The 57,320-nt window shown below is 69.7% G+C and carries 53 protein-coding genes and 1 tRNA gene (2 of these 54 only partly in view); 22 read left to right on the top strand and 32 right to left on the bottom strand.

Annotated features, from left to right (window positions below; all coding sequences use genetic code 11):
* A protein-coding gene (ftsH, locus tag ACZYYX_RS00300) for an ATP-dependent zinc metalloprotease FtsH (protein ID WP_463812418.1) crosses the window boundary here: on the bottom strand, positions 1–909 show its 5' portion. 1,455 nt of this gene lie to the left of the window's left edge; the window shows 909 of its 2,364 coding nt (coding positions 1–909); it begins with the start codon at positions 907–909; its stop codon lies off the left edge, out of view.
* Between the two features lie 208 nt (positions 910–1,117).
* Here ftsH and ACZYYX_RS00305 point away from each other — a divergent pair, with 208 nt between their 5' ends.
* From ACZYYX_RS00305 to ACZYYX_RS00315, 3 genes are all read left to right on the top strand, one after another.
* A complete protein-coding gene (locus ACZYYX_RS00305) occupies positions 1,118–2,071 on the top strand; it encodes an alpha/beta fold hydrolase (protein WP_463814740.1) in 954 nt (317 codons plus the stop codon).
* A gap of 71 nt (positions 2,072–2,142) precedes the next feature.
* Complete coding sequence (locus ACZYYX_RS00310) at positions 2,143–3,489, top strand: PE-PPE domain-containing protein (protein ID WP_463812419.1); 1,347 nt, start codon at positions 2,143–2,145, stop codon at positions 3,487–3,489.
* A gap of 37 nt (positions 3,490–3,526) precedes the next feature.
* A complete protein-coding gene (locus ACZYYX_RS00315) occupies positions 3,527–4,264 on the top strand; it encodes an SIMPL domain-containing protein (protein WP_463812420.1) in 738 nt (245 codons plus the stop codon).
* On the opposite strand, the gene ACZYYX_RS00320 is transcribed toward ACZYYX_RS00315, so the two are convergent.
* The 5 genes from ACZYYX_RS00320 to dacB form a co-directional block, all read right to left on the bottom strand.
* Complete coding sequence (locus tag ACZYYX_RS00320) at positions 4,261–6,492, bottom strand: molybdopterin oxidoreductase family protein (RefSeq protein ID WP_463812421.1); 2,232 nt, start codon at positions 6,490–6,492, stop codon at positions 4,261–4,263. The genes ACZYYX_RS00315 and ACZYYX_RS00320 overlap by 4 nt on opposite strands.
* Positions 6,493–6,570: 78 nt before the next feature.
* Complete coding sequence (hpt, locus tag ACZYYX_RS00325; RefSeq protein WP_463814741.1) at positions 6,571–7,128, bottom strand: hypoxanthine phosphoribosyltransferase; 558 nt, start codon at positions 7,126–7,128, stop codon at positions 6,571–6,573.
* A 40-nt stretch (positions 7,129–7,168) separates the two neighbouring features.
* Positions 7,169–8,137, bottom strand: coding sequence for a tRNA lysidine(34) synthetase TilS (gene tilS, locus ACZYYX_RS00330; protein ID WP_463812422.1), 969 nt, complete (start codon positions 8,135–8,137; stop codon positions 7,169–7,171).
* Positions 8,116–9,219 (bottom strand): zinc-dependent metalloprotease, encoded by a 1,104-nt coding sequence (locus ACZYYX_RS00335; protein ID WP_463812423.1) that lies wholly within the window; start codon positions 9,217–9,219, stop codon positions 8,116–8,118. The genes tilS and ACZYYX_RS00335 overlap by 22 nt, the downstream gene beginning before the upstream one ends.
* Positions 9,216–10,589 carry a D-alanyl-D-alanine carboxypeptidase/D-alanyl-D-alanine endopeptidase gene (gene dacB / locus ACZYYX_RS00340; protein WP_463812424.1) on the bottom strand — a complete coding sequence of 458 codons (1,374 nt, stop codon included), beginning with the start codon at positions 10,587–10,589 and terminating at the stop codon, positions 9,216–9,218. Before dacB ends, ACZYYX_RS00335 begins: the two co-directional genes overlap by 4 nt.
* Positions 10,590–10,699: 110 nt before the next feature.
* Here dacB and ACZYYX_RS00345 point away from each other — a divergent pair, with 110 nt between their 5' ends.
* The 3 genes from ACZYYX_RS00345 (at position 10,700) to ACZYYX_RS00355 (ending at position 13,058) form a co-directional block, all read left to right on the top strand.
* Positions 10,700–11,185 (top strand): inorganic diphosphatase, encoded by a 486-nt coding sequence (locus ACZYYX_RS00345; RefSeq protein WP_241204587.1) that lies wholly within the window; start codon positions 10,700–10,702, stop codon positions 11,183–11,185.
* Positions 11,186–11,333: 148 nt separating this feature from the next.
* On the top strand, positions 11,334–11,855 hold the full coding sequence (locus ACZYYX_RS00350; RefSeq protein WP_463812425.1) for a 2-oxo-4-hydroxy-4-carboxy-5-ureidoimidazoline decarboxylase: 522 nt from the start codon (positions 11,334–11,336) through the stop codon (positions 11,853–11,855).
* Between the two features lie 39 nt (positions 11,856–11,894).
* Positions 11,895–13,058, top strand: a complete 1,164-nt coding sequence (locus ACZYYX_RS00355) for a serine hydrolase domain-containing protein (protein ID WP_463812426.1) — start codon at positions 11,895–11,897, stop codon at positions 13,056–13,058.
* Here ACZYYX_RS00355 and ACZYYX_RS00360 read toward each other — a convergent pair.
* Together ACZYYX_RS00360 and ACZYYX_RS00365 are read right to left on the bottom strand one after the other, a co-directional pair.
* Entirely contained in the window at positions 13,040–13,447 is a 408-nt protein-coding gene (locus ACZYYX_RS00360; RefSeq protein ID WP_463812427.1) for a hypothetical protein, read from the bottom strand. The two genes, ACZYYX_RS00355 and ACZYYX_RS00360, sit on opposite strands and share 19 nt — an antisense overlap.
* A 64-nt stretch (positions 13,448–13,511) precedes the next feature.
* Positions 13,512–14,573, bottom strand: coding sequence for a TerC family protein (locus tag ACZYYX_RS00365; protein WP_463812428.1), 1,062 nt, complete (start codon positions 14,571–14,573; stop codon positions 13,512–13,514).
* 226 nt (positions 14,574–14,799) lie between these two features.
* Here ACZYYX_RS00365 and ACZYYX_RS00370 point away from each other — a divergent pair, with 226 nt between their 5' ends.
* Genes ACZYYX_RS00370 through ACZYYX_RS00390 form a run of 5 tightly spaced genes read left to right on the top strand, consistent with a single transcriptional unit; the run spans position 14,800 to position 22,399 of the window.
* The gene (locus ACZYYX_RS00370) at positions 14,800–18,756 is read left to right on the top strand and encodes a Pls/PosA family non-ribosomal peptide synthetase (RefSeq protein ID WP_463812429.1); all 3,957 of its coding nucleotides are present in this window, start codon (positions 14,800–14,802) and stop codon (positions 18,754–18,756) included.
* Entirely contained in the window at positions 18,753–20,093 is a 1,341-nt protein-coding gene (locus ACZYYX_RS00375) for a M1 family metallopeptidase (RefSeq protein WP_463812430.1), read from the top strand. Before ACZYYX_RS00370 ends, ACZYYX_RS00375 begins: the two co-directional genes overlap by 4 nt.
* The gene (locus ACZYYX_RS00380) at positions 20,090–21,331 is read left to right on the top strand and encodes a polysaccharide biosynthesis protein (RefSeq protein WP_463812431.1); all 1,242 of its coding nucleotides are present in this window, start codon (positions 20,090–20,092) and stop codon (positions 21,329–21,331) included. Before ACZYYX_RS00375 ends, ACZYYX_RS00380 begins: the two co-directional genes overlap by 4 nt.
* A 22-nt stretch (positions 21,332–21,353) precedes the next feature.
* Positions 21,354–22,061, top strand: coding sequence for a glycosyltransferase family 2 protein (locus ACZYYX_RS00385; protein ID WP_463812432.1), 708 nt, complete (start codon positions 21,354–21,356; stop codon positions 22,059–22,061).
* On the top strand, positions 22,058–22,399 hold the full coding sequence (locus ACZYYX_RS00390) for a DUF2304 domain-containing protein (RefSeq protein WP_463812433.1): 342 nt from the start codon (positions 22,058–22,060) through the stop codon (positions 22,397–22,399). Before ACZYYX_RS00385 ends, ACZYYX_RS00390 begins: the two co-directional genes overlap by 4 nt.
* Positions 22,400–22,408: 9 nt before the next feature.
* Here ACZYYX_RS00390 and ACZYYX_RS00395 read toward each other — a convergent pair whose 3' ends face one another.
* On the bottom strand, positions 22,409–23,347 hold the full coding sequence (locus ACZYYX_RS00395) for a GDP-mannose 4,6-dehydratase (protein WP_463812434.1): 939 nt from the start codon (positions 23,345–23,347) through the stop codon (positions 22,409–22,411).
* Between the two features lie 59 nt (positions 23,348–23,406).
* Between ACZYYX_RS00395 and ACZYYX_RS00400 the strand changes: the two genes are divergently transcribed.
* Entirely contained in the window at positions 23,407–25,155 is a 1,749-nt protein-coding gene (locus tag ACZYYX_RS00400; protein WP_463812435.1) for a hypothetical protein, read from the top strand.
* A 34-nt stretch (positions 25,156–25,189) separates the two neighbouring features.
* Here the strand turns inward: ACZYYX_RS00400 and ACZYYX_RS00405 are convergent, their stop codons facing one another.
* The 3 genes from ACZYYX_RS00405 to ACZYYX_RS00415 are packed head-to-tail and all read right to left on the bottom strand — an operon-like array spanning position 25,190 to position 28,112.
* Positions 25,190–25,996: a carbon-nitrogen hydrolase family protein gene (locus ACZYYX_RS00405; RefSeq protein WP_463812436.1), complete on the bottom strand. Its 807-nt coding sequence runs from the start codon at positions 25,994–25,996 to the stop codon at positions 25,190–25,192.
* Positions 25,993–27,339, bottom strand: a complete 1,347-nt coding sequence (locus ACZYYX_RS00410; RefSeq protein WP_463812437.1) for an MFS transporter — start codon at positions 27,337–27,339, stop codon at positions 25,993–25,995. Before ACZYYX_RS00410 ends, ACZYYX_RS00405 begins: the two co-directional genes overlap by 4 nt.
* Positions 27,336–28,112 (bottom strand): HpcH/HpaI aldolase family protein, encoded by a 777-nt coding sequence (locus tag ACZYYX_RS00415; RefSeq protein ID WP_463812438.1) that lies wholly within the window; start codon positions 28,110–28,112, stop codon positions 27,336–27,338. The genes ACZYYX_RS00410 and ACZYYX_RS00415 overlap by 4 nt, the downstream gene beginning before the upstream one ends.
* Before the next feature lie 129 nt (positions 28,113–28,241).
* On the opposite strand from ACZYYX_RS00415, the gene ACZYYX_RS00420 reads away from it, so the two are divergent.
* Positions 28,242–28,895 (top strand): GntR family transcriptional regulator, encoded by a 654-nt coding sequence (locus ACZYYX_RS00420; protein WP_463812439.1) that lies wholly within the window; start codon positions 28,242–28,244, stop codon positions 28,893–28,895.
* Between the two features lie 43 nt (positions 28,896–28,938).
* On the opposite strand, the gene ACZYYX_RS00425 is transcribed toward ACZYYX_RS00420, so the two are convergent.
* Together ACZYYX_RS00425 and ACZYYX_RS00430 are read right to left on the bottom strand one after the other, a co-directional pair.
* Positions 28,939–29,014, bottom strand: a tRNA-Thr gene (locus ACZYYX_RS00425).
* Between the two features lie 132 nt (positions 29,015–29,146).
* The gene (locus ACZYYX_RS00430) at positions 29,147–30,373 is read right to left on the bottom strand and encodes a DNA polymerase III subunit delta' (RefSeq protein ID WP_463812440.1); all 1,227 of its coding nucleotides are present in this window, start codon (positions 30,371–30,373) and stop codon (positions 29,147–29,149) included.
* A gap of 49 nt (positions 30,374–30,422) precedes the next feature.
* Between ACZYYX_RS00430 and ACZYYX_RS00435 the strand changes: the two genes are divergently transcribed.
* The gene (locus ACZYYX_RS00435) at positions 30,423–32,060 is read left to right on the top strand and encodes an adenylate/guanylate cyclase domain-containing protein (RefSeq protein ID WP_463812441.1); all 1,638 of its coding nucleotides are present in this window, start codon (positions 30,423–30,425) and stop codon (positions 32,058–32,060) included.
* 1 nt (position 32,061) lies between these two features.
* On the opposite strand, the gene topA is transcribed toward ACZYYX_RS00435, so the two are convergent.
* The 3 genes from topA to ACZYYX_RS00450 all read right to left on the bottom strand — a co-directional run bounded on the left by topA (position 32,062) and on the right by ACZYYX_RS00450 (position 35,999).
* Positions 32,062–34,899 carry a type I DNA topoisomerase gene (gene topA, locus ACZYYX_RS00440; protein ID WP_463812442.1) on the bottom strand — a complete coding sequence of 946 codons (2,838 nt, stop codon included), beginning with the start codon at positions 34,897–34,899 and terminating at the stop codon, positions 32,062–32,064.
* Between the two features lie 158 nt (positions 34,900–35,057).
* Positions 35,058–35,651, bottom strand: a complete 594-nt coding sequence (locus tag ACZYYX_RS00445; protein WP_463812444.1) for a hypothetical protein — start codon at positions 35,649–35,651, stop codon at positions 35,058–35,060.
* A gap of 144 nt (positions 35,652–35,795) precedes the next feature.
* Entirely contained in the window at positions 35,796–35,999 is a 204-nt protein-coding gene (locus tag ACZYYX_RS00450; protein WP_006243848.1) for a cold-shock protein, read from the bottom strand.
* 301 nt (positions 36,000–36,300) lie between these two features.
* Here ACZYYX_RS00450 and ACZYYX_RS00455 point away from each other — a divergent pair, with 301 nt between their 5' ends.
* Together ACZYYX_RS00455 and ACZYYX_RS00460 are read left to right on the top strand one after the other, a co-directional pair.
* Entirely contained in the window at positions 36,301–38,634 is a 2,334-nt protein-coding gene (locus ACZYYX_RS00455) for a DEAD/DEAH box helicase (RefSeq protein ID WP_463812445.1), read from the top strand.
* A 198-nt stretch (positions 38,635–38,832) separates the two neighbouring features.
* Positions 38,833–39,855 (top strand): PAS domain-containing protein, encoded by a 1,023-nt coding sequence (locus tag ACZYYX_RS00460; protein WP_463812446.1) that lies wholly within the window; start codon positions 38,833–38,835, stop codon positions 39,853–39,855.
* 13 nt (positions 39,856–39,868) lie between these two features.
* Here ACZYYX_RS00460 and ACZYYX_RS00465 read toward each other — a convergent pair whose 3' ends face one another.
* The 8 genes from ACZYYX_RS00465 to ssd all read right to left on the bottom strand — a co-directional run bounded on the left by ACZYYX_RS00465 (position 39,869) and on the right by ssd (position 45,623).
* Entirely contained in the window at positions 39,869–41,089 is a 1,221-nt protein-coding gene (locus tag ACZYYX_RS00465; protein WP_463812447.1) for a serine/threonine-protein kinase, read from the bottom strand.
* Between the two features lie 19 nt (positions 41,090–41,108).
* Positions 41,109–41,534 (bottom strand): Rv3654c family TadE-like protein, encoded by a 426-nt coding sequence (locus ACZYYX_RS00470; RefSeq protein WP_463812448.1) that lies wholly within the window; start codon positions 41,532–41,534, stop codon positions 41,109–41,111.
* A complete protein-coding gene (locus tag ACZYYX_RS00475) occupies positions 41,467–41,739 on the bottom strand; it encodes a TadE family type IV pilus minor pilin (RefSeq protein WP_463812449.1) in 273 nt (90 codons plus the stop codon). Before ACZYYX_RS00475 ends, ACZYYX_RS00470 begins: the two co-directional genes overlap by 68 nt.
* 47 nt (positions 41,740–41,786) lie before the next feature.
* Positions 41,787–41,924, bottom strand: a complete 138-nt coding sequence (locus ACZYYX_RS00480; RefSeq protein WP_463814742.1) for a DUF4244 domain-containing protein — start codon at positions 41,922–41,924, stop codon at positions 41,787–41,789.
* A gap of 87 nt (positions 41,925–42,011) precedes the next feature.
* The gene (locus ACZYYX_RS00485) at positions 42,012–42,584 is read right to left on the bottom strand and encodes a type II secretion system F family protein (RefSeq protein WP_463812450.1); all 573 of its coding nucleotides are present in this window, start codon (positions 42,582–42,584) and stop codon (positions 42,012–42,014) included.
* Positions 42,581–43,360 carry a type II secretion system F family protein gene (locus ACZYYX_RS00490; RefSeq protein WP_463812451.1) on the bottom strand — a complete coding sequence of 260 codons (780 nt, stop codon included), beginning with the start codon at positions 43,358–43,360 and terminating at the stop codon, positions 42,581–42,583. Before ACZYYX_RS00490 ends, ACZYYX_RS00485 begins: the two co-directional genes overlap by 4 nt.
* Entirely contained in the window at positions 43,357–44,532 is a 1,176-nt protein-coding gene (locus ACZYYX_RS00495) for a TadA family conjugal transfer-associated ATPase (protein WP_463812452.1), read from the bottom strand. The genes ACZYYX_RS00490 and ACZYYX_RS00495 overlap by 4 nt, the downstream gene beginning before the upstream one ends.
* Positions 44,529–45,623 carry a septum site-determining protein Ssd gene (gene ssd, locus ACZYYX_RS00500; protein WP_463812453.1) on the bottom strand — a complete coding sequence of 365 codons (1,095 nt, stop codon included), beginning with the start codon at positions 45,621–45,623 and terminating at the stop codon, positions 44,529–44,531. The genes ACZYYX_RS00495 and ssd overlap by 4 nt, the downstream gene beginning before the upstream one ends.
* A gap of 427 nt (positions 45,624–46,050) precedes the next feature.
* On the opposite strand from ssd, the gene ACZYYX_RS00505 reads away from it, so the two are divergent.
* Positions 46,051–46,905, top strand: a complete 855-nt coding sequence (locus ACZYYX_RS00505) for an HAD-IB family hydrolase (protein ID WP_463812454.1) — start codon at positions 46,051–46,053, stop codon at positions 46,903–46,905.
* A gap of 438 nt (positions 46,906–47,343) precedes the next feature.
* Here ACZYYX_RS00505 and ACZYYX_RS00510 read toward each other — a convergent pair whose 3' ends face one another.
* Positions 47,344–48,102, bottom strand: a complete 759-nt coding sequence (locus ACZYYX_RS00510; protein WP_463812455.1) for an oxidoreductase — start codon at positions 48,100–48,102, stop codon at positions 47,344–47,346.
* A 135-nt stretch (positions 48,103–48,237) separates the two neighbouring features.
* Here ACZYYX_RS00510 and acs point away from each other — a divergent pair, with 135 nt between their 5' ends.
* Entirely contained in the window at positions 48,238–50,199 is a 1,962-nt protein-coding gene (gene acs / locus ACZYYX_RS00515) for an acetate--CoA ligase (protein WP_463812456.1), read from the top strand.
* 79 nt (positions 50,200–50,278) lie between these two features.
* Here the strand turns inward: acs and ACZYYX_RS00520 are convergent, their stop codons facing one another.
* Complete coding sequence (locus ACZYYX_RS00520; RefSeq protein ID WP_463812457.1) at positions 50,279–50,917, bottom strand: S1 family peptidase; 639 nt, start codon at positions 50,915–50,917, stop codon at positions 50,279–50,281.
* A 217-nt stretch (positions 50,918–51,134) separates the two neighbouring features.
* Here ACZYYX_RS00520 and ACZYYX_RS00525 point away from each other — a divergent pair, with 217 nt between their 5' ends.
* A complete protein-coding gene (locus ACZYYX_RS00525; protein ID WP_463812458.1) occupies positions 51,135–51,662 on the top strand; it encodes a phage holin family protein in 528 nt (175 codons plus the stop codon).
* The gene (locus ACZYYX_RS00530; RefSeq protein WP_463812459.1) at positions 51,662–52,621 is read left to right on the top strand and encodes an alpha/beta fold hydrolase; all 960 of its coding nucleotides are present in this window, start codon (positions 51,662–51,664) and stop codon (positions 52,619–52,621) included. Before ACZYYX_RS00525 ends, ACZYYX_RS00530 begins: the two co-directional genes overlap by 1 nt.
* Here the strand turns inward: ACZYYX_RS00530 and marP are convergent, their stop codons facing one another.
* Genes marP through nth form a run of 4 tightly spaced genes read right to left on the bottom strand, consistent with a single transcriptional unit; the run spans position 52,622 to position 55,930 of the window.
* Positions 52,622–53,812, bottom strand: coding sequence for an acid resistance serine protease MarP (gene marP, locus ACZYYX_RS00535; RefSeq protein WP_463812460.1), 1,191 nt, complete (start codon positions 53,810–53,812; stop codon positions 52,622–52,624). It lies immediately after the preceding gene.
* Positions 53,809–54,591: an NUDIX hydrolase gene (locus tag ACZYYX_RS00540; protein ID WP_463812461.1), complete on the bottom strand. Its 783-nt coding sequence runs from the start codon at positions 54,589–54,591 to the stop codon at positions 53,809–53,811. The genes marP and ACZYYX_RS00540 overlap by 4 nt, the downstream gene beginning before the upstream one ends.
* Positions 54,588–55,241: a TlpA disulfide reductase family protein gene (locus ACZYYX_RS00545; RefSeq protein WP_463812462.1), complete on the bottom strand. Its 654-nt coding sequence runs from the start codon at positions 55,239–55,241 to the stop codon at positions 54,588–54,590. Before ACZYYX_RS00545 ends, ACZYYX_RS00540 begins: the two co-directional genes overlap by 4 nt.
* A gap of 8 nt (positions 55,242–55,249) precedes the next feature.
* A complete protein-coding gene (gene nth, locus ACZYYX_RS00550; protein ID WP_463814743.1) occupies positions 55,250–55,930 on the bottom strand; it encodes an endonuclease III in 681 nt (226 codons plus the stop codon).
* A gap of 187 nt (positions 55,931–56,117) precedes the next feature.
* Between nth and ACZYYX_RS00555 the strand changes: the two genes are divergently transcribed.
* Both ACZYYX_RS00555 and crp read left to right on the top strand, forming a co-directional pair.
* Positions 56,118–56,402 (top strand): hypothetical protein, encoded by a 285-nt coding sequence (locus ACZYYX_RS00555; RefSeq protein ID WP_463812463.1) that lies wholly within the window; start codon positions 56,118–56,120, stop codon positions 56,400–56,402.
* A gap of 153 nt (positions 56,403–56,555) precedes the next feature.
* Positions 56,556–57,230, top strand: a complete 675-nt coding sequence (crp, locus tag ACZYYX_RS00560) for a cAMP-activated global transcriptional regulator CRP (protein ID WP_046365140.1) — start codon at positions 56,556–56,558, stop codon at positions 57,228–57,230.
* Positions 57,231–57,233: 3 nt separating this feature from the next.
* On the opposite strand, the gene ACZYYX_RS00565 is transcribed toward crp, so the two are convergent.
* Positions 57,234–57,320: the 3' end of an MBL fold metallo-hydrolase gene (locus ACZYYX_RS00565; RefSeq protein ID WP_463812464.1), read on the bottom strand. It continues 687 nt past the right edge of the window; 87 of the gene's 774 nt are visible here — the last part of the coding sequence; its start codon lies off the right edge, out of view; the stop codon is at positions 57,234–57,236.

Below are 57,320 nucleotides of genomic sequence, written 5' to 3' on the forward strand. Positions count from 1 at the left end.
GATGACGCCCTGGCGGTCACCGAAGCCGTCCATCTCCACGAGAAGCTGATTGAGCGTCTGCTCACGCTCGTCGTGCCCACCGCCGAGTCCTGCGCCGCGCTGGCGGCCGACCGCGTCGATCTCGTCGACGAAGATGATGCACGGGCTGTTCTGCTTGGCCTGCTCGAACAGGTCGCGCACGCGAGAGGCGCCGACACCGACGAACATCTCGACGAAGTCCGAGCCCGAGATCGTGAAGAACGGCACGCCCGCCTCGCCGGCGACGGCGCGCGCGAGCAGCGTCTTGCCGGTTCCGGGCGGGCCGTAGAGCAGCACACCCTTGGGAATCTTGGCGCCCAGCGCCTGGTAGCGGGTCGGGTTCTGCAGGAAGTCCTTGATCTCGTAGAGCTCTTCGACGGCCTCGTCGACGCCCGCGACGTCGGCGAACGTGGTCTTGGGCATGTCCTTGGACAGCTGTTTGGCGCGCGACTTGCCGAAGCCGAAGCCCATCCGCCCGCCGGTCTGCATCCGGGAGAAGAGCACGAACAGACCGACCAGCAACAGCAGCGGCAACATGTAGATCAGCAGTGAGCCCAGCACGCTGGACTGGTTGACCACGGTGTTGGTCTTGACGTTCTTGCCCTGCAGCGCCTCGAACAGACTCACGCCGTACCCGGTCGGGTACTTGGTGATGATCTTGGTGCTGTTCTCGGTGTCACCGTTGCCGTCTTTGAGCTCCAGCCGCAGCTGCTGCTCGCGGTCGTCGATCTGCGCGCTGGTCACGTTGCCGCTGGTGATCTGTGACATCGCCACCGAGGTGTCGACGGGCTTGAAGCCGCGCGTGTCGTCGCTGAAGTAGAAGAAAGACCACCCGAGCAGCAGGACCACGGCGATCACCGTGAGCGTGCGGATCACATTCTTACGATTCATGCGTTGGTCCGGTTCATCGATGTGTGTGCAGCCGGGAGACAGAACCCGGCCGAAATCCTTCCAATAACGCCAGCTGGAAACCTCAAGGCTACCGCTAGACCAACGTTCGGCAGCCCCGGGAGTTCCCGAGCGTTCCCCAGATCGCGAGAGTGCTCTCCCCGTCGTGATTACGCGGTTGGCACGACGCTGAGCGCACCTTCGCGCCAAGCTGGACGCCGTGCGCACACGAGGAGTCCACACCAACGGGGTGACGCTGCAGGTGACCGAGGCCGGTGACCCCGGCGCACCCGTCGTCGTCCTGCTGCACGGATTCCCCGAACTGGCCTACTCGTGGCGTCACCAGATCCGTGCGCTCGCCGATGCCGGCTTCCACGTCCTGGCGCCTGATCAGCGCGGCTACGGGGACTCCGACAAACCTGCCGCGGTCGAGGCCTACGCCGTCGACGCGCTGGTCGGCGACGTGGTGGGGCTGCTCGACGACGTCGGCTCCGAGCAGGCCGCAGTGGTGGGCCACGACTTCGGCGCCGTGGTGGCGTGGGCGGCGCCGCTGCTGGCGCCGGACCGATTCCGCGCCGTGGCCGGGGTGAGCCTGCCGCCTGTGCCGCGGCCCCGGGTCCCGACCACGCAGGCGTTCCGGAAGCTGTTCGGCGACCACTTCTTCTACATCCTCTACTTCCAGGAGCCCGGCCCCGCCGACGTGGAGCTCGCCCGCGACCCCGCGACCACGATGCGCAAGCTGTTCGCGACGCCGTCCGCCGACGACGAGGCCAGCGCCCTGCGCATGCTCGAGCCCGGACCCGCCGGCTTCCTGGACCGCCTCCCCGAACCGGGCGGTCTGCCGGGCTGGCTCGACGACGCCGATTTCGACGTCTACGTTGCCGCGTTCACGCGCGGCGGATTCACCGCGCCGCTGAATTGGTACCGCTGTTTCGACCGCAATTGGGAGCTCACCGCAGACCCGCCGGCGGCGACGATCGCCGTGCCGGCGCTGTTCGTCGGAGGCAGCGCCGACGCCACCCTGAAGTACACCCCGCGGCACCGCGCCAGCGAACTGGTCAGTGGACCCTATCGGGAGGTGATGCTCGACGGGGCCGGGCATTGGCTGACCGAGGAGCGGCCGGAGCAGCTGAGCCAATTGTTGATCGAGTTCCTTGCGGTTTGAGGTGTGATTTCCGATAGTGACGGGTATGTTTGCTGCGGGTTGGGGCGCCGCGCCACCGGGGGGAAATTGACGTGAACTTCACAGCAAAGCGTTCTCGTGTCGATGACCGGCGTGATCACGAGGATCTCGTCGCGTCGGCGCGTCAGACGTTCGCCGATCTCGGGCCGACCGCGAGCATGGCCGACATCGCCGACGCGGCAGGGGTCAGCACCGACGACCTGTACAGCCATTTCGGCGACCGCGACGGGCTGCTCGTCGCGGTCCTCGACGATCTCGAACAGTCGCTGCGCGACCCCGAACCGGCCGTCCGCCCGCCCTTGCGCTTTCCGCGCCTGTCCGCGCGATACGTCGTCCCACCGGCCGTGGCGGCGGCCGCGGTGTTCTCCCTGGCCGCGGCACCCCCGTCGACCGCCGCGTCGGTGGACCCGCCTCCCGCCGCGCCTTCCTCGGTGGTGACGATCAGCCCGCTGTGGCCGATCTGGTCACTCGACACCGCTCTGCAGGGGTCGCTGTGCGCCGCCGGCACGTGCAACCGGCTGGACTATGTGCCGTTCGCGACGGGCAACGGGGTGCGGGCGCTGGACCGGCAGCTGTCGCAGTTGACGTCGGCGTCGCAGGCCACCGGCGCCGGTCCGACCGTCGTACTGGGCTTCAGCAACGGCGCCGGCGTGGCCGAGGAGTGGATGGCCGAGCACGCCGGCGTCGTGGGCGCGCCGTCCCCGGACGAGGTGTCGTTCGTCCTGATCGGTAATCCGCGACGGGCCTACGGCGGCCTGATGCCGCCGATCGAGCCGACGGATTACCACGTGATCGACATCGTCAGGCAGTACGACCCCATGGCCGACTTCCCCGACCGGCTGAACCTGCTGGCGCTGGCCAACGTCGCGGCCGGCATGCTCTCACCGATGCATCTGGACTACCGCGGCGTGGATCTCGACGATCCGAACAACGTCGTGTGGACCGAGGGCAACACCACCTACGTCTTCGTCCCGACGACGGAGTTGCCGCTGCTCAAACCGCTGCGCGCCCTGGGGTTCGACGAGCTGGCTGCGAAGTTGAACACGCCGCTCACCGAGATCATCGAAAAGGCTTACGACCGACCGTATCTGGACTCCCCCGAGCCTGCGCCCGTCGTCGCGCCGGAACCCGAGAAGACGGTCCTCGCGGCCACCGAATCGGCACCCGAGCCCGTGACTCCCAAGCGCCGCACGTTGTTCGCCAAACACGCTGTCGCCGAGGATGTTTCAGCAGACGATGAGGACACTCCTCGACAGAAGCCGGACCGGTCCGACGACGCCCAGCCGACGTCCGCCGTCGACACGCCCGCGGTCACCGCCCCACCCGCGGGCGACGGCGCCGCGGCCAGCACACCCACCAAGAAGACACGCAAGGGCTGGGGACGCCACCGCGACGAGTGACACCGGATGCGACGCGTGGCGGGTTAGTGTGCCAGCCATGCCTCACTCAGTCCGCGCCCACGTAGTCCGGAGTGTTCTCGCCGTCGCCGCCGCGGGCGTCGTCGCGGCATCGGCGACCGCCTGCGATTCCCGGTCCGGCCCGGCCGCTGCGCCCGGCACCGATGCTCGGCAGGTCACCGTCGTCGGTGAAGGTCAGGTCAAGGGCACCCCGGACACGTTGACCGTCAACGCCTCCATGGAATTCCAGGCCGCCGACGCCACCGGCGCGATGAGCCAGACCAACGAACGCCAGCAGGCCGTCATCGACGCCCTTGTCGGCGCCGGGGTGGACCGCAAGGACATCGCCACCACCGCAGCCGATCTGCAGCCGCAGTACGGCAGCGACAGCACCACGATCTCCGCGTACCGCGCCACCAACTCGATCACCGTCACGCTCCGCGATCTGGCCAAGGCGTCGGATGCGCTCGGCCTGATCGTCAGCACCGGCGGCAACGCCACGCGCATCAACTCGATCAACTACTCGATCGACGACGATTCCCAGCTGGTCCGCGACGCCCGCGCCCGCGCGTTCAACGACGCCAAGGACCGCGCCAACCAGTACGCACAACTGTCGGGGCTCGACCTCGGCGATGTCATCTCGATCTCCGAGGCCGCCTCGCCCACCCCGCCGGTGCCGATGCCCGCGATGCCGCGCGCGATGGAGGCCTCGGTGCCGTTGGAGCCGGGTCAGCAGACCGTCGGGTTCTCCGTGACGGTGGTGTGGCAGCTCGGCTAGGTGGGATCAGAGTCAGTCGGTCCGACGGTGACGGGCACGCCGTTGAGCACCGCGGTGCCCGACAGCGGATCGAGCAGCGAGCCGTCGTTGAGCTGATTGACGTTGACGCCCGGCTGATCGGCGGCCAGCTGTTGCCCGGTGCCGGGACGGTCGTGCCCCCAGCCGTGCGGCAGGGACAGCACCCCGCGCCGGATGCCGTCGGTGATCTCGACGGGCACCACCAGCTCGCCGCCCGAGCCCTTGACGACCGCGGTGTCGGTGACGCCGAGTTCCGCGGCGTCGTCGGGATGCATCCGCAGCGTGCACCGGTTGGTGCCGCCTGAGAGTGCGGGCAGGTTGTGCATCCAGCTGTTGTTGCTGCGCAGATGCCGGCGTCCGATCAGCACGAACCCCTCGGCGGGACGGGCCATGGCCTCGCGCAGCCGGGCCGCGTCGTCGATCAGGGCGGGCGGCGCCAGTTCGACCCGGCCCGACGGCGTGCGCAGCACGTCGAGCAGCCGCGGCTGCAGCGGGCCCAGGTCGACACCGTGCGGTGCGTCCTTGAGCCGCTGCAAGGTGAGGCCGTCGGGGTGGGCGCCGAACGCGTCGCCGTAGGCCCCGAGGCGCAGCATCATGTCCAGCCGGCGCTCGTACCCGGGGCCGGCGGGCAGCATCGCGGTGAGCTCGTCGACGGCGCGGCCGGCGACCGGTGAACCGGGGTCGGCGGTCTCCTTGGCCAGAGTGGTGGCAATGACCTGCTCGTCGACCAACGCAGGGTCGGCGTCCTGGCCCATACCGAACACGACCAGGGCCAACCGGGACAGGGTCTCGGCCTCGCTGGGCCTGCCGTCGAGCGGCAGCGCCGGAGGTGAGTAGCGGGCGTTGTTGCGGATCGCGAGCGCGTTCAGCGCGACGTCGAAGTGCGGGGACCGCGACGGCGGCGGGGGCGGCAGGATGACGTCGGCGTGCCGGGTCGTCTCGTTCAGGTAGGGGTCGACGCTGACGATGAACGCGACACTGTCGAGTGCCTTGTCGAGCCGGTCGCCGTCGGGCGCGGACAGCACCGGGTTGCCGGCGATCGTGATCATCGCCCTGATCTGCCCGTCCCCCGGGGTCTCGATCTCCTCGGCGAGCACGGTGGTGGGCAGTTCGGAGAGCACCTCGGGGCGGCCGGAGACGCGGCTGTGCCAGCGGCCGGTGCGGAACCCCTTGCCGGGCCGGTGCCCGCGCGGGGCCGGCGCCACCGGGGAGCAGGGGAACATTGCACCGCCGGGCCGGTCCAGGTTGCCGGTCAGGATGTTGACGACATCGACGAGCCAGCTGCCCAGGGTGCCGAACTCGACGGTCGACGTGCCGATCCGGCCGTAGACGGCCGCGCTGGGTGCTGCGGCGAGTTCACGGGCCAGCGTGCGGATCTCGTCGGCGTCGACGCCGCAGTAGTCGGCGACGGCGTCGGGGGCGAAGTCGCGCGCCGCGGCCCGCACGTCGTCGAGTCCGGCGACATGGTCGGCGAGGTCGCCCAGGTCGACCAGGTCCTCCTCGAACAGCACGTGGGCGACGGCGAACAGCAGTGCGGCGTCGGTGCCGGGGCGGGGCGCGAGGTGGCGGTCCGCGAGCTCCGCGGTGCGAGTGCGGGCCGGGTCGATGACGACGATCCGGCCGCCGCGGCGGCGGATGTCGCGCATCTTGCCGCCGAAGTCGGGGGCGGTGGTCACGCTGCCGTTGGACACCAGCGGGTTCGCGCCGATGATCACGAGGTAGTCGGTGCGGTCGAGGTCGGGCACCGTGAACGCCACCGGGCTGCCGAACATCAGGCCCAGCGACACGTGCTTGGGCATCTGGTCGAGCGTGCTCGCCGAGAACACCTGCCGGGTGCCCAGCCCGCGGATGATCAGCGGCGGATACAGCGCGCCGGCGACCGTGTGCGCGTTGGGATTTCCGAGATACATGCCCACCGACGCGCCGCCGTGTTCACGGATCACCGCACCCAGCCCGTCGGCAACCGCGGCGAACGCCTCCTCCCACGTCGCCTCGGTCAGCACGCCGTCGCGTCGCACCAGCGGCGTCTGCAAGCGGTCGGGGTCGTTGTCGAGTTCGGCGAAGCTCGCACCCTTGGGGCAGATGAAGCCGGCGCTGAACACGTCGTCGCGGTCGCCCCGGGCGCTGACCACGCGGCCGGCGTCGATGGTCAGCGTCAGGCCGCAGGTGGCTTCGCAGAAGGGGCAGATGCGCAACGCGGTGTCGGTCATGGCTTCGATCCTGCGTCCAGATCGACGAAATGGCGAGAACTTCTCGCGCTTTCCCGCCCACACGTTGGTTTGGGCGGATTAGTCGGCGTAGACCTTGGGGTCGAGCGTGCCGATGAAGGGCAGATCGCGGTAGCGCTCGGCGTAGTCCAGGCCGTAGCCGACGACGAACTCGTTCGGGATGTCGAACCCGACATAGGTGATGTCGACGTCGGCGCGCACGGCCTCGGGCTTGCGCAGCAGCGTGCACACGCGCAGCGACCGTGGCCCACGGGTGGCCAGGTTGCGCAGCAGCCACGACAGCGTCAGCCCGGAGTCGACGATGTCCTCGACGATCAGCACATCGCGGTCGTTGATGTCGCGATCGAGGTCCTTGAGGATGCGCACCACACCTGAGGACGACGTCGACGAGCCGTACGAACTGACCGCCATGAACTCCAGCTGCGTGGGCAGCGGGATCGCCCTGGCCAGGTCGGTGACGAACATGACCGCACCCTTGAGCACGGTGATCAGCAGCAGATCCTGCTGCCCCTCCCCCGGCGTCGGATAGTCGGCGGCGATCAGGTCGGCGAGCTCGGTGGTCTTGGCGCGGATCTGCTCCTCCGACAGCAACACCGACTTGATGTCCCCGGGATACATCTCCCCACCATGAACTGGCACGCCTAGAGCCTAGCGGTGCTCAGTCGGCGACCGGCTCGCGGTAGAGCGTCAGCACCCCACCGCGCCGGCCCGCGAACAACCGGCGTCGTGTCATCTCGCTCGGGATCGCGACCCCGCCCTGCCCCCGCCACGCGCTCACCAGCGCGTCGACCGACCGGATCTGCGCGTCGGACAGGCCCGCCGCACCCCCCTCGAGCAGCCAGCGCCGGATCACGCGGCGGCGCACCGCGGCGGGCAACACCGTCAGCGTCTCGACCGCCAGATCGGGGCCGATCGCGATGTCCGTAGCGATATCGGTGGCGATCGCGTCGAGTGCGTCGGTGTCCTCCCTCAGCGCAGTGGCTGTACGAGCCAGCGCCTCGGCGACACCGCCCTGGAGCACGTCGTCGAGCAGCGGCAGCACCTCGGTCCGCAGCCGCACCCGGGTGAACCGGGGATCCTCGTTGTGCGGGTCCCGCCACGGAGTCAGCGCCAACTCGGCGCACGCGGCGTGGGTGACGGTGCGGCGCACACCGAGCAGGGGCCGGCACCACGGCGCGTCGTAGGGCACCATGCCGGCGATCGAGCGGGCGCCCGATCCGCGACCAAGCCCCAGCAGCACGGTCTCGGCTTGATCGTCGAGCGTGTGGCCCAGCAGCACCGGCGCCCCCGCACGCGCCTGCTCCAGCATCTCGTAGCGCGCTACGCGTGCGGCTGCCTCCGGCCCGCCCTTGGACCCGACATCGACCGAAAATACCCGCACGTCAACACATCCCAATGACAAAGCCTGCTCGCGGGCCGTCGCGGCGACGGTGTCGGAGCCGGCTTGCAGCCGGTGGTCGACGATCAGCGCGGTGGTCGGCCGCAGCTCAGCGGCGACGGCGGCCAACGCCAGCGAGTCCGGCCCGCCCGACAGCGCGACGCACCAGCGCTCGCCCTCGAGATCGTGCTCGGCCACGAACCGGCGCAGCGCAAGGCGCAGCTGCGCTACAGCACCCGGTCGATCCATCGCTGCGGCTCGTCGATCTCCTCGGGCAGCGGCAGGGTGTGCGGGCCGGTCCAGATCGTGTTGAACCGGGCCATGCCCACCGTCGACACCACGGCATCGACGAACGCCTTGCCCCGCGTGTACTGGTCCATCTTGGCGTCGATCCCGAGCAGCGCCCTCAGCAGCCGCTGCACCGGCGGCTGGCGGCGCTGCCTGCGCTGGTCGAACCGGTGGCGAATGGTGGCCACCGACGGCACGACCGCAGGCCCCACCGCGTCCATCACGTGATCGGCGTGGCCTTCGAGCAGCGTGCCCAACACCAGCAACCGGTCCAGCGCCTCACGTTGGGCCTCGGACTGCACCGCACGCACCAGACCGAGGATGCCCGCCGAATTCGCTTCTGCCGCATCGCCCGAACGCCGCTGGCGGACGTAGTCGGCCAGCCGACCCACCACCTGGGTCACGTCGTCGCCGGCATCCTGGGTCAGCACGCCGAGCGCGTCGGACATGTGGCCGGCCAGCCACGGGTTGGCGCGGAACTGGACCCGGTGGGTGACCTCGTGCAGACAGACCCACATCCGGAAGTCGGCGGGCTGCACGTGCAACTGCCGCTCGACCGCGATCACGTTCGGATAGACGAGCAGCAGCTCGCCGCCGGCTGTGTCATTTCCCGGGTCGTCCCCTGCCCTTCGGGCGGGGTCCCCCCGCTCCTGCCCTCCGGAAGCAAACGGGTCGTACTGCCCCAGAATCCCCGACGACACGAACGCCAGCACCGCGCCCGTCTGCACCCCGGCGATCCGCCCGCTGATCGCGCGCGGTTTCGAGTCGGCGTCCCCGCCCGTCATCGCCCGCATCGAACGGGCGGCCGCGCGAATCCACTCCGGCCGGTTGACGATCCGGGCCTCCGGGATGTCCGCACCTTCGGCCAGACCTGTGACCTCACGCACCGGAACCTCGGCCGCGCGCGCCGCATCTGCCAGCTGCGCGATCACCTGCGTGCGGGTGTATTCGGAGGCCGGCGGCTCGGGGCGGGCCAGCTTGCCGCCGAACGAGGCGGCGAGGTTCCAGTCCACCGCGCTGCCAACCGAGAACGTCTGACTCATGTGCGGCACCCGCACGACCGTAGCGTCGCGGCGAACGCGTCGAGCGCCGTGCGTCCACTCGGGCCGGCCTGGTTGGACAGCAGCGCGAACGTCAGCACCCGGCCGTTGGAGTCGGTCACGAAGCCGGCCAGTGAATTGGTCGCAGTCAGCGAACCGGTCTTCGCGCGCAGGTAACCAGTGGCATCACGGCCGGCCGGAGTGTCGAGGTAGCGGTTGGACAGCGTGCCGCTGCCGCCGGCGATCGGCAGCAGGTCCACCAGCGGGCGCAGCCGGGCGTGATCGTCGCCGACGGCCGCGCCCACGACCTCGTCGAGCGTCTCGGCGGTCAGCCGGTCGTCCACCGAGAGCCCACTGGAATCCAACAGGTGCGCCTCACCGGTGTCGATCCCGGCGTCGTCGAGGGCGTCGAGCACAGCGCCGGCCGCGCCGGCGAAGCTCTGCGGGCGGCCCGTTGCCTCGGCGACCTCCCGGCCCGTCGACTCGGCCATCACGTTGTCCGAGGCGTTCATCATGTCGCGCAGCCGCTGGATCAGCGGGGGCGACTGGACCGAGGCGATCTCACGGCCGCGAGCGGCCGACGGCAGGACCGTCACCCTCTGCGGGTCGACCCCGAGAGCGACGGCCAACGCACGCCCGGCGTCCAGCGCGGGGGTTCGTGAGCGCGCCGAGTCCACGGTGACGGGCTGGGTGCGGCCACCGTCGAGCATCACCGACTCCATCGGGGCGATGTCACCGCCGTCGATGTCCAGCGGATCCCAGCCCGGCGCCATCGTCGGGCCGCTGTAGGCGCTGACATCGACCGCGACCGTGCGCACGGTGGTGCCGCTGCGGCGCACCTGGTCGGCGAGGTCGACGATCCGGGCGGCGTCGCGATACCACGTGTCGGTGCCGCGCGGCGCGGCCGACAGCGTCGGATCGCCACCGCCGACCAGGACCACCGTCCCCGGCGAGGTGGCCATCACCGTCGTCGTCAGTCGGGCGTCGCGGTCCAGAGTCAACAACGCCGCCGCGGTGGTGAGCAGCTTGTTCGTCGACGCGGGCTGCATCGGCACGTGCGGGCCCTGGGACCACAGCTCGTCACCGGTGATCGCGTCGGTGATACGTCCGGTGAACTGGCCCAGGTTCGGATCGGCGAGCACCGGGCGCAGCACAGTGGCCAGTCCGGCGGGCGTCGGCACGTCAGCGGTGTCGGGCACGGGGACCACGCCCGGATCGGCGGACGCGGGGGCCGGTGCGGCCTTGACGGCCACGGCCTGCGACGGCTGCCGGCCGACGATCAGCGCAGCCGCCACCACCAGACCGGTCACCACGACCACGACCGCGAGGCCGACCAGGGCGTACGTGGACCGCCGCCATCGAGTCGGCCGCATAGTTCCCCTGTCGCTCGATTACCGAAGCCACCCCCGTAGTGCAGGGTATCGCTCCCCATTAAGGTGGTTCCGGCCTGTTGATCGCCCGCCATGCGTAAGGAGCCTCCCCGGTGCAGTTCGACGTTCTCATCGAGATCCCGAAGGGTTCACGCAACAAATACGAGGTCGACCACGACAGCGGCAAGGTGAAGCTGGACCGCTACCTGTTCACCGCGTTCGGTTACCCGACCGACTACGGCTACATCGAGGACACCCTCGGCGAGGACGGCGATCCGCTGGACGCGCTGGTGCTGCTGCCCGAGCCGGTGTTCCCGGGATGCATCGTCGAAGCCCGCCCGGTCGGCATGTTCCGCATGACCGACGAGAAGGGCGGCGACGACAAGGTGCTCTGTGTGCTGGCCGACCCGCGGTGGGACCACATCCAGGACATCGGGGACGTCTCGGAGTTCGAGCTCGACGCGATCAAGCACTTCTTCGTGCACTACAAGGACCTCGAGCCGGGCAAGTTCGTGCACGCCGCGGACTGGGTGGGCCGCGAGGAGGCCGAGGCCGAGGTGAACCGGTCGATCGAGCGGTTCACGACCGAGGGCCACTAGTTCTTCCGGGCGAGATTTTCTGGCGCGACCAGACGCGAACTCCCGCCGACACGCAGAGAAACACCCGAGTTCGTGTCTTCTCGCCGGAATTGACCTGCCTGTAACACGGCGTTACGTGCCCGCCGTCTGCCCGTTCGATCATGGCGGTGTGCTGCTGCATCAGGGGATCGGTCTGGAGGCGTTCAACGCGCTGCCGATGCGCCGTGCCGTGCACGCCGTGTACGAATGCTGCTGCAGCGTGCCGCTGGCTGCCGACCTGGCCCGGCAGCGTCCGTTCCAGTCCCACGAGCAACTGTTCCGCTGCGCCGACTCGCTGCTCTTCGCCCTCGGCGAGGACTCGATCGACTCGATCCTGCAGGCCTACCCCGACGTCGGCCGCCGGCCCGGCAGCGAGAAGTCCGCGGCCGAGCAGTGCGCGATCGCCGACGCGCGGCCCGAGATGATGGCCCAGCTGGCCGACGCCTCGAAGACCTATCTGGACCATTTCGGCTTCGGCTTCGTGATGTACGTCAACGGCTACAGCGCCGACACCGTGCTGGCCACGATGGGTGACCGTCTGCTCAACGACTACGAGACCGAGCGCAAGATCGTGCGCAACGAACTGGCCCGGATCAACCGCACCCGGCTGGAACGCATGCTCGGACCCGAGGGCGGTTACGACAACTGGTGACCATTGGGATCACCGGGGCCACCACCTAGGCTCGCCCCTATGCGTGGTGCCGTGCACGGTCACTGGGAGCCCCGCTTCGACCGCCTCGCCGCCGCTCTGGCCGAGGAACTCGAGACGGGCGAGGAGCTGGGTGCGTCGCTGGCTGTCGACGTCGACGGTGAACTGGTCGCCGACATCTGGGGCGGCTTCGCCGATCGCGCCGAAACCGTAGCCTGGCAACACGATACGATCGTCAACTTCTGGTCGTGCACCAAGACGCTGACCGCGCTGGCCGCACTGCTGCTCGTCGACACCGGCGACCTCGATCCCGGTGCGCCCGTCACCAGGTACTGGCCGGAGTTCGGCGCCAACGGCAAAGGCGGCATCGAGGTCCGCCACCTGCTCGCGCACACCTCGGGAGTGTCGGGCTGGCAGGTGCCCTTCGATGTCGAGGACATCTACGACTGGGAGAAAGCCACCGCCCATCTGGCGGATCAGGCCCCGTGGTGGCAGCCGGGCACCGCGTCGGGCTACCACGCGATGAACTACGGCCACCTGATCGGCGAGGTGATCCGCCGCATCACGGGTAGCACTCCCAAAGACGTCGTCCGCGAACGCGTGTCAGAGCCGCTGCACGCCGACGTGCAGATCGGGGCGCACGAAGCCGACGAGCCGCGCATCGCCGAACTGGTCGCTCCTCCGCCTCGCGACCGCGGCCTGGAGCGGCTCGGCCCCGACCACCCTGCGGTCCGGACGTTCGCGGCGTTCCCGCCCGGCGCCTACGGTGTGGCGGTCGCCGAGACCGAGCCCTGGCGGCGCGCCGACATCGGCGGTGCCAACGGCCACGGCAACGCGCGCGGTCTGGTGCGTGCGCTGCGTCCGATCGCGCTGGGCGGCACCGTCGACGGCGTCCGGGTCCTCTCTCCGTCCACCATCGAGAAGATCTTCGTCGAGCAGTCGTACGGCACCGACCTGGTGCTCGGCATCCCGCTGCGCTTCGGACTCGGTTTCGGACTGCCGACGCCCGAGAGCGTGCCCGCTGTCCCCGCGGGCAGGGTCTGCTGGTGGGGTGGCTGGGGTGGCTCGCTGGTCGTGATGGACCTCGACCGACGGGCCACCTTCGCCTACGTGATGAACAAGATGGGTGCGGGGACGACGGGCACCACCCGCTCCCTGCGCTACGCCCGGATCATCGACGAGGCGCTTCAGGACGCGCGGGCCTGATGGCCGGCCGCCAAGGCCCGCAGTACCTCGCGCCCGATGCGCTCGACATCCTGCTGCGCTGACGCGCCGATCAGCGTCACCCCGTCGGCGACCCCGGCCGTCTCGATGTCGCCGATGAGTCCTGCCAGCCCAGCGACGGTGCCCGCGTAGCGGATGGTGTCGCCGGACTGGGCCCCCGCCTCACCGAACGCGCCGCGCGCCGCCCGGAAGTCCCGGCCGACCGCGACCATCACGTCGAGGATGACCGCGGCGTCACCCGGGCCCGACCGGATCCGCGACCGGACCTGCCGAGCCCGCTGCAGGTCGGGCGCGGACACGCGGATGACCGGCCGCCCACCATCGGTGAGCTCCCGCAGACCGGCGTCGTCGTCTTCGAGGAAGATCCGCATCGGGCCACGCTAACCACCGCCGCACGCGGCCGTCCCCGTTGCGATCAGCGCGATCCCAAGGGAATCACCGGGACGTGCCGGCCGCCGGATCCGCAGGGTCCGGGGTCTCTCCGGCCGTCTCCTCGGCTGTCTCGTCGCCGGCGCTGTCGCCGTTCTTGCGGACATCGTGCACCCGGGTCTTGTAGAGGCTCGCCACGGTGGTGATCGCCAGCGTGACGACGATGACGCCGAGGCTGGCCAGCGTCGGGATCTCCGGCACCTTGAGCGGCTCGCCACCGTTGATGAACGGCACCTCGTTCTCGTGCAGCGCGTGCAGCAGCAGCTTCACGCCGATGAAGCCCAGGATGAACGCGAGCCCCTGCGACAGGTACACCAGCCGCTTGAGCAGATCGCCGAGCAGGAAGTACAGCTGCCGCAGCCCCATCAGCGCGAACACGTTGGCCGCGAACACCAGGTACGGCTCGCGAGTCAGGCCGTAGATCGCCGGGATCGAATCCAGCGCGAACAGCAGGTCGGTCGTACCGAGGGCGATGATGACCAGGAACATCGGCGTCATCACACGTCCGGCGCCACTGTCTTTCACCCACAGCTTCAGGCCGTCCCACTGATCGGTGAACTTCAGGTGCTTCTGCGCGAAGCGGACCACGCCGTTCTCGCCGTCGTCGTCATGGTCGGTGTCGCGCACCAGCTTGATCGCCGTGTAGACCAGGAACGCGCCGAACAGGTAGAAGACCCAGGAGAACTGTTCGATCGCGACAGCGCCGAGGGCGATGAAGATGCCGCGGAAGATCAGCGCGAGGATGATGCCGACCAGCAGGGCCTGCTGCTGATACACCCGCGGCACCTTGAAGCTCGCCATGATGATCAAGAAGATGAACAGGTTGTCCACCGACAGGCTGTACTCGGTGAGCCAGCCGGCGAAGAACTCGACGCCGTACTGGCTGCCGTGGAAGAACCAGGTCCAGATCCCGAACGCGATCGCGAGGCCGACGTAGATCGTCAGCGCGGTGCCCGTCTCGCGGCGGGACGGCTCGTGCGGGCGGCGCCCGATCACGATCACATCGAAGAGCAGGATCGCAATGGTCACGCTGAGCGTGATCCCCCACTCGAGAGCACTGACGTTCATCTAACCTCCGGTCGTCGAGTCAACGCCGGAGGTCTCTTCCACCGTCACCGCCTCCGGCATCCGGCCCGCAGCACCGGTCGCCCGTACGTGGGCGACGTGATGACGACACTGTGGCGAAAGGAATACTCCCCTCCAAGCGCGTGATTCTGCCAGTCGTGCCGTCGACACGCGAATCGCGGCCACCCGGCGGCGAGAAGCGGCCTCGCGCAGTGAGTAGTTTGTACCCGTGACGGCACCGGATCCAACCTCGGAGATCCCCCGGCAGTACCTGTTGTCCCAGCAGGCTCCGCCGGCGCGCACGCTCATCGACATTCTCTACGACACCGCGCGACGCCATCCCGACGCCACCGCTCTGGACGACGGCACCGTGCAGCTCACCTACGCCGAACTGATCGCCGACGTCGAGGACAGTGTGGCGTGGCTGGCCGCGCGCGGCATCGGCCGCGGCGACCGGATCGGCATCCGGATGCCGTCGGGCACCTACGCGCTCTACGTGGCGATCCTGGCCACCCTCGCCGCCGGCGCGGCCTACGTGCCCGTCGACGCCGACGACCCGCCCGAACGTGCCGAGCTGGTGTTCACCGAAGCCGAGGTCGTCGGCGTGATCACCGAGCGCGGCCTGATCCGGGGTCCCGGAACGTCGCGCGGGTGGCGCGCGGCGGCCCCGCTCAGCCGCGACGACGCCTGGATCATCTTCACGTCCGGCTCGACCGGCACCCCCAAGGGTGTCGCCGTCACCCATCGCAACGCGGCCGCCTTCGTCGACGCCGAGGCCGAGATGTTCCTGCAGGACAACCCGCTGGGGCCCGGCGACCGGGTGCTGGCCGGGCTGTCGGTGGCGTTCGACGCCTCGTGCGAGGAGATGTGGCTGGCGTGGCGACACGGCGCCTGCCTGGTGCCCGCGCCGCGCTCGCTGGTGCGCAGCGGTATGGACCTGGGGCCGTGGCTGGTGTCACGCGACATCACGGTGGTGTCCACCGTGCCGACGCTGGCCTCGCTGTGGCCGGCCGAGGCGCTCGAAGCTGTGCGGCTGCTGATCTTCGGCGGTGAGGCGTGTCCGCCGGAGCTGGCCGCGCGCCTCGCGGTCGAGGGCCGGGAGGTGTGGAACACCTACGGCCCCACCGAGGCGACCGTCGTGGCCTGCGCGGCGCGCCTGACCGGCACCGGCGGGCAGGAGCGCAGCGACTCGGGGAAGGCATTGGGCGCCGTGAGCATCGGGCTGCCGCTGCCCGGGTGGGATCTCGCGGTCGTCGGCGCCGACGGCAACCCGGTGCGCCCCGGCGAGGTGGGTGAGCTGGTGATCGGCGGGGTCGGGCTGGCGCGCTACCTCGACCCGGAGAAGGACGCCGAGAAGTACGGCGCCCTCCCGACGCTGGCGTGGAGCCGCGCCTACCGCAGCGGCGATCTGGTCCGGCTCGAACACGACGGGCTCTACTTCATGGGACGCGCCGACGACCAGGTCAAGGTCGGCGGCAGGCGCATCGAACTCGGCGAGGTCGACACCGCGCTCGTGCACCTGCCCGGGGTCAGCGGAGGCGCGGCGGCCGTCCGCCGCACCGCGAGCGGCACCCCGCTGCTCGTCGGCTACGTCGTCGCCGCCCCCGGAGGGGCATTCGACCTGGCGTCCGCGCGTGCCCGGCTGAGCGAGTCACTGCCCGCCGCGCTGGTGCCCCGGCTGGTGGTCGTCGACGAGCTGCCGACCCGCACGTCCGGCAAGGTCGACCGCGACGCACTGCCCTGGCCGGTGGGCGGGGGCGAGGAGGACACCACGGCCGAGCTCGGCGGCACACTCGGCTGGCTCGCCGGACTGTGGCGCGACGTGCTCGCCGCCCCGGTCGACGGTCCAGGCGCCGACTTCTTCGCCCTCGGCGGCGGCTCCCTGTCGGCCGCTCAGCTGATCGCGGTGCTGCGCCAGCGCTACCCGCAGGTGACCGTCGCCGACCTCTACGACCATCCCCGCCTCGGGTCGCTCGCCGGGTACCTCGACGAGCTGGAACCGCCGCCGGCCGTGGAGATCCGCACCGTGCGTCCCGTCGCGCGGGTGACCCAGGCGATCCAGGTGGGGCTGACAGTGCCGCTGGCGATCCTGACCGGCATGCAGTGGGTGGTGTGGCTGGCGGCGGCCAACAACCTCGCCGTCGCGATCGACCTGGTCGGATGGGCGCGGCCGCTGAGCTGGTGGTGGATCCTCGCCGGCTTCCTGGTGTTCGTCTCCCCACCCGGACGGATGGGCATCGCGGTGTTCGGCGCGCGCGTCCTCGTCGGCACGCTGACACCGGGCACCTACCGGCGCGGCGGATCGGTGCACCTGCGCGTCTGGCTGGCCGAGCGGCTCGCCGACGCCAGCGGCGCGGAGAACATGGCCGGCGCCCCCTGGCTGGTGTATTACGCACGCGCCCTGGGCAATTCGGTGGGCAACGGGGTCGACCTGCATTCCGCGCCGCCCGTCACCGGGATGCTGCGGATCGGGCACCGCTGCTCGATCGAACCCGAGGTCGACCTGACCGGGCACTGGATCGACGGCGACCTGTTCCACGTCGGCCCCATCACCATCGGCAACGACTCGACGATCGGCGCGCGCACGACGCTGCTGCCCGGCGCGGTCGTCGGCAAGAACGCCGACGTGGCACCGGGTTCCGGTGTCGTCGGCAAGGTCAAGAACGGGCAGTACTGGAAGGGCTCGCCGGCCGTGAAGTCCGGTAAGGCCAAGCACCCGTGGCCCGACCATCGCCCGCCGCGTGCCCCCGTGTGGGTGGCGGTCTACGGCGTGACCTCGATGCTGCTCGGCGCGCTGCCGCTCGCGGCGCTCGCCGCGGGGCTCGCCGTGATCGGCTGGGCCGTGCAGGGCACGGCGACCGTGCGCGACGCACTGCTGCCCGCGCTGGCGTGGACGGTACCGGCGACCGCGGCGGCGATGCTGGTCTACGCCGCGCTGACCGTGGTCGGAGTGCGCCTGCTCGCCGTCGGCCTGCACGAGGGCTATCACCCGGTGCGCAGCCGGTCGGGGTGGCAGCTGTGGGCGACCGAGCGACTGATGGACGGGGCGCGCACCTACCTGTTCCCCATCTACGCCGGGCTGGCGACGCCGTGGTGGCTGCGCCTGCTCGGGGCGAAGATCGGCAAGGGCACCGAGATCTCGACCGCGCTGCTGATCCCCAAGTTCACCGTCGTCGAAGACGGCGCGTTCCTCGCCGACGACACGATGGTCGCCTCCTACGAGCTGGGCGGCGGCTGGATCCACGTGGCCCGGGCGACCGTGGGCAAGCGCGCATTCCTCGGCAACTCCGGCATCACCCAGCCGGGCCGGCGGGTGCCCGATGACGGGCTGGTCGCGGTGCTCTCGGCGACCCCGCACAAGGCGAAGGCCGGCTCGTCGTGGCTCGGCAGTCCGCCGATGCGGCTGCGCCGCCAGCCGACCGCAGCCGACGCGCTGCGCACGTTCCATCCGTCGCCGCGGTTACGCATCCTGCGCGCGGTGGTCGAGACGTTCCGGTTCGTGCCCGTCGTCGTCACGTTCGCGATCGGCGTCGGCGTGCTGCTGGCCGCGCAGGCGCTGGCGGGGACGGTCGGTTGGCTGGGCGCCGCACTCCTGACAGGGCTGGTGCTGCTGGTCGCGGGCGCGGTCGCCGGCGGGATCGCCATCGGAGCGAAATGGCTTCTGGTGGGCCGCATCACCGCGATCGAACATCCGCTGTGGTCCTCGTTCGTCTGGCGCAACGAGGTGTCGGACACCTTCGTCGAGACGGTCGCGGCGCCGTGGTTCGCCCGTGCCGCGTCGGGTACACCGGTGATGAACCTGTGGCTGCGCGGACTGGGCGCGACGATCGGACGCGGAGTGTGGTGTGAGACGTACTGGCTGCCCGAGGCCGATCTGGTGACGCTCGGCGACGGCGCGACGGTGAATCGCGGCTGCGTGGTGCAGACGCACCTGTTCCACGACCGGATCATGCGGATGGACACGGTGGTGCTGGAGGCGGGCGCGACGCTCGGCCCGCACTGTGTGGCGCTGCCCGCGGCGCGGCTGGGCGCGGGCGCCACCGTGGGCCCGGCGTCGCTGGTGGTGCGCGGTGACGAGGTGCCGCCGTCGACGCGCTGGCAGGGCAACCCGATCGCGCCGTGGCTGCCGCCGCGCAAGAAACGCGCGGACACCGGCGGCAAGGCGAAGAAGCCGGCTGCGGCGTGAGGGCACGCAAGCAGGCGCGCAAGTCGGGGTCGCCGCCGGTCATCGACCCGTACCTGCCCGGCACCGGCAACTTCGGCTACCGGGTCTCGCGCTACGAGCTCGACCTCGAGTACAAGGTGGCGATCAACCGGCTGACCGGCACGGCCACCATCACCGCGGTCACGCTCGCCGAACTGCAGACCTTCACCCTCGATCTGTCTGCGGCGCTGTCGGTGTCCAAGGTGACGGTGAACGGCAAGCGGCCCAACAACTTCCGCACGTCCAACGGCAAGCTGCACATCAGCCTGTCCGACCGTCTGCGCGCCGGCGCTGCGATGACGATCGTGGTGCGCTACGGCGGCACCCCCCGCCCGGTCCGATCCCTGTGGGGTGAGGTCGGATTCGAGGAACTCACCGAGGGTGCGCTGGTGGCGGGCCAGCCCAACGGCGCGTCGTCGTGGTTCCCCTGTGACGACCACCCCAGCGCCAAGGCAAGCTTCGGCATCCAGATCAGCACGGAGAGCCCGTATTTCGCGTTGGCCAACGGAAAGCTGCTGCACAAGCGGGTGCGCGCGGCGATGACGACCTGGACCTACGAGCAGACCGAACCGACGTCGACGTACCTGATCACGCTGCAGATCGGGCCCTACGAGCGGCACCGCATCGCCAAGAACGGGGTCTCGATCCACGCTGTCGCCCCGGAGCGGTTGCGCGACACCGTCGCCCACGACTTCGGTCGACAGGGCCAGATGATGAAGTTGTTCACCAAGCTCTTCGGCCCCTACCCACTCGACACCGGCTACACAGTGGTGATCACCGACGACGAGCTCGAGATCCCGCTGGAGGCGCAAGGCATCTCGATCTTCGGCGCCAACCACTGCGACGGCGAGCGGGGCGCGGAACGGCTGATCGCCCACGAGCTCGCCCACCAGTGGTTCGGCAATTCCGTCACGGTGCAGCGATGGCGGCACATCTGGCTGCACGAAGGGTTCGCCTGCTACGCCGAATGGTTGTGGTCCGAACACTGCGGGCAGCGCAGCGCCGACGAGTGGGCCCGGCACTACCATCACCGGCTGACCCACTCCCCGCAGGATCTGGTCCTCGCGGACCCCGGGCCGCGTGACATGTTCGACGACCGCGTCTACAAGCGGGGCGCCCTCACCCTCCACGCGCTGCGAAAGAGGTTGGGCGACAAGAACTTCTTCGCCCTGCTCAAGGACTGGGCGACGAAGCACCGGCACGCGAGCGTGGTCACCGACGACTTCATCGGCCTTGCCGCCGGCTACACCGACGCATCGCTGCGCCCGCTGTGGACGGCATGGCTGTACGAGACCGACGTACCGCCCCTGGACCCGTGACCGACGCCACCGTCGGCCCCGGCGCCGTCACGCGCAGCAGCGTCGTGCGCGTCGGGGCGGCCACCGCGGTGTCCGCGATGTGCGGATACGCCGTGCTCTACCTGGCCGCACGCGACCTCGAGCCCGCCGGCTTCTCGGTGTTCGGGGTGTTCTGGGGCGCCTTCGGCCTCGCCAGCGGCGCCGCGTTCGGACTCCTGCAGGAGACGACGCGAGAGGTGCGCCAAGCCAGGACAGCCGCACCGGGCGGGCAGCGCACCCGCCCGGTACGCATCGGCGTCGGGGTGGGGCTGACCGCCGCGGCCGCGATCGCCGTCACCGCACCGCTGTGGGCCGGCCACGTGTTCGCCGACGCGCGGCTACTCAGCGTCGTCCTGCTCGCTGTCGGGCTCGCGGGGTTCTGCGTGCACACCACGCTGCTGGGTCTGCTCGCCGGGAGCGACCACTGGTCGGAGTACGGCGCGCTGATGGTCGCCGACGCGCTGTTGCGGGTTGCGGTCGCCGCCGGCAGTTTCGCGCTCGGCTGGGGGCTCGGCGGCTACCTGTGGGCGACCGTCGCGGGATCGGTGGGCTGGCTGCTGATGCTCGCCACCTCCCCCGTCACACGTGCCGCCGCACGGCGCCACACCCCCGGCACCACCGCCACGTTCCTGCGCGGCGCCGGGCACTCGATCGCGGCGGCGGGCGCCAGCGCCGTGCTGGTGATGGGCTTTCCGGTGCTGCTGAAGGCCACCTCGGGTGATCTCGGTGCCGCGGGCGGCGTGGTGATCCTCGCGGTCACGCTGACGCGCGCACCGCTGCTGGTGCCGCTGACCGCGATGCAGGGCAACCTGATCGCCCACTTCGTGGACCAGCGCGCACACCGACTGCGGGCACTGGTCGTGCCCGCAGCGGCCGTGCTGGTGCTCGGCGCGATCGGCGTGGCCGCGGCCGCGGCGTTCGGTCCGTGGCTGCTGCGGGAGGCCTTCGGCGCCGACTACGTGGCCGACGGTGTCCTGTTGGGCTGGCTGACCGCCGCGGCGGTGATGATCGCGCTGCTCACACTCACCGGGGCCGCAGCGGTCGCCGCGGCCCTGCACCGCGCCTACGCCGTCGGCTGGGTATCGGCGACGGTCGCCGCGGCGGCGCTGCTGGCTCTCCCGCTCGAGCTCGAGGTGCGGACCGTGGTGGCACTGCTGTGCGGCCCGCTGCTGGGCATCGCCGTTCACCTGGTCGCCCTTGCCAAGGTTCCGCCACGTTAGGGCGTGTACTTTGTTGCCCATCATGTCTCCGGACACCTCCGACCAGCAGTGCCGCGATGTGTGGATCGTGATCCCCGCCTATCGCGAAGCGACCGTGATCGCCGACGTCATCGGTGAGGTCCGCGCCGTGTTCGCGAACGTGGTCTGCGTCGACGACGGCAGCACTGACGGCACCGGTGACGCCGCGCGCAGCGCCGGCGCGCACGTCGTCACCCACCCGGTCAACCTCGGTCAGGGCGCGGCCATCCAGACCGGTGTGGAGTACGCCCGAGCCCGGCCCGGGGCCGCGCTGTTCGCGACGTTCGACGCCGACGGGCAGCACCGCGTCGACGACGTCGTCGCGATGATCGACCGCCTGCGCGCCGCAGACGTCGACCTGGTCGTCGGCAGCCGCTTCGCCGGCGGCCCGACCCAGACCCCTGCGCTCAAGCGTCTGATCCTGCGCAGCGCGGCCACCCTGAGCCGCCGCAGCCGCAGCCTCGGACTGACCGACGCCCACAACGGGTTGCGGGTGTTCAACCGGCGCGTCGCCGACGAACTGGACCTGACCATCAGCGGCATGGGTCATGCCGGCGAATTCATCGCACTGGCCCACGAAAAGGGTTGGCGGGTGGCCGAAGTGCCCGTCGACATCCGGTACACGGACTACTCGAAGGCCAAGGGCCAGCCGCTGCTGAACGGGGTCAACATCGTCTTCGACGGTCTGCTGCGCAGGAGGACCACCCGATGAACTGGATTCAGGTCCTGCTGATCGCGTCGGTGCTGGCGCTGCTGGTGTACCTGCTGCGCTCACGCTCCAGCGCCCGGTCCAAGGCGTGGGTGAAGGTCGGCTACGTGCTGTTCGTGATCGCCGGCATCTACGCGATCCTGCGCCCCGACGACACCACCGTCGTCGCGAACTGGCTCGGCGTGGACCGCGGCACCGATCTGCTCGAGTACGTGCTGATCATCGCGTTCGCGTTCACGACGCTGTCGACCTACATGCGGTTCAAGGACATCGAGCTGAAGTACACCCGGCTGGCCCGCGCCGTGGCACTGCAGAACGCGCGCGAACCCGGAAGTGAATGAACCGGGCGATCAGATTTCGCTGCGGAAGTAGTCCACGGTGCGGGTGATCCCGTCGCGGAGCTGTACCCGCGGCTGCCAGCCGAGCACCTCGCCGGCGCGGCTGTTGTCCAGGCAGGACCGGCGCACGTCGCCCAGGCGCGGCGGGTGGAACTCGGGCTCATCGGATGTGCCGGCGGCACGTGCGATCTCGGTGTGCAGCTGCCGCGTCGAGGTCTCCACCCCGGTGCCGATGTTGAAGCGCTGCCCGCTGCCTGCCTCCCCGGCGGCGCGCACGAACGCATCGACGACGTCGTCGACGAACACGTAGTCGCGCGTGTCGCTGCCGTCGCCGAAGATCTTGGTCGGCCGTCCCGCGAGCAGCGCTCGGGAGAAGATCGCCACGACACCGGCCTCCCCGTGCGGATCCTGGCGCGGCCCGTACACGTTCGCGGGTGCGATGTGGCTGCAGTCCAGGCCGTACAGGTTGCGGAACATGCCGAAGTAGACCTCACCGCAGACCTTGCTGGCCGCATACGGCGACGCCGGGTCGAGGGGGTTGTTCTCGTCGGTGGGATAGCGGGGCGTGGCGCCGTAGACGGACCCGCCCGACGAGGTGTGCACGACCTTGCGGACGCCCGCAAGCCGGGCGGCCTCGGCGAGGCGGACCGTCCCGACGACGTTGACGCTGGAATCGAACACCGGCTCGGTGACCGAGCGGCTGACCGAGATCTGGGCGGCCAGGTGGAAGATGACCTCCGGCTTGACGTCGGCCAGCAGCGCCACCAGGTCGGCGTCGACGATGTCGGCCTTGACGAAGTCGAAGGTGCTACTGCGCTCGGCCGGGCCCAGGTTCTCACTGCGCCCGGAGCTCAGATCGTCGAGCCCGATCACCGAGTGGCCCTCGGCCAGCAGCCTGTCGACCAGTGTCGATCCGATGAAACCGGCGGCCCCGGTGACCAGTGTGCGCACCGGGTCACCATACCGGCGGCGACTTCGGATCCCGCGCATCACCTACAGTCGCAGTCGTCATGAAATGGGTCGCCCGCACTGCCGTCGCCCTCATCGCGCTGCATCTGGCCGTCCGCGCGGTGCTCGCGTTCGGCGGCTACTTCTACTGGGACGACCTGATCCTCGTCGGCCGCGCCGGCACCCAGCCGCTGCTCTCGCCCGGATACCTGTTCGACGACCACGACGGGCACGTCATGCCCGGCGCGTTCCTGGTGGCCGGGCTCATCACGCGGATCGCGCCGCTGGACTGGATCGGCCCGGCCCTGAGCCTGGTGGTACTGGCGCTTGTCGCCTCGCTCGCATTGCTGCGTGCGCTGCACGTGATCCTCGGCTGGCGCCCGGCACTGTTGCTCCCGTTGACGTTCGCGCTGTTCACCCCGCTGGCGGTGCCGAGCTTCGCGTGGTGGGCGGCCGGGTTGAACTCGCTGCCGATGCTGGCCGCGCTGGCATGGGTGTGCGCCGATGCGATCCAGTTGGTGCGCACCGGCTCCCGCCGCTACGCGGTGACCGGCGCCGTCGCGTTCTTCGGCGGGCTGCTGTTCTTCGAGAAGGCGGCGATCATCCCGTTCGCGGCGTTCGCGATCGCCGCGGTGTACGGCCACGTGACCGCCGAGGCGAATGTGGCGCAGGTGTGGCGCCGCGCCCGACCCCTGTGGCTGGCGTGCCTCGCGTCGACCGCGGCCTGGGTCGGTGTCTACCTCGCGGTGGTCGACCAGCAGCGGTGGAGTTTCGATCTCGCGATGACGTGGGATCTGCTGTGGCGCTCAATGACTCACGGCATCGTGCCCGGCCTGGTGGGTGGCCCGTGGCAGTGGCAGCGGTGGGCGCCTGCCTCGCCGTGGGCCACCCCGCCGGTGACCGTGATGGTGCTCGGATGGGTGGCGCTGGCCGCCGTGGTGGCGGTGACGGTGGCGCGTCGGCACCGCATGGGCGTGGTGTGGGCGGTCGCGCTGGGCTACGCGGTGGCCTGCCAGGTACCCATCTATCTGATGCGGTCCTCGCGCTTCACCGCGCTGGAACTCGCGCAGACGCTGCGCTATCTGCCCGACCTGGTGGTGGTGCTGGCACTGTTGGCCGCGATCGGGCTGCTGGCACCCGCGCGCCGACCGGCCGCAGGGTGGCTACGGCCTGTGGTTGTCTGCGCGGCAACGGTTTTCGTGGCCAGCAGCCTCTATTCGACGTCGGCGTTCCTGACCAGCTGGCGCGACAATCCGACCAAGGCCTACCTGCTCAACGCCCGTGCCGGGCTGGCCGCTGCGCAGGCCTCCTCGAGTGCGCCGATGCTGGACCAGGAAGTCGATCCGCTGGTGCTGCAGCGGGTGGCGTTTCCGGAGAACCTGACTTCGCACATGTTCGCACTACTGCCCGATCGCCCCGAGTTCAGTTCGTCGACAACGGATCTGAGAATGCTCGATTCCTCAGGCCGGCTCGTCGACGCTGTCGTCACGTGGGTGCGTAGCATCCGGCCCGGCCCGGATCCCCGGTGCGGATACCTGGCACAGCCCGATTTTCCCGTCCGCATGCCGCTGGACGGACCGCTACTGCCGGCGGACTGGACCGTGGAGCTGAATTACCTTGCCAATTCCGACGGTTCGATGCTGGTTCGGCTCAGCGAGGGGGACGAGGTCAAGGTGCCGGTGCGGCCAGGACTGAACCGAGTGTTCGTCCGGCTGCCCGGCGCGGGCGACGCGATCACCGTGCACGCCAACACCGCGGCGCTGTCGGTGTGCGTGGCCGCAGGTCCGGTCGGGTTCCTCGCGCCGCGCTGAGGAGTCAGCGCTCGACCCCTCAGCGTTCGACCCCTCAGCGTTCGACGATGGTGAACCGGCGCAGGGCCAACGCCGGGTTCTTCGCGCGGACCTGCTCGATACGCGACGGGCTCAACGCCGCGGACACGACCCCGGCGTCCTCGCCGAGCGAGGCCAGCACCACACCCATCGGGTCGACGATCATGCTGTTGCCCGCACCGTGGGCACCGCACTGGTCGGCGGCGGCGACGTAGATGGTGTTCTCGATCGCCCGCGCACGCACCAGCGTCGTCCAGTGGTTCTCCTTCAGCGGGCCGGGCACCCATTCCGCGGGGATCAGCACGGCGTCGGCGCCGGCGTCGACCAGACGCCGAGTCGCCTCGGGAAAGCGCAGGTCATAGCAGGTCTGCATACCGAAGGTGAGGGCGCCGACGCGAAAGGTCTCGGGCGCGGCGACGGTTCCGGCGCGCACGAAGCTGGACTCCGTGTAGCCGAACGCGTCGTACAGGTGCAGCTTGCGGTAGGTGGCCGCGACCTTGCCGCCGTCGTCGACGGCGAGCAGGGTGTTGTGGATCTGATCGGCGCTGTCGGTGGTTTCGTTGATGCCCGCGACGACCGTCACGCCCTCGCGCCGGGCGAGGTCCTGCAGCGCCGCCACGAACGGACCGTCCAGCGACTCGGCCGAGGCGAGGAACCTCTCGTCCATGGCGGGCGCGGTGAACATCGCGTACTCGGGGAACACCACCAGGTTCGCGCCGTGGGCCACTGCGTCTGTGACGTAGCCCGTGACGGCCTGGAGGTTGGCGTCCTTGTCCTCACCGGGCGCGAACTGCGCCACGGCAACGGTGACCGACGTCGTCATGAGAACTCCTTGTCTCCTGACTCGGGCGCGGACATCCGGTCCATACGGCCGAGAACCAGTGTGTAGCAGAAGATTCCGCCGACCAGGATCACCCCGGTGGCGATGAAGGCGCCCGCGAAGGAGCCGGTGCGGTCGACGACCATACCTGTCACGATAGGCGCCGCGATGCCGATCAGGTTGGCGACGAAGTTGACGATGCCCGCCAACGACCCGGTGTAACCGTGCGGCGCGATCAAGGACACGATGCTCGAGCCCGCCGGAACCGAGACCGCCAGCCCGGCGGCGCCGATCGACAGGAAGACGACCGCGACCTCGATGGTGTCGGCGTAGGCGGCACCCGTGACGGCCAACGAGGCCAGCATGCTCGTGACCAGCACGATCCGTCGCACCCTGGTGATGTCACCGGTGCGCCGCGTCCATCGATCCATCAGGACGCCCGCGATGAGGAACTGGGCGAGCACCGCGACCAACCAGGGGATCATGCTGTAGATGCCACCCTTGAGCAGGTTCACCCCGAATTCCTTCTCGAGGTAGCCGGGCAGCCACGTCAGGAGCACGTAGTAGGCGTAGGTGTAGGAGGCGTAGCCCAGGGCCAGTCCCCAGGTCTTGCGGCGACGCAGCAGGTATCCCACCCCGGCCAGCGACCCTGCGCCCTGGGCGTTCTCGTCTTCGGCCTCACCCGCGCGCAGGTAGGCCAGTTCGGCGGTCGACATCTTGCCCTCGGCCACCGCGGCGGCCGGCGATCGGTACAGCAGCCACCACGCCACCAGGTACACGACACTCAGGACGCCGGTGAACAGGAACGCAGCATGCCAGCTCCACGTCGAGACGAGGAAGGCCATGATCGGGATGCCGATGACATTGGACAGCTTGGCGCAGCCGTCGAAAATCGAGGTAGCAGTTCCTCTTTCGTGCTTGGGGAACCACTGACCGATCGCCTTCCAGCCCGCCGGGACCGCGGGCGCCTCGCCGATGCCCAGCAGCAGCCGAGCGACGATCAACAGGCCGAGCCCGCCGGCTGCCGCGGACAGGAACGAGGCCAGTGCCCACAGGAACACGCCGACGCGGTTGACCCAGGGCACGCCGATCTTGTCGACGATCGTGCCGATGGGCATCTGCAGCATCGCGTAGGTCCACAGGAACGCCGACGCGACGACGCCCATCTGCGCGGCCGAGATGTCGAAGTCGGCCATGATCGCCGGGGTGGCGACCGACAGATTGACCCGGTCGATGTAGTTGACGAACATGCCGGCACCGAGCAGCCCGCCGATGTACCAGCGGGTGCGGCCGATCCCCGACGGCGCCGCGGTGGCGGCGTCTGTGCCCTCCCGGATCTCGGTCACGGCGCCGTCCCGGCGAGGCTCGGCACGCGATCGAGGTCGGCCGCCTCGGCATGGGCGACGCTGAAGCCGGCCAGCAGCGCACCGTGCTCCATGGTCAGGACCAGCTGATCGGCGCCGTTCTCGACGGCGAACCGCTTCTCGGCCGACGACCAGGCCGGCAGTAGCCACGGCTTGCCCGCTGCCTTCGCGGCCGTCGCGACCCGAGCCAGGTCGGCGAAGTCGCCGTCGTCTCGGGTGTAGGCGCCCCGGCCGCGGCGCAGGGACAGATCCGACGGGCCGATGAAGACTCCGTCGACGGTGTCCAGCGCCAGGATGTCGGAGATCTGCTCGATGGCCCCTGCGTCCTCGATCATCGGGTAGCACCGGGTGCGGGAGTCCTGTTCACGCACCCAGTCGTCGGTGAAGCCACCGTAGGCCGATGTCCGGCCCCCGGCGAAACTGCGGTCGCCCAGCGGCGGGAACTTCGCGAAGGCGGTGACGGCGCGGGCGTGGGCGGCGTTCTCCACGTGCGGGATCGCCACCACATCGGCGCCGAAGTCGAGGGCCTGCTGGATCGGGCCGCGCTCGGGACCGAGCACCTTGGCGATCACCTCGAGACCGATGGCCTTGCACAGCGGGATGAAGTGTTCGAGCGCAGCGAGGTCGAAGGTGCCGTGTTCGATGTCCAGCACGGCCGCGCCGTACCCCACCTGACGGGCTATCTCAGCGGCGGCGGTGTTCGGACCGGACAACCACACGGCGTAGCGGCGATCGGGAGGTGTCGTCTGGAACATCGGGTCGGTTCTCCTTCCTCGTGACCACGCTGCGGCGGCCGGCACGGTCCTTGCGTACATTTGTTGTATACACAGGTATACGTCGTGTGTCCATTAATGTGGACGGTCACGAGGAGGTTGTCAGTGTCGATGACAGTCAGCGAGCCCAGCTCGAATCAGTCCGCGCGGGAGCGCGCCTACGAATGGGTGCGCGACCAGATCATCCGCGGCACCCTGCCCGCGGGGAGGTTCCTCGACGAGGCGTGGATCTCCGAATCCGTCGGGACGTCCCGCACGCCGGTGCGGGAGGCGTTTCACCGCCTTCACTCCGAACGGTTCATCGACCTTCTCCCTCGCCGCGGCGCACAGGTCCGCAGTGTCACCGGCCGCGAACTCGAAGAGGTCTACGCGGCGCGGCGGCTCATCGAAGGCCACGCCGCACGCGCACTGTGCGCCGCGAGCGCGGGCGCACCCCTCACCCTCCCGACCCTGGCGACGGCGATCGAAGAGGCCGGCCGCGAGCAGGACTGGTTCACCGTCGCCCAACTGGATCGCGAATTCCACCGCGCGATCGTCGATGCACACCGCAACTCGGTGCTGGTGGAACTGTACGACGCGCTGCGCTCACGCCAGCAACGAGTTGCGGTGCGCGCCATGCAGATTCGCCCGCAACGCGCACCGGAGATCGACGCTCAGCACCGCGCCATCGTCGCGGCGCTGGCCGACAACGACGTCGACCTGGTCAGCACCCTGCTCGACGAGCACCTGCGACCGATTCCGGAGATCATGGCCGCCCTGGGCTGACCCCACGGGGGCCGTGGACGCCAGGGAACGACGACGAGAAATGTGGAGCCGCCTGGGGGAATCGAACCCCCGACCTATTCATTACGAGTGAATCGCTCTACCGACTGAGCTAAGGCGGCCTGGTCGGGCGGGACGAGTCTACGGCAGGGCGTGGCGTGCACCCAAAACACTCCCCGGGTCGTTGCGCTCCTGCCCGCCGGCCACACTCCCCGGGTCGCTGCGCTCCTGCCCGCCGGCCACACTCCCCGGACCTACTTCCGCAGCGCCTGCCCCACCGTGCCGACCATCGCGTCGACCGCGAACTTCGGCTTGACGTTGATCGCCAACGCCTCGCGGCACTCGAGCACCGCCTCGATGCAGCGCAGCAGCGCGGCCGGCGACGCGTGCGCGGCCATCGCGGCCACCTTGTCCGCCATGTCGGGGTGGTTGGCCGCGATCTCCGGGGCGCCTGACGCCACCAGCAGCGCGTCCCTGAAATACGTGGCGAGGTCGATCAGCGCCCGGTCCAGAGCATCGCGAGAGGCACGGGTCTGGCGGGACTTCTGCCGTTTCTCCAGATCCTTGAGGGCGCCGGCCGCCCCGCGCATCGTGCCGGCCGTGCCCTTTCCGGTGCCGCCGGCACCCAGTGCGGTCCGCAGCTCGTCCGCCTCGGCCTCGTTGCGGTCCCCGGTCAGAGCCTTGGCCTCCGCCTCCGCGGTGAGCACCAACTCCTCGGCCGCGGCATACGCCCGCGAGGGCGTCGCCGCTTCACGCGCCAGGCCCAACGCCCGCCGGCGCCGCTCCCGGGCCTGCTCGTCGGTCGCCAGTCGCCGGGCCCGGCCGACATGCCCGCCGCTCACCGACGCCGCCCAGGCCGCCTCGGCCTCCGGCAGTCCGTCCCGCTCGACCAGAACCGAAGCGATCGCGTCGACCCCCGGGGTGACCAGGGCGATGTGCCGGCACCGCGAGCGCAGCGTGATCGCGATGTCCTCAGGGTCCACCGACGGCGCGCACAGCAGGAACACCGTCGACGGCGGTGGTTCCTCCACGACCTTGAGCAGGGCGTTGGCGGCCCCCTCGGTCAGCCGGTCGGCATCCTCGATGACGACGATCTGCCAGCGGCCGGTACCCGGTCGTCGCGACGCGATCTGCACGATCGTGCGCATCGCGTCCACGCCGATCGACAGCCCCTCCGGGATGATCCTGCGCACATCGGCATGGGTGCCCGCCATCGTCGTGCTGCAGGCACGGCACTCCCCGCACCCGGGGTCACCGTCTGACGTGCATTGCAGCGCCGCTGCGAAACACAACGCAGCCACCGACCGGCCGGACCCCGGCGGACCGGTGATCAACCACGCATGGGTCATCGTGCCCACATTGCCGGCACCCCTTGTAGAAGAGGAGATGTGAGCGGAATCACCGCGCGCAGCCCGGGCTGCGGCGGTCAGCTCCGCCTCGACAGCGTCTTGGCCCACCAGACGCGAAAAAACACCCGCCATCGCCGATAACAGTAATGCTGCGAACCGACACGTCCGTCCCAGAGGCCCCGTGCCCGTCAGCTCCGCCCGATACGGTGAACCCGTGGCTGCAGAAGCGATCGAGGTGGGGCGAATCCGTGCATTCGTCCGCTGGGTCGCGCGCACCCCGTGGCCGGTGTTCACCCTCGGCATGTTGCAAGCCGACATCATCGGCGCCCTGCTAGTGCTCGGCTTCCTGCGGTTCGGGCTCCCCCCCGAGGACCGCATCCAGCTACAGGATCTCCCCACGTACAACCTGTCGATCTTCCTGGGCTACCTGTTCGTCTCGTTCACCGTGGCGTCGTACCTGACGCTGCGCATGCTCATCCCGGTGATGCGCTGGCAGCGCCGCGACATGCTGCTCGGCGACCGGGACCCCGCCGACACCGAGGTCGCCCGCATGCGGGCGCTGCGGATGCCCTTCTACCGGTCGGTGATCAGCGCGACGAACTGGCTACTCGGATCGGTGGTGTTCATCATCGCCAGCTGGCCGGTCGCCAGTAAGTCCGCCCCCGTCGTCGCCGTCGCGACCGGACTGGGCGCCACCGCCACCGCGATCATCGGCTACCTGCAGTCCGAGCGGGTGCTGCGGCCCGTCGCAGTGGCCGCGCTGCGCGGCGGAGTACCCGAGGGCTTCCACGCACCCGGCGTCATCCTGCGCCAAGTGCTGACATGGGTGCTGTCCACCGGGGTGCCCCTGGTGGCCATCCTGCTCGCCCTGGTGGCGAGCAAATTCGAGATCCTCACCGCACCTGCCGACCGGGTGATCACGACGATCCTGCTGCTCGCGATCGTCGCGCTGGTCATCGGACTGTCCAGCACGGTGCTCGTGGCCATGTCCATCGCCGACCCACTGCGGCAGCTGCGCTGGGCACTCGGCGAGGTGCAGCGCGGCAACTACAACGCCCACATGCAGATCTACGACGCCAGTGAGCTGGGCCTGCTCCAGGCCGGGTTCAACGACATGGTGCGCGACCTGGCCGAACGGCAGCGGCTACGGGATCTGTTCGGCCGCTACGTCGGTGAGGACGTGGCCCGCCGAGCGCTCGAGCGCGGCACCGAGCTGGGCGGTCAGGAACGCGACGTCGCGGTGCTGTTCGTCGACCTGGTCGGCTCGACGAACCTGGCGGCCACCATCCCAGCCGCCGATGTCGTCAGCCTCCTCAACGACTTCTTCCGCGTCGTCGTCGACACCGTCAACCGGCATGGCGGGTTCGTCAACAAGTTCCAGGGTGACGCCGCCCTCGCCATCTTCGGCGTCCCCATCGAACACCCCGATGCGTCCGGCGCCGCGCTGGCCGCCTCCCGCGAACTGCACGACGAGCTGATCGACGTGCTGGGCGAAACGGAGTTCGGCATCGGAGTGTCCGCCGGACGGGCCATCGCCGGCCACATCGGCGCGCAGGCCCGCTTCGAATACACCGTGATCGGCGACCCCGTCAACGAGGCGGCACGGCTCACCGAGCTGGCGAAGCTGGAAAAAGGTCACGTGCTGGCCTCGGCGATCGCGGTCAGCGAGGCCCTCGACGCCGAAGCCCTGCGCTGGGACGTCGGCGAGACGGTGAATCTGCGTGGCCGCACCGCCCCCACGCAGCTGGCCCGGCCGGTGGGACTGGTCAGCCCGCCCTCGGTCGAGGTCCCCGGAGACGTGTCGAAGACCTCGCGCTAGCTCAGGCTTTCTTTGCGGCGGCCTTCTTGGCCGCCGTCTTCTTCGCCGTCGTTTGGGCTGACTTCTTGGCGGCCTTCTTCGCCGGTGCCTTCTTCTTCACCGGTCCCCGGGCACGGCGGTCTGCCAGCAGTTCGGACGCCCGCTCGTCGGTGATCGACGCGACGTCGTCACCCTTGCGCAGGCTGGCGTTGGTCTCACCGTCGGTCACGTAGGGACCGAACCGGCCGTCCTTGATCACCATCGGCTTACCGGTCGCAGCGTCAGCCCCGAGCTCACGCAGCGGCGGGGTCGCCGCACCCTGACGTCCTCGCCGCTTGGGCTCGGCGTAGATCTTCAACGCCTCCTCGAGCGTGATGTCGAACATCTGCTCTTCGGTGGCCAGCGATCGAGAGTCGGTGCCGCGCTTCAGGTATGGACCGTAGCGACCGTTCTGCGCCGTGATCTCCTCGCCGGTGGCCGGATCGACGCCCACCACACGCGGCAGCGACAGCAGCTTCAACGCGTCCTCGAGCGTCACCGTCTCTAGATCCATCGACCGCAACAGCGAGCCGGTGCGCGGCTTGGGACCCGTCGGCTTCTTGCCCTTCTTGGCGCCGCTACCGGCTGTGCCATCGTCGGGATCACCCGAACCAGGTTCGGGCAGTACCTCGGTGACGTACGGCCCGTAGCGCCCGTCCTTGGCCACGATCTCGTGGCCCGACACCGGGTCGATACCCAGCGAACGCCCCTCTTGCGGTGTGGCGAAGAGCTTTTCGGCCAGCTCCAGAGTCAGCTCATCCGGCGTCAGCTCGTCGTTGAGGTTGGCGCGCTGCGGCTTGAGCTCACCGGGATTGTCCGGATCGGCGACCATGCGCTCCAGATACGGGCCGTTGCGGCCGACGCGGACATTGACCGCACGACCCTCCGCATCGTCGAACAGCTTGATGGAGTTGACTTCTCGAGCATCGATCTCCTCGAGATTGCCGCCCACCAGCTTCTTCAGGCCGCCGGCACGCGCGATCGAACCGTCCACCCCGTGCTCGCCACCGAAGTAGAAGTTGCTGAGCCAGTTGGTCCGTCGCTCGTTACCCGCCGCGATCTCGTCGAGCTCGTCCTCCATCGCCGCGGTGAAGTCGTAGTCGACCAGCCGCGCGAAGTGCTGCTCCAGCAGCCCGATGACGGCGAACGCCACCCACGACGGGACCAGCGCGCTGCCCTTCTTGTGGACGTAACCGCGGTCCTGGATGGTCTTGATGATCGAGCTGTAGGTCGACGGCCGACCGATGCCCAGGTCTTCGAGAGCCTTGATCAGCGACGCCTCGGTGTAGCGGGCGGGCGGGCTGGTGGTGTGCCCGTCGGCGGTCAGATCCTTGGCATCGACGCGCTGGCCCTGCGTCAGGTTCGGCAGCCGGCTCTCGGCGTCGTCGGCCTCACCGCCGGCCTGCTCGTCGAGGCTCTCGACGTAGGCCTTCAGGAAGCCGGCGAACGTGATCGTGCGGCCGCTGGCGTTGAAGACCACCTGCTCGCCGGTCCGCGCGGTCCCCCCGATGCGCAAACTCAGCGTGGTGCCGCGCGCATCGGCCATCTGCGAGGCCACGGTGCGCTGCCAGATCAGCTCGTAGAGCCGGAACTCGTCGGTGTCCAGCGCGGCGTGCAACTGCCCGGGGGTCTGGAAGACGTCGCCGGCGGGCCGGATGGCCTCGTGCGCCTCCTGGGCGTTCTTGACCTTGCGGGTGTACTGGCGCGGCGAGGGGTGCACGTACTCCTCGCCGTAGAGCTGCTGGGCCTGCGTGCGGGCCGCGTTGATGGCCGACTGCGACAACGTGGTCGAGTCGGTACGCATGTAGGTGATGTAGCCGTTCTCGTACAGCCGCTGGGCGATGCTCATCGTGCGTTCCGACGAGAACCGCAGCTTGCGGCCGGCCTCCTGCTGCAACGTCGAGGTCATGAACGGCGGATAGGGCCGCCGGGTGTAAGGCTTCTGCTCGACCGAAGCAACCTGCAGTTGCGCACCCTGCAAGCCTGCTGCCAGCGCATTCGCGGCCGATTCGTCGAGGACGAGCACCTCGTCGGGCTTCTTCAACCCACCGAGGGAGTCGAAGTCGCGACCGGCCGCCACGCGGCGTCCGTCGACCGTGTTGAGCTTGGCGGTGAAGGTCGGCGGCGTGGCCTGCGCGTCGGAGACGCTGGCGTCCAGCTCGGCCGTGACGTCCCAGTAGCCGGCGCTGCGGAACGCCATCCGCTCACGTTCACGCTGGACGATGATGCGGGTCGCGACCGACTGCACCCGGCCCGCCGACAGCTTGGGGGCGACCTTCTTCCACAGCACGGGGCTGACCTCGTAGCCGTAGAGGCGGTCGAGGATGCGGCGGGTCTCCTGCGCGTCGACCAGCGAGGTGTCCAGATCGCGCGGGTCGTCGGCGGCGGCACGGATCGCGGGCTCGGTGATCTCGTGGAACACCATGCGCTTGACGGGGATGCGCGGTTTGAGGGTCTCGAGCAGGTGCCAGGCGATCGCCTCGCCCTCGCGGTCGCCGTCTGTGGCCAGATAGAGCTCGTCGACGCCTTTGAGGAGGTCCTTCAGCTCGGCGACCGTGCTCTTCTTCTCCGGGCTGATGATGTAGAGCGGCTCGAAGTTCTCGTCGACGTTGACGCCGAGACGGGCCCACGGCTCCGACTTGTACTTGGCAGGGACGTCCGCGGCGTTACGCGGCAGGTCACGGATGTGACCCCGCGATGATTCGACGATGTAATTGGACCCGAGATAGCCGGCGATTTTGCGCGCCTTGGTAGGCGACTCGACTATGACGAGCCGCCGCACCCTGCTGTTGGCACCGCGATCGCGGTCTCCGTCAGCCACCTATCCGATTCACTGTCTCGACTCCTACTACTACTTCTTCTTTGCACTGTCGGCGGACTCGCACATCTTTGCGCCACCCCGCCCCGGCAACGATCAATTTCGCACTCCGCGCGAGCCGACGCAAACCGGCTCCCCGCCGAAAGGCCGTCCGCCAGCCGCTAGGTACGCGGCCATGACGCCAACGCTTCGGCGTCCTCCGGAGGTTCCCCCACGTTCTCTACCAGGCGCGACAGCCGCCGTCGGCCACTGATCCGCAGCGCCGGACGCGCGCCCCTCGTCCCGATCAGCGTCGGTGCAATTCCGACCCGCATCATGGCCGACGCGAGCACGGAATGGGTGTCCGGCGCGTGCGGATCGAGCCCGAGGAGATAGCGATCGTCGGCCTCCGGGCTGCCCGCGGCCAACGTCCACGCCCGCAGTTCACGCGGCCCGGGCAGCCACTGCGGCGGTACCGTCTTGACCGCGCCGCGCGTCCACTCCAGCGCGATCGGCGTCAACCGGGCATCCACGGCGGTGCGCACCAGGGGCGTGCTCTCGTCGGTACGGGCGATCTCCAGTGCGAGACCGGCGTCGGCGATCATCTCGGCCAGCGCCTCGGCGCGCCACGGCCGGTCCACGACCACCGACAGGCGCGCAGCCTGCGCCTGCCCATGGGCGACCAGGACGGCCTGCCCCGGCCCGGCCAGCATCCCCGTCAGATCGGCGACGGCCGGCGGCACCGACTCAGCCGAGAAGAAGGACAGCTGGCTCACACCGATGACAGTAGGCCAGCACCGCACCATCGCAGCGGATGCGGGCGTGAACGCGGCGCCGCGGCTGCACGAAACACCGGAAAACGAAACACCCCCGCGCCGCCGACGAGCGGTGACGCGGGGGTGCCAGGTCTTTAAGGTGACTCAGACGGCGCGAACGCCGGTGGCCTGCGGCCCCTTGGGGCTCTGACCGACCTCGAACTCGACCTTCTGGTTCTCTTCCAGGGTGCGGAAGCCGGAACCCTGGATCTCCGTGTAGTGGACAAAAACGTCAGCGGAGCCGTCCTCGGGGGCGATGAAGCCGAAGCCCTTCTCCGCGTTGAACCACTTCACAGTTCCCTGTGGCATCTTTCGTAATTTCCTTCTCTGTGTTTCACCGGGTGCGGCCCGCCGTCTTTCGGCAGACCGGGCCCGTTCCGACCGCCATACCTTCGTGGAGTGCTCGGAACTCGACCCGACCTACAACCCTCGCAGGAACCGCGACCGCAACGTTGTTCCTGCGAGTGCGTATACACGAACACAGAAGCTGCGACCGCCGTTAGTCAATCATGAACAGCGCTGCTGCGACAGTCCGACAAGCGCTTCACAGCATCATGTAGTCCACAATTCACGTACGACACGACGTAGGGGACGGGTGGGAGGCTCCGAGGTGCCCGATCCAGCGCTTGGATTCGGCCGCGCGCTGCTCGCTTGCGCGGTCGACGGCACCGCGCCGGAGGAACATCCGCTGCGTCACGTCGCCGACCTGCCGTCACGACCCGCACACACCCGGTCCTGGCCGTCGTGGGCACCCTCAGATGTGGTGCGGGCGTTCGTCGATCGCGGCGTGACCGCCCCGTGGTCGCATCAGCTCATCGCCGCCGAACATGCCCGGGCGGGCCGTCACGTCGTGCTCAGCACGGGCACCGCGTCGGGCAAGTCGCTGGCCTATCAACTCCCCATATTGACGGCGCTGTCGGACAATCCGCGATCCCGCGCCCTGTATCTGTCGCCCACCAAGGCCCTCGGACACGACCAGTTGCGTGCCGTCGCATCGCTGACCGCAGCCGCCGGGCTCGATGACGTCGCCCCGACGGCCTACGACGGAGACACCTCCGCCGATGTCCGCCGGTTCGCGCGCGAGCGCTCCCGGTGGATATTCTCCAACCCCGACATGATCCACCTGTCGATGTTGCGCAACCACGCCCGCTGGGCCATCTTCCTGCGCCACCTGAAGTTCGTGGTGGTCGACGAATGTCATTACTACCGAGGCATTTTCGGGTCGAACGTGGCCATGGTGTTGCGGCGGCTGCTCCGACTGTGCGCGCGCTACTCCCCCGACGGGCAGATGCCGACGGTGATCTTCGCCAGCGCCACGACCGCCGAACCCGCGATCACCGCCGCCGAGCTGATCGGTCAGACGGTGATCGAGGTCACCGAAGACGGCTCACCACAGGGCGCGCGCACGATCGCGCTGTGGGAGCCGGCGCTGCTCGCCGACCTCGTCGGAGAGAACGGGGCCCCGGTGCGTCGCTCGGCGGGGGCAGAGGCGTCCCGGGTGATGGCGGACCTGATCACCGAGGGGGCACGGACTTTGACGTTCGTGCGCTCCCGCCGCGGCGCGGAGCTGACGGCCCTGGGCGCCAGGACGCGACTGGCCGAGACGGCGCCGCAGCTGGCCGAGCAGGTGGCGTCCTACCGGGCGGGATATCTCGCCGAGGATCGCCGAACTCTGGAGCGGGCGCTGGCCGATGGAGCGCTGCGCGGCATGGCGACGACGAACGCGCTCGAGCTCGGCGTCGACATCGCCGGCTTGGATGCCGTTGTGCTGGCGGGCTTTCCGGGCACCGTCGCGTCGTTCTGGCAGCAGGCCGGCCGCGCAGGCCGGCGCGGCCAGGGCGCACTGGTGGTGCTCATCGCACGTGACGACCCGCTCGACACCTACCTGGTGCACCATCCGGCCGCGTTGCTGGACAAGCCGATCGAGCGCGTCGTGATCGATCCGGCCAATCCCTATGTCCTCGGACCGCAGCTGCTCTGCGCGGCGACCGAGCTGCCGTTGACCGACGCCGAGGTGCGCACGTGGGATGCCGAGGCGGTGGCGGGCGCCCTCGTCGACAACGGGCTGCTGCGCCGCCGACCCAGCGGGTACTTCCCCACCCCCGGCCTCGATCCCCATCCGGCCGTGGACATCCGGGGATCGATCGGCGGTCAGGTCGCGATCCTCGAGGCGGGCACCGGTCGCATGCTGGGCAGCGCCGGCGCCGGGCAGGCCGCCGCCTCGGTGCACCCCGGTGCCGTCTACCTGCACCAGGGCGAGACCTACCTGGTGGACTCGCTGGACTTCGAGGACGGCATCGCGTTCGTCCACGCCGAAGATCCCGGATACACCACCTTCGCAAGGGAACTCACCGACATCACCGTCAGCGGGCCCGGCGAGCGTTCGACGCACGGTGAGGTCACCATCGGGCTGGTTCCGGTGTGCGTGAGCAACACCGTCACGGGATATCTGCGGCGCCGCCTCGACGGCGAGGTGATCGACTTCTGCGAACTCGACATGCCCACGCGCACACTGGAGACCATGGCGGTGATGTGCACCATCACCCCGGAAGCGTTGTCCGACAGCGGAATCGATCCGTTGCGCACCCCGGGTTCCCTGCACGCCGCCGAACATGCCGCCATCGGGCTGCTGCCGCTGATCGCCAGCTGCGACCGTGGCGACATCGGCGGCGTGTCGACCGCGGTCGGCCCCGTGGACGGGCTGCCGACGATCTTCGTCTACGACGGCTATCCGGGAGGTGCCGGATTCGCGGCCCGGGGATTCGGCGCGATCACGCGCTGGTGGGCCGCGACGGCATCGGCCATCGAGGCGTGCGAATGCCCGGCGGGTTGTCCGTCGTGCGTGCAATCACCGAAATGCGGCAACGGCAACGACCCGCTCGACAAGGACGGCGCGGTCAGGGTGCTGCGCCTCGTGCTCGACGCGGTCGGCAGCGCTGCCTAGCTGACCGGCGGTAGCGACCGACCCCTCGACGATCGCCGCGGACTCCGGCGACGGAATCCGTACCCGCCTCAATGGTGGAAAACCTACCCGGCGAGGTGCACCGAGGCAAGGCGAAAGCGCTCGTCACGGGCCATATCGACATAGCAAAGGGGGGTCAAGATACGGTTTCCGCAGCCGCGGTCTCGGTAGGATCGCGTCATGAGCCACGACTGGATGCTCGTGGAGACGCTGGGGAGCGAACCGACCGTGGTCGCTCAGGGGGCCCACACCAAGAATCTGATCCCGATCTCGTCTCTGCTGCGGCGCAACCCTCACCTGATGGCGATCCAGACCGCCATCAGCGAGACCGTACGGGGTAACACCGGGCTGAGCAGCATCACACCGAAGAACGACTGCGTGATTCGCACCGAGGTGGTCGCGATGTCCGACGGCCGCATTCACGGGGTGCAGATGTGGATCGGCGCGGCCGACGAAGATCCGCCGCCCCGCCCCGAGGTGGGTTGCATGCTGTGGGACCTCACCAACGGGACCGCCACCGACACGCCTGAGTCCTTGAAGATCGGCGGTTGGGATCCGACGACGCAGCGGACGCACAGCCGAGCCTTCGCCGACGACTTGCCGCGCCGGGATCTCAACCCGCACGAAGCGGAGGTGATCAGCATGCTGATCAAGCCGCGGGCCGGGGTGACGATCTGCACCACGTGGGACGTCACCGACCACCGCGGCGAGCAGATCACCGTCGGGTTCGTCGCGCGTTCGGTCGAGGAGGTCGACGACGACGACAAGCCGCTGCTGGTGTGCCGGGCGATGAACTGGCGCAGCGTGCACGAGGGCAAAGGCGACAGCGAAGCGTCATTGGCCGAACGCATCCTGGCCAGCCTGGCCCGGCCAGGTGTACACCGCGCGCTCGTCGATCCCGCGCACTGGATGCTCGTCAAGTGGCTCGACGATCCGGCGCCGTTCTTCGACTGGCGGGCCGGGATGTCGAGCCAGCAGACCGTACATCCGCACGACCGGCCCACGGTCGCCGAGATGGCCGCGGGTTTCGGCGGAGGGTCCGTGTCGGGCGTGCTGCGGGTGATCGCTCGCGACGGTGGGTGGACGCCGGTACACGTGACGGTGCACCGCATCGAACTGCACGACGGGGTGATTGCGGGGCTCGCGGAGTTGCGCCTTCCGACCGACGAGGAACTGGCCGAGGCGCACCTCGAAGAGCGCTGACCCTCTCGGGCGGCTAGGGCTTGTCTTTCTTGCCGTTGCCGTTGCCGTGTCCACGACCGGGTCCCGGGCCACCGCGAGGCGGCTCAGGAGCAGGTGGGGGTGCCACCACCGGTGGGGGTGCCGACGTCACCGGAGTCACGCTGCTCGGCGTCGTGGGAGGCGGGGTCAAGCTGGTGCTCGTGCTCACCGACGCCGGGGACGGCGACGAGCCGAACGGATCCAGCGCCAGCGCGAGCGCCGAGATGACGAATGCCGCGGCGATGGCGGCTCCGGCGAGCAGATAGCGGCGCGGGTTCCGACGCCGTTGCGGCATGCGCACCGGCGGGGGCGGCGGATACCCCGCCGTCGGTGGCAGCGGGTTGGCCATCACCCGGGTGGCGGACCGCGGCGCAGTTGCCATGGGGAGTGGGGACGCCAGCGCGGCGGGGTCGCCGGCCAGCGCAGCTCGCATGTGTTCGGCATTGGCGAAGCGGTGCGCGGGATCGCGCGCCATCCCGCGGGTGATGACGGTAACCAGCGCAGGGTCGACGTCGGGGCGGACGCTGCCCAGCGGGGGCGGCGGCGCGTCCAGGATCGCGCGGGCCAGAGCGACGGGGTTGTCGTGGGGGAAGGCGCGATGACCGACCAGCGCCTCGTAGCCGATCACAGCGACGGCGTAGAGGTCGTCGGCAACCGAGGCCGGGGCGCCCGTGACCCGCTCCGGGCTCATGTAGCACATGGTCCCGATGATCTGACCGGTCTTGGTGTCGGCGCTGCCGCCGGTCTTGGCGATGCCGAAGTCGGCGACCTTCAGCCGGTCCCCGGACGAGGAGACGAGGATGTTTCCCGGTTTGACGTCGCGGTGCAGCACTCCGGCGGCGTGGGCCGCACTCAGGCCCGCGAGGACGTCGTCGAGAACGGAGCGGACCTGGTGCGGGGCCATGGGACCCGCATCCATCATGTCGTGGAGCGTGCGGCCGGGTAGCCGCTCCATCACGATGAACGGCGACCCGTCCTGCTCACCGAAGTCGTGCACGGCGACAACGTTGGGGTCCCCGAGCGCTGCTGCTGCCCTGGCCTCGACCTCGAAGCGGCGGCGCAGGTCAGGGTCGTGGGCCATGTGCGGATGCAGCACTTTGATGGCAACCGGTCGGCACAGCCTGGTGTCCCAACCGTCGCGGACCTCGGCCATGCCGCCACGGCCGAGCAGGCCGCGCACCTCGTAGCGGCCGGCGAGCATTTCGCGGCCGGTCATGAGGGGTGCGTATCCCGCCTTACGGCGCCGTAAACCCCGGCTCGTCGAGCGGGCCCGCCCGCGCGGCAGCTGTCGCCGGGCCCACTAGTGCAGCGCCGAACCCGGGCGCCACCTCGGCGGTCACCAGTACATCCAGACCGTCGACGTCGCACCCGGTCAGCGTAGAGGCCATCGCCCGCGCGAGGGAGTCAGCCGTCGCGCAGGCCACCTCGCGGCCTCCGGGCAGCGCCGCGGCTGCTCCCAGCGCCGCGAGGTCCGCCACCGCAGCCGCTCGATGACGGGCCACCACGACGGAGCCGAGCAGCGCACCGCCTGTCATGACCGCCGATACCGCCGCGATCAGGAACGCCGCGAGGATCGTCGCCGCACCCCTGTCGTCACGTACCAGGCTCCAGCGCCGAGACGGCGCGTCCGGTGATCGCGACGCCCGGCAGAAATGCCGCACGCGACGTGACCGTCGCGACCACGAACCCGCCATCGCGCCGCACCTCGATTCCGGCACCCGTGGGCGCGATGGTGCGGGCAGTCGCGGTGGCGACGGCGTCGTCGCCGCGCGCCGCCAACCGGGCGGCCTCCCTCGCGGCGTCCACGCACCGCACCTGCATCGTGATCGCGGTGAGCCCAGCCAGGCAGACCACCACCACCGCCACGAGCGTGAGAAGGGCGAATGCCGCCTCGACGGTGGCGAAACCGGCATCTAGATGTTGGTGTTCAGCGCACGAGTGATGATGTTCGTCAGCGCGCTGACGATCGAGTCCCCCGTCACCACGGTGTACAGGATCGCCCCGAACGCCGCGGCGGCGATGGTGCCGATCGCGTATTCGACGGTCGACATTCCGTCGTCGGCCGTCGCCAGCACGAGCAGCCGTGCGCGCAGAGCGGCAAATCGGTGGTTGAGCATGCAGATCCTCCTCGGTGGTTGTCACAACACTCCTGATCGCAGAACATCTCCGGCCAGCCCCGCGATGACCGGCACGATGCCCAGGCAGATGAACGCCGGCAGATAGCACAGCCCCAACGGGCCTGCGATGAGCACGGCGGCGCGCTCGGCTCTCGCCCCGGCGGCGTCCGCCGCTTCGGCGCGCAGAGAGGTGGCGAGGTCTTCGACCCCGTGGGCCAGCGCTGCTCCCGACGCCGCCGAACGTCGCGCCATACGCAGGTAGGCGCGTACATGGACGTCCGCGGTGCCTTCCGGCTCCGCCCAGGCCCGGCCGGCATCGGCGCCCAACGCCAGCAGGTCTGCGCCGCGCCGCAGCACTGCCGCCAACGCGGGCGGCGCGGCATCGGCGACCGCCGCGGCGGCGCTCGACACCGCCATGCCCGCTCGCAGGCACGCCCCGAACGCGTCCAGTGCGGCCGCCACCGCCAACGGTCCGTCAGGTGTCGGTGCCGACCTCGCCGACGGCGGCCCCTGGCACGCCGTCGTCCTGCGCGCGGCGCAGGCCCGCGGAAGCACGAGCACCGCCAGCGCCAGGGACACCGCGGCCCACGTCATGTCAGCACCGACGCCGTGATCCGGTCCGACCAGAGCAGACCCGCCCCGACGAGCGCGGCGCCGACACACAGCAGCCAGCCACCGGTGCCGCCGGAGGTGAGAAAACCCACCGGATCCGCACCGATGGCGCACCCGAGCAGCACGCCCACTGCCGGCAGCCCCGCCAGCAGATTGCCCGTGGTGCGCGCCCCCGCCATCCCGGCATCGACCCGGGACCGGAACCGTTCACGTTCGGCGAGATCACGCTGCGCGGCCTGCATCAGCGAGGCGATCGCCAGACCGTGCCGCGCGGCGAGCTGCCAGCACAGCGCGAGCCGTTCCCAGTGGCCCGGCACCAGGGAGCGACGCGACTCCGCCCGCAGCCCCGCCACGACGTCGGCGCCCAGGAGCGCACGGGCCGCGACCGCAGCGAACGACTCGCCCACCCGCCCGTCGATCTCGCGGGCGACGGAGTCCATCGCAGCGACCGGGTGCGCGCCGACGCGCAGTTCGGACACCAGGACGTCCAGGGCCCCGTGCAGCGCGCTCGCCTCGTCGGCGCCGACGAGGCGCTGCCTACGCCACCGGTGCCGTACGACCAGCACTGTCAGCATCGTCGTGCTCGCCAGCACCACGGAGATCGGGAGGACGCAGCTGAGTACGGCACAGGCCAGCAGCGCTATGACGATCGCCGGAGGCTTGCGGCGTCGTCGCGCCGACACCGGCCGCAGGGGTGCCCGCGTCACGGGCGGCAGCGCGAGCAGAGCCAACGCCAACGCGACCGCCGCCACGGTCATGTCCGGCACCCGCGATCGATGAGCCCCCGCAGCGCGTCGGCGCCCTCCCGGAATCCCGTGTCGGCATCCCAGCTCGGCACCACGCAGACCCGGCCGTCGCCGTCGCGTTGGAGCACCCCGATCTCGGAGAGTCGGCGCCGACCCGCCCGAGAACGTGACACGTGCAGGACCACCTGGATCGCCGCACCCAACTGGCTGTGCAGGGCTGCGCGGTCGAGCCCGCCCAGCGCAGCGAGTGCCTCGAATCGGGCGGGAATCTCGCCGGGTTTGTTGGCATGCACCGTGCCTGCACCGCCGTCGTGACCGGTGTTCAGGGCGGTGAGCAGGTCAACCACCTCGGCGCCGCGCACCTCGCCGACCACGATGCGGTCCGGCCGCATCCGCAACGCCTGTCGGACCAGGTCACGAACGGTGACTTCACCGATGCCCTCGACGTTGGCAGCGCGGGCCACGAGCGACACCAGGTGCGGATGGCGCGGTGCCAGCTCCGCGGCGTCTTCGACGCACAGGATTCGCTCGTCAGCAGGCACGGCCCCGAGCAGCGCCGCCAACAACGTCGTCTTTCCACTGCCGGTGCCCCCGCTCACCACGAACGCGAGCCGTGCGGCGATGATGTCGCGCACCAACGCGGTTGCTTCGGGGGCGATGGCGCCGGAAGCCACCAACGCGTCGAGATCCTGGGTGGCAGGACGCAGCACGCGAAGCGACAGACAGGTGCCGCCCGCGGCGACCGGTGGGAGCACGGCATGCAGCCGCACACTCAACGGCTTTCCCGCCACACTTCCCAGGTCAGCGAGATGGCCGTCGACCCACGGTTGGGCATCGTCGAGGCGCCTGCCCGCGCTCAGCGCGAGCCGCTGAGCGAGGCGGCGGACGGCGGCGTCGTCAGCGAATCGCACGCCGGTACGTCGCAAACCCGTGCCGTCGTCCACCCATACCGCGTCGGGGGCCGTGACGAGCACATCGGTGGTGCCGGGTGCCGTCAGCAGCGGCTCGAGGATGCCCGCACCGACGAGTTCGGTCTGCAGTTCGCGCAGGCTGGACAGCACCTCGGTGTCCCCGAGCACGCCTCCGGACTCAGCGCGGATGGCGGCGGCGACGACGCTGGGCCGCAGCGGTCCACCGTCTGCGGCGAGACGCTCGCGGACACGGTCGAGCAGCGGCGCGTTCATGCGGCGACGGCATCGAGTGAGCCGGCGTGCGGCTTCGTCTGCAGCACGGCCAACACCGTGCGGGCGGCCGATGCCAGTGGCGAGTTTCCTCGCAGCCGAACCCCACCTCGTTCGAGGTGCTGATCCAACCCCGGCTGAGGACGCATCGTCGCCAACACGGGCAGCCCGACGATGCGCGCCACGTCGATTGGCCGTAGGCCGCCCGGAGACGGCCCGCGCACGAGCAGACCGGTGTTGGGGTTACAGGCAGACGCCCACTGGGCCGTCGCCGCCGAGGCGGCACACGACCGTACATCGGCAGGTGTGACCAACACCACCAGATCTGCTGCCGCCAAGGACGTCTCGATGGCCGCGGTGGGGCGGCGGGCGACATCGATCACGACGGTCACGGCAGCTCGGCTACCGGCGTCGACCACGGCGCCCAGCGCCCTCGCATCGATCTCCCCGGCGGGTTGTTCGCCGGCCAGCACCCGACTGCCCGCCAGGATCGCGACACCCTGGCTGCTGGGTAGGGCAGCGCGCAGTGCCGGATAGGTGAGCCGCCCACCGGCCAGCGTGAGGTCCGGCCACCGCAAACCCGGCTCGGTTTCGCTGCCCAGCACCAGGTCGAGACCGCCGCCCCACGGGTCGGCGTCGATCAGCAATGCCTCACCCGCGGCCCGGGCCAGCGCCACCGAGAACACCGACGCGCCACCCCCGCCGCGTCCCGCCATCACCGCCACCACAGCGCCTCGCGGACCACCGTTGCGGGCCTCGTCGGCGGCCTCGGTCAGCACTGCCATCACGTCGGCTTCCTGGGCGGGTAACGCCAGAACGTGCTGGGCGCCCACCGCAACGGCGGCCTCCCACTGCGCAGGGTCCGGGGCAGAACCGCTGATCAACACCACCCCCGCGCGCCGCGGTAGCGCGCGGTCCGCGCACGAACGCGCCGCCGCTTCGTCGAGCAGGATGGCCGCGGCACCGGCCCACACCCGCCGATCCGAGGCGTCGGCCCTGCGGACGGCGTGCACGGCAGCGGCGGCGACCACACGGTCGACGAGGCCACGCAGGACGGGGTTGGATACGACGATCAGGACGGCGGCACCGGTCATGTGTCCCAGCCTGCGTGGCGTCGACGCCACGCAGCCAGGGCGTCACGAAGATCTGTGGATGATCGCGAGCCTGTCCACAGGCCGACCGATCAAGGGCTTGCACTCCCCCGAAAATGGCGTTCCGCAACTTCTGGGAAGAGAGTGACCTGTCCGCATTGCGAAATGGCCCAGAAAAGGGACGACCCCCGCCAGGGGGGGAGGAGGCGGAGGTCGTCGTGTATCAGCCCCGGGGGGTCGGGCTGATGCACACCCGGCATAAGCCGAGTGATGCCCACTATACACACGCCCGAGCGGGCTGGCGCAAGACCGCACCGCAGAGAAGTCGGCGCAGATCTTGAAAAGGTTGCAGACGAAGCCACGTGTCGTGAACTGCCAATTTGTACGATCTGCCGCAATCTGTCACGCGACCGCGCCTTATGCTGACGCGGTGACCCTCTCCGACCCTGCGGCGGGTGCCCAGGCACCCGACGGGACGCCGTCGGGTGAGCGCCCCGTGCGGACCGCGGCGTTCTTCGATCTCGACAAAACCGTCATAGCGAAATCCAGCACATTGGCTTTCAGCAAACCGTTCTTCAGCCAAGGGCTAATGAATCGGCGGACGGTTCTCAAATCCGCGTATGCGCAATTCCTGTTCACGATGTCGGGCGCCGACCACGATCAGATGGATCGGATGCGGGCGCACATCACGACGATGTGCGCGGGCTGGGACGTCGAGCAGGTCAAATCGGTGGTCGGCGAAGCGCTGCACGACATCGTCGACCCCCTGGTCTTCGCCGAAGCTGCGGAGTTGATCTCCGACCACAAGCTGTGCGGACGTGACGTGGTCGTCGTCTCCGCGTCGGGCGAAGAGATCGTCGCGCCGATCGCGCGGGCCCTCGGCGCGACCCACGCGATGGCCACGCGGATGGTCGTCGAAGACGGCAAGTACACCGGCGACATCGCGTTCTACTGCTACGGCGAGGGGAAGGCGGAGGCGATCCGAGCATTGGCCGCCCGCGAGGGATACGCGCTCGAGCACTGCTACGCCTACTCCGACTCCATCACCGACGTGCCGATGCTCACGACGGTCGGACATCCGACCGTCGTCAACCCGGATCGCGCGCTGCGCAAGGAGGCCTCCGCCCGCGACTGGCCGGTCCGGTCGTTCTCCAAGCCCGTCTCCCTGCGGGACCGACTGCCCGCACCGTCGGGTGCGGCGGTCGCGACCACGGCGGCCGTCGGTGTCACCGCGCTCGCCGCGGGCGCCCTCACCTACACCCTGTTGCGCCGGTTCGCCTTCTGACCTTCTACCGGCCTTGCCCATTCGACGACGTAGCTGAACAGTCCGCGTAACGAATCGGGAAACCGATGCTTTTGACCCTTGATGTGACCGCGGTCACGTAGTACAAAGGAAACACGGAAGCCGGGCGAGGCCAAGGTCGAGCCGGAAGAGAAGGCTCGATCTCCCGACCTCGGCTCCCCAGCACGAGTCCCGGAACCCACGCGGCGCACATGCCGCGGAACAGGTAAAAGTGTTGCGGGCCTGCGTAAGTGCGAAGATCGGACGGCACCGACGACCCTTTGGGTGGGGTCGCAGCCGTGGCGGATCGCGCAGCGCCGAGGCCACCCACGCAACCCACAACGCACGCATGGTAACCGGAGGCTCGTGCTGGCGGGCGGCGCGCCGAAGTACTTTTCGAATTACTTCGGAACGTCGCCCGCTTTTGCTTTGCTGGGAAAATCAGGACGAGGCTGACGAGGCGATCGACAGTGCCTCGCGCGCGCCAGCATGCAGCGCCTCGTTGCTCAGCACCAGCCACGCAGCCAATCCGGACGGCGTGCCCGACGCGAAACCCCGTGCGGCGGCGGTGTAGTCGCCGGACCGGCGCATCCAGTGCATCTCCGGCACCCCGAGGCCGTGCGGGTCCAGGCCACTGGCGATGGTGATCAACCGTGACACCCCGCGCGCCACCACCCCGTCCGCGCTGCCGAACGGCGCCAGCGTCAGCAGCTCCCCGTGGGCGACCGCGGCCAGAACGGTCGCGGGCACCCGCGTCCCGCCGGTCGCGAGGTCGGCGAGCAGCTCCAGGCGGCGCCCGATGTCGGGTTCGCTGCGCGGCCGGCCCAGCGCATCGGCGTCGACGAGATCCGCCGCGGCCAACGAGTGCAGCCGTGCGATGGCCTGCAGCGGGGCACGCCGCCAGACGCCAATCAGCGGGCCCTGACCGCCCTCGAGTGCCTCGGCCACCCGCAGCGCACCCGCGAGCACGGGGTCCTTGTCACCCATCGACCCGCCCGCCGAATCGCCCGCGAACTGCAGCGGACCTCCGTCGAGCACCGATGATGCGCGGGCCGCCCGCAGCGCTGCCTCGGCAGCGGTGCCGGGCCAGCCGCGCAGATTCGTTCGATGCCGGTGAGCCCGGCCCAAAGCCTCGCGCGCCTCCTCCCCCGCCTCGGCGACGCCGGGCAGAGTGGTCAGCGGGGCAAGCGGATCGGTCACGCCCGCACACTAATCCATGGTCGACGGACCGATCGGCGCGCCGGTTGCGACGTTCGTCGCCCGCCGCACACCGCCCGCAGCGGCGCTTGTGAGTTGCCAACGTCGATGCAACGTTGGGTGACTACCCTCACAGTCATGACCGAGACGCATGCTGACGTTCAGGCTTCGTATCCGCCTGCCCCCGAGTTCAGCGCCCAGGCCAACGCGACCGAGGCGCTCTATGAGGAGGCCGCTGCCGACCGGCTGGGATTCTGGGCGACGCAGGCCGAGCGGCTGTCCTGGCAGACGCCGTTCGACGAGGTGCTGGACTGGTCGGAGGCCCCGTTCGCGAAGTGGTTCGTCGGCGGCAAGCTCAACGTCGCCTACAACTGCGTCGACCGCCATGTCGAGGCAGGCAACGGCGACCGGGTCGCGATCCACTGGGAGGGCGAACCCGTCGGGCACTCCCGCTCCATCACCTACGCCGAACTCAAAGACGAAGTCTCCCAGGCAGCCAACGCGCTGACCGATCTCGGCCTCGTCGCCGGTGACCGGGTGGCGATCTACATGCCGATGGTGCCCGAGGCCATCATCGCGATGCTCGCGTGTGCGCGTCTGGGCGCGATGCACTCGGTGGTGTTCGCCGGCTTCTCGGCCAGCGCTTTGAAGGCCCGCATCGACGACGCGGCGGCCAAGCTCGTCATCACCACCGACGGTCAGTACCGGCGTGGCCAGGCGGTGTCGCTCAAGGAGGGGGTCGACGAGGCGATCGCCGGCCTGGGTGACGACAGCCCGGTCGAGCACGTGCTCGTGGTGCGCCGCACCGGGATCGACACGCCGTGGACCGACGGTCGCGACCTGTGGTGGGACGAGGTCGTACCGAAGGCCTCGACCGATCACACCCCGGAAGCGTTCGACTCCGAGCATCCGCTGTTCCTGCTCTACACCTCCGGCACCACCGGCAAGCCCAAGGGCATCATGCACACCTCGGGCGGCTACCTGACCCAGGCGTCGTACACGCACTTCAACGTCTTCGACATCAAGCCCGAGACCGACGTCTACTGGTGCACCGCCGACATCGGCTGGGTGACCGGGCACACCTACATCGTGTACGGGCCGCTCTCCAACGGCGTCACGCAGGTGGTCTACGAGGGCACGCCTGCTTCCCCGACCGAGCATCGCCACTTCGAGACCATCGAAAAGTACGGCGTCACCATCTATTACACCGCTCCGACGCTGGTCCGTACCTTCATGAAGTGGGGACGCCAGATCGCCGCCGACCACGATCTGTCGAGTCTGCGGCTGCTGGGCTCGGTGGGCGAGCCCATCAACCCGGAGGCGTGGCGCTGGTACCGCAAGGTCTTCGGCGACGACGCGACCCCGATCGTGGACACCTGGTGGCAGACCGAGACCGGCGCGATCATGATCTCCCCGCTGCCGGGCGTCACCGACTGCAAGCCCGGTTCGGCGATGCGGGCACTGCCCGGCATCTCGGCCAAGATCGTCGACGACGACGGCAACGAGCTCGCGCCCGGCACCGACCACGGCGAGCAGACCAGCGGCTACCTGGTGCTCGATCAGCCGTGGCCGTCGATGCTGCGCGGCATCTGGGGTGACCCGGAGCGGTTCAAGGAGACCTACTGGTCCCGCTTCGCCGAGCAGGGCTGGTACTTCGCCGGTGACGGCGCCCGCTACGGCAAGGACGGCGAGATCTGGGTGTTGGGCCGCATCGACGACGTCATGAACATCTCCGGACACCGCATCTCCACCGCCGAAGTGGAGTCCGCACTCGTCGGGCACTCCGGGGTGGCCGAGGCCGCCGTCGTCGGCGCCTCCGACGAGCACACCGGCCAGGCGATCTGCGCGTTCGTCATCCTCAAGTCCAGCGCCCACGGCGGCGAGGGCTCCATGGTCGACGAGCTGCGAGCCGAGGTCGCGCGGGAGATCTCCCCGATCGCCAAGCCGCGGGAGATCCACGTCGTCCCCGAGCTGCCCAAGACACGCAGCGGCAAGATCATGCGCCGGCTGCTCCGCGATGTCGCCGAGGGCCGCGAACTGGGTGACACGTCGACGCTCGTGGACCCGAGCGTGTTCGAGGCGATCCGGGCCAGCAAGTAGCGCCCGTCGGCGCGGTCATCGCGCTGGTCGTCAGCGCCGCGATCCGGCTGCGCCGGGCCGTCCGCTGAGGAGCGTCAGGTCAGGGCACCGGGACGAAGCCCGTCCCTGGCCTGTTCTTGGCCGCGATGTCGGCCAGCTGAGTGTTGATCGACATCGTGACCGCCGGCGTGTGCAGCGGGATGAACTTGACCACGCATGTCGGCAAGTCTTCGGAGAACGCGCCGTGGATCATGCCGACGAGCTTGTTGTCGACGGTGACGGGGGCACCGGAGTCGCCCGGCTGCCCGCAGACCTGATTGACGATGGTGCCGGGCTGCTCGCCGGGGCCCCACGTCACGCCGCACGAGTAGCCGGTGGTGCGGCCCAGCTTGCACGCCACCTGACCGAACACCGGGTCGGGGCCGATGCCGTCGATCCGGAACCCGTTGACCTCGTCGACCGGGCGCACCTTGGCCGGGTCGAACTTGATCACCGCGTAGTCCAGGACGTCGTTGCCGGCCACCATGGTGCCGACGATGCCGGCATCCTGCTCGGCCTCACTGGCGACGACGGCACCCGGCCCGCCGCAGTGTGCGGAGGTGAAGCCGATGAGGTTGCCGCTGCGGTCGGTGCCGATCGCCGTCAGCGTGCACAGGGTGTCGCCGTTGACGACCAGACCGGACCCGCCGCCGAGAGTGACGGGGGCCGCAGCATGGGCGACACCAGCGCTCACCAGCATGAGAGCCCCGAGAATCGCGCAGATCGCAGAGAAGACAGCCGGCCGGCCGTTCGACTTCACACCTCACTCCAATCGACGCCTCAATGGCTTCGGCCCGACCCGCCAGAAAGAATCACCAAGGAATCAAGGCAGTCTAACGTCACTGCCGGATCGTTTCGTTTCACGCCACGTGGCAACATAAGCCGCGACCAGATCTCATGCGGGGAAGGAAGCTCTTGTGAGCGATCGCAGTAACGGCGCGCCGGCGACGGTGACATCCATACCGCTGGTGGACCCGCACGCGCCGAAGCCGGACCCGTCGATCGGCGACCTGGTCAAGGACGCGACCGCCCAGGTCTCGACTCTGGTGCGCGCGGAGGTCGAACTCGCCAAGGCCGAGATCACCCGCGACGTCAAGAAGGGCCTGACCGGCAGCGTCTTCTTCATCCTGGCGCTGGTCGTGTTGTTCTACTCCACGTTCTTTTTCTTCTTCTTCCTCGCCGAGCTGCTCGATCAGTGGCTGTGGCGATGGGCTGCGTTCCTGATCGTGTTCGGGATCATGGTCGTGGTCACCGCGGCGTTGGCGCTGCTCGGATTCCTGAAGGTGCGGCGAATTCGCGGTCCCCGCAAGACCATCGAATCGGTCAAGGAGTTCCCCGAGGCGTTCGGCGGGGGTGCTGACAAGAAGGCCGTCATGACAGGCCCAGCGGCAGGGGGTACGACGAACGGCAAGCAGCCGGCGGCGACGGATCCGTCCGGCTGGTAATGGCCGTACCCGATCCGTCGGTCGTTCGCGTCGGCGGACCGTGGCGTCATCTCGACGTGCATGCCAACGGCATCCGTTTTCACGTCGTCGAGGCTGAGCGGGAGGCGGGTGCCGACGACCAGTCCCGTCCACTGACCGACCGTCCGCTGGTGATCCTGCTGCACGGTTTCGGCTCCTTCTGGTGGTCCTGGCGTCACCAGCTGCGGGGGCTGTCGGGGGCGCGGGTGGTGGCGATCGATCTGCGCGGGTACGGCGCCAGCGACAAGCCGCCGCGCGGGTATGACGGCTGGACGCTGGCCGGTGACACGGCGGGCCTGGTGCGGGCGCTGGGACACAGCACCGCCACGCTGGTGGGTCATGCCGACGGCGGACTGGTCTGCTGGGCCACGGCGGTCCTGCATCCGCGTGTGGTGCACGCGATCGCGGTGGTCAGCTCACCGCACCCGGCAGCGCTGCGCGCCTCGACGATGCGCCGCCGCGATCAGGGGCGGGCGCTGCTGCCGTCGATGTTGCGCTACCAGGTGCCGATGTGGCCGGAACGCATCCTGACCCGCCACGACGGGGCCGAACTCGAGCGCATCGTGCGCGCCCGGTCCAGCGCGCCGTGGCAGGCGAGCGACGACTTCGCCGAGACCATGCCGCTGCTGAGGCGGGCGATCCAGATCCCGTCGGCCGCACATTCGGCGCTGGAGTACCAGCGCTGGGCGGTGCGCAGCCAGCTGCGCAGCGAGGGTCGGCGGTTCATGCGGTCGATGAAGCGTCCGATCGCGGTGCCCGTCCTGCATCTGCGCGGCGACACCGACCCCTACGTGCTCGCCGACCCGGTGATCCGCACACAGAACTACGCGCCGCACGGCCGCTACGTATCTGTTGACGGCGCAGGACATTTCGCTCACGAAGAGGCGCCGGAGGCGGTCAACGCGCAGCTCGAACGGTTTCTTCGCCAGGTGTACGGCTGATCAGCCGCTGATGCAGGCGCCCGTCGGCACCGGCGCGACGTTGCCGACCTTGGCCATCTGACGGGAGACTTCCTGGGCGGTCAGCACGAATCCGGTGTCGACGTCGTCGACGGCCGCGCCGAACACCACGCCCAGCACCTTGCCCGACCGGTTGATCATCGGACCGCCCGAATTGCCCTGCTTCACGGTGCCGCGGATCGTGTAGACCTCGCGCGTCACGGTGGTACTGCGGTAGATGTCGGGACCGTTGAGTTCGATCACCTCGCGCACGCGCGCCGGCGTCGCGGTGAAGTCGCCACCGCCGGGATAACCCATCACGATGCCGTCGGTGCCTGCGGGTGCCTCGGAGTCGACGAACTGAAGCGGCGCCGACGGAAGGTCGGGGACGTCGAGGATCGAGATGTCGGCGTTGGGGTCGTAGCTGACGACCTTGGCGTCGTAGGTCTTTCCGTCGACCTCGACGGTGACGGTCTCCGACCCGGCGACGACGTGCGCATTCGACATCACCCGGTTGGGGGCGACGACGAAACCGCTGCCCTCGAGCACCTTCTGGCAGCTGGGCGCGACACCGCGCACCTTGACCACGCTGGACCGCGTCGTCCCCACGACCGCGGAACTGGCCAGCGAGGCGTCCGGCGCGTCGACGTTGGCGACCGGGGTGGGGCCGAAGTCCTTGAGGACATCGTGCAGCCCGGAGGTGTCCCACAATCCGGACAGCCGGCCGGGCACGGAGCGCAACCAGCTCGGCGCGATCGAGTCGACCTCGGCGATCACCCTCGATCCCTGCACCGCGGCGGCCAGATTGGGCTGCGGCGAGGAGACCAGCGCGGTCCCCAGCAGCCAGGCCGCGGTCAGTACGAGGACCAGCTGCACCGCCACGCCGATCACCGAGTCCACCACGCGCAGTGTCGGATTGCGGATCGCGCCGCGCACCGCACGGCCGAGGACCACGCCGGCGATCTCGCCGACCACCACGAGCGCCAGGATCAGGAACAGCGTGGCGAACAGCTTGGTACGCGGCCCGTCGATGTGGTTGACCACGTGTGGGGCGAGCAGCACGCCGGCGACCGCGCCGAGCACCACACCGACAAGGGCGAGCACAGAACCGGGCGCGCCGGATCGCCAGCCCGAGATGGCGGCGATCAGCGCTACGGCGAGTACGGCTATGTCCAGCCACTGTGACGATGTCATCGTTGGAGATCACCGTAGCTGCCCGCGCCCTCGACGCGCGCCATTGCATCGCCGAGTTCATGGACGGAGTCGGTGTCCCACGGTTGCGCCCAGCCCGCGACATCGAGCATCGCGGCGATGACGTGCCCGGTGAATCCCCACACCAGCATCTGGTTGAGCAGGAACGCCGGACCGGCCGAGCGGCGGGTGTTCTCCTTGCGGTACACCATGAGCCGGTTGGCCGGGTTGACGAAGGCGCGCACCGGAACCCGTGCCACCACGGCGGTTTCGGACCTGTCCACGACCGCGACGGGCCCGGGGTCGGCGGAGTATGCGAGCACCGGCACGACCTGGAATCCCGACGGCGGGATGAACATCGTGTCCAGGGTGGCCAGGGCCCGCAGCCGGGAGGCCTGAAGGCCTGTCTCCTCGGTGGCCTCACGCAGCGCGGTGTGCACGGGGCTGCGGTCGCCCGGGTCGGCTGCGCCCCCGGGGAACGCGGCCTGGCCGGCGTGGTGGCGCAGCGTGGAGGCCCGCATGGTGACCAGCAGGTCCGCGTCGGCCGGGAGTTCGCCCGGCACACCGTCGTCGGGGCCGGAGAACAGGACGAGCACCGCGGCGTCGCGGCGGGCGCCGGTGACGGCTGCGGTGGCGTTGGCTGCGGTCAGCGCGGCGAGGACCTCGGCGGGCACCCGCTGGCGGTAGGCGTCCTTGACCGCGGCCGGGTCAGTGACGAGGGGGGCCAGCCAGGGCGGTGCGGCGGCGGGAGTCAGCTCGCCGTCCCTGATCTCCCAGCTCACCTCACTCCTATCGTCGGATCCACTGCGTCGGCGATCTCGTCGGCGGTGGCAAACGACCGGGGCAGGATCTGCGCCACGCTACCGTCCGCGCGGAGCACCACCGTCGCCGGCATCACGTTGGGAACCTGCAGCGCAGCGGCGATCTGGCGTCGTCCGTCCTGCAGCGTCGGCAGGTGCACCCCGAGTTCGGCGAGGCGGAGCAACCCGGCGGTTTCGTTCTCGTCCTGGTGCACGGTGAGCACGAGAACCGACGGCCCGACTCGGCGTTGGTACTCCGCCATCGCCGGTAGCTCGTCGGCACACGGACCGCACCAGTAGGCCCAGAGGTTGAGCACCGTCGGCCGGCCTGCGACAGCGCGTGCCACGTCGACCGGCGTTCCGTCACCGGCGCATTCGACGACGATGCCGCGAAGCGACTCTGGACCAGCTCCGGCGCCGGGGGTGGGGCAGGGCGCCAGCGCGGCCTGCGCCCGCGGCCCGGCCAGCGCGGCCGGGGTGTCGGCGTCGCGCTTGTCGCGCGGGGACACCACACCGGGCGTCGCGGGTGCGGCGGGACCGGTCGGATCGTCCGCCAATTCACTGAACAGCGCGACCCCGAGCGCGATGAGGACCACCAGCGCCACGACGCTCCACCGTGCCGACGTGCTCATCGGCACGCTTACAGGCCGGCCAGTGCCAGCAGGTGCTCGGTCTCCGGGCCCTTGACCAGCGGGGCCGCCACCAGTGGATCGGTGGGCCCGATGCCGTAGGAGGGGCAGTCCTTGGCGAGCACGCACACCCCGCAGGCCGGCTTGCGGGCATGACACACCCGCCGGCCGTGGAAGATCACCCGATGGCTGAGCAGCGTCCACTCACGGCGCTCGATCAGCTCACCGACCGCGTGTTCGACCTTGACCGGATCCTCCTCGGCGGTCCAGCGCCATCGTCGGGCCAGCCTGCCGAAGTGGGTGTCGACGGTGATGCCGGGGACGTCGAACGCGTTGCCGAGGATGACGTTGGCCGTCTTGCGCCCCACGCCGGGCAGCGTCACCAGCTCGTCCAGAGTGGCGGGCACCTCGCCGTCGAAGCGTTCGACCAGCTCCTGGCCCAGCCTGATCAGCGATGACGCCTTGTTTCGGAAGAACCCGGTGGGGCGGATCCATTCTTCGAGCTGCGCCCGGTCTGCCTGGGCGTAGTCCTGCGCCGTGCGGTACGTGGCGAACAGCGCGGGCGTGGTCAGGTTGACGCGTTTGTCGGTGCTCTGCGCGGACAGAATGGTGGCCACGGTGAGCTCGAGGGGATTGGTGAAGTCCAGCTCGCAGTACACGTGCGGAAACGCCTCGGCCAGCGTGCGATTCATGCGTCGGGCGCGCCGCACGAGACCCAGGTGGGTCTCGTTATCCCATTTGGCGGTCCGTTTGGTCACGGTCACCTCGCCAGCGTACTGAGCACGTCCGACACGGCCGACGGCAACTCGTGTTCAGATCGGTCGTTAACGTGGGCTTTTCGTGATCGGTCCGAGACCTTGGCCGTGTTTACTTCCGCATGTGTCGTGGTTGCTCGTCGCGCTGATCCCGGGGTTGTTGATGCTGGCGACCTTCGGGCTGGAGAAGGTGGAGGCTGGTCTGCGCCAGCAGACCATCTCGGCGGCCGATGTCGCCGACTTCTTGAATCAGGCCGAGGCCGGCGATGTCGACGCGCTGGTGCGTGACGGATTGGACACCGCGATCACCGACCAGAACCGGCGGCGCGTGGAGCGTGAGGCGACGGCGCCGATACCGATGCGGGCGAAGGTCACGTCAGGTTTGCCGACGACCGCGTCGTACCCCTAGCCCGTCAATAACCGGTTTCGGCAGACCCGACATGCCGATCCTGTGTAGCGTGAGCTGGTCACGACAGGACATGGCTCTAGACTGAGTCGGCCTTCGTATCCGACGTCGGCGCGCACATGTCTGATTACCAACATCTTCGACAAGAGGGGCAACGTGGACGAGATCCTGGCCAGGGCCGGAATCTTCCAAGGGGTCGAACCCAGCGCTGTTTCCGCGCTGACCAAACAGCTCCAGCCCGTCGACTTCCCCCGCGGGCACACGGTGTTCGCCGAGGGTGAGCCCGGCGACCGGCTCTACATCATCATCACCGGCAAGGTGAAGATCGGCCGGCGTTCGCCGGACGGCCGCGAGAACCTGCTGACGATCATGGGACCGTCGGACATGTTCGGTGAGCTGTCGATTTTCGACCCGGGACCGCGTACGTCGAGCGCGACCACGATCACCGAGGTGCGGGCGGTGTCGATGGATCGTGAGGCGCTGCGCGCCTGGATCGCCGATCGCCCGGAGATCGCCGAGCAGCTCCTGCGGGTGTTGGCGCGCCGGTTGCGCCGCACCAACAACAACCTGGCTGACCTGATCTTCACCGACGTCCCCGGTCGCGTCGCCAAGCAGCTGCTGCAGCTGGCCCAGCGGTTCGGAACGCAGGAAGGCGGCGCGCTGCGCGTCACCCACGATCTGACGCAGGAGGAGATCGCCCAGCTCGTCGGCGCCTCTCGCGAGACCGTGAACAAGGCGCTGGCCGACTTCGCTCACCGCGGATGGATTCGCCTCGAGGGCAAGAGCGTGCTGATCAGCGACAGCGAGCGCCTCGCGAGGCGAGCCCGCTAAACGTCATCGGCGCAGGTAGTTCAGCTGCGCCTGCACGCTCCACTCGGCCACGTCCCATAGTTTCTCGTCCACGTCGGTGTAGACGTGTTC

This window comes from Mycobacterium sp. IDUB_1 (assembly GCF_055419625.1).

Coding starts and splice junctions, on each gene's coding strand:
- ACZYYX_RS00315 (WP_463812420.1), top strand. CDS start 3,527: ATGCCTCACTCAGTCCGCGCCCACGTAGTCCGGAGTGTTCTCGCCGTC.
- ACZYYX_RS00320 (WP_463812421.1), bottom strand. CDS start 6,492: ATGACCGACACCGCGTTGCGCATCTGCCCCTTCTGCGAAGCCACCTGC.
- hpt (WP_463814741.1), bottom strand. CDS start 7,128: ATGTATCCCGGGGACATCAAGTCGGTGTTGCTGTCGGAGGAGCAGATC.
- tilS (WP_463812422.1), bottom strand. CDS start 8,137: ATGGATCGACCGGGTGCTGTAGCGCAGCTGCGCCTTGCGCTGCGCCGG.
- ACZYYX_RS00335 (WP_463812423.1), bottom strand. CDS start 9,219: ATGAGTCAGACGTTCTCGGTTGGCAGCGCGGTGGACTGGAACCTCGCC.
- dacB (WP_463812424.1), bottom strand. CDS start 10,589: ATGCGGCCGACTCGATGGCGGCGGTCCACGTACGCCCTGGTCGGCCTC.
- ACZYYX_RS00355 (WP_463812426.1), top strand. CDS start 11,895: ATGCGTGGTGCCGTGCACGGTCACTGGGAGCCCCGCTTCGACCGCCTC.
- ACZYYX_RS00360 (WP_463812427.1), bottom strand. CDS start 13,447: ATGCGGATCTTCCTCGAAGACGACGACGCCGGTCTGCGGGAGCTCACC.
- ACZYYX_RS00365 (WP_463812428.1), bottom strand. CDS start 14,573: ATGAACGTCAGTGCTCTCGAGTGGGGGATCACGCTCAGCGTGACCATT.
- ACZYYX_RS00385 (WP_463812432.1), top strand. CDS start 21,354: ATGTCTCCGGACACCTCCGACCAGCAGTGCCGCGATGTGTGGATCGTG.
- ACZYYX_RS00390 (WP_463812433.1), top strand. CDS start 22,058: ATGAACTGGATTCAGGTCCTGCTGATCGCGTCGGTGCTGGCGCTGCTG.
- ACZYYX_RS00400 (WP_463812435.1), top strand. CDS start 23,407: ATGAAATGGGTCGCCCGCACTGCCGTCGCCCTCATCGCGCTGCATCTG.
- ACZYYX_RS00405 (WP_463812436.1), bottom strand. CDS start 25,996: ATGACGACGTCGGTCACCGTTGCCGTGGCGCAGTTCGCGCCCGGTGAG.
- ACZYYX_RS00415 (WP_463812438.1), bottom strand. CDS start 28,112: ATGTTCCAGACGACACCTCCCGATCGCCGCTACGCCGTGTGGTTGTCC.
- ACZYYX_RS00420 (WP_463812439.1), top strand. CDS start 28,242: ATGACAGTCAGCGAGCCCAGCTCGAATCAGTCCGCGCGGGAGCGCGCC.
- ACZYYX_RS00430 (WP_463812440.1), bottom strand. CDS start 30,373: ATGGCGGGTGTTTTTTCGCGTCTGGTGGGCCAAGACGCTGTCGAGGCG.
- ACZYYX_RS00450 (WP_006243848.1), bottom strand. CDS start 35,999: ATGCCACAGGGAACTGTGAAGTGGTTCAACGCGGAGAAGGGCTTCGGC.
- ACZYYX_RS00460 (WP_463812446.1), top strand. CDS start 38,833: ATGAGCCACGACTGGATGCTCGTGGAGACGCTGGGGAGCGAACCGACC.
- ACZYYX_RS00465 (WP_463812447.1), bottom strand. CDS start 41,089: ATGACCGGCCGCGAAATGCTCGCCGGCCGCTACGAGGTGCGCGGCCTG.
- ACZYYX_RS00480 (WP_463814742.1), bottom strand. CDS start 41,924: ATGTCGACCGTCGAATACGCGATCGGCACCATCGCCGCCGCGGCGTTC.
- ACZYYX_RS00485 (WP_463812450.1), bottom strand. CDS start 42,584: ATGACGTGGGCCGCGGTGTCCCTGGCGCTGGCGGTGCTCGTGCTTCCG.
- ACZYYX_RS00490 (WP_463812451.1), bottom strand. CDS start 43,360: ATGACCGTGGCGGCGGTCGCGTTGGCGTTGGCTCTGCTCGCGCTGCCG.
- ACZYYX_RS00495 (WP_463812452.1), bottom strand. CDS start 44,532: ATGAACGCGCCGCTGCTCGACCGTGTCCGCGAGCGTCTCGCCGCAGAC.
- ssd (WP_463812453.1), bottom strand. CDS start 45,623: ATGACCGGTGCCGCCGTCCTGATCGTCGTATCCAACCCCGTCCTGCGT.
- acs (WP_463812456.1), top strand. CDS start 48,238: ATGACCGAGACGCATGCTGACGTTCAGGCTTCGTATCCGCCTGCCCCC.
- ACZYYX_RS00520 (WP_463812457.1), bottom strand. CDS start 50,917: ATGCTGGTGAGCGCTGGTGTCGCCCATGCTGCGGCCCCCGTCACTCTC.
- ACZYYX_RS00530 (WP_463812459.1), top strand. CDS start 51,662: ATGGCCGTACCCGATCCGTCGGTCGTTCGCGTCGGCGGACCGTGGCGT.
- marP (WP_463812460.1), bottom strand. CDS start 53,812: ATGACATCGTCACAGTGGCTGGACATAGCCGTACTCGCCGTAGCGCTG.
- ACZYYX_RS00545 (WP_463812462.1), bottom strand. CDS start 55,241: ATGAGCACGTCGGCACGGTGGAGCGTCGTGGCGCTGGTGGTCCTCATC.
- nth (WP_463814743.1), bottom strand. CDS start 55,930: ATGAATCGCACGCTGGCCGAGGCGTTTCCGCACGTGTACTGCGAGCTG.